At 61.3% G+C, this 57,671-nt stretch carries 51 protein-coding genes and 1 tRNA gene (1 of these 52 only partly in view); 34 read left to right on the plus strand and 18 right to left on the minus strand.

Annotated elements, in window-relative coordinates; genetic code table 11:
* The first annotated feature begins 557 nt into the window (after positions 1–557).
* The 9 genes from ACIOWL_RS05460 to ACIOWL_RS05500 all read left to right on the plus strand — a co-directional run bounded on the left by ACIOWL_RS05460 (position 558) and on the right by ACIOWL_RS05500 (position 11,311).
* Positions 558–1,763 carry an amidohydrolase gene (locus ACIOWL_RS05460; RefSeq protein ID WP_400382476.1) on the plus strand — a complete coding sequence of 402 codons (1,206 nt, stop codon included), beginning with the start codon at positions 558–560 and terminating at the stop codon, positions 1,761–1,763.
* 279 nt (positions 1,764–2,042) lie between these two features.
* Positions 2,043–3,131, plus strand: coding sequence for a BMP family protein (locus ACIOWL_RS05465; RefSeq protein WP_400382478.1), 1,089 nt, complete (start codon positions 2,043–2,045; stop codon positions 3,129–3,131).
* A gap of 119 nt (positions 3,132–3,250) precedes the next feature.
* Positions 3,251–4,864 carry an ABC transporter ATP-binding protein gene (locus ACIOWL_RS05470; RefSeq protein ID WP_400382480.1) on the plus strand — a complete coding sequence of 538 codons (1,614 nt, stop codon included), beginning with the start codon at positions 3,251–3,253 and terminating at the stop codon, positions 4,862–4,864.
* Entirely contained in the window at positions 4,861–6,066 is a 1,206-nt protein-coding gene (locus tag ACIOWL_RS05475) for an ABC transporter permease (RefSeq protein ID WP_400382482.1), read from the plus strand. Before ACIOWL_RS05470 ends, ACIOWL_RS05475 begins: the two co-directional genes overlap by 4 nt.
* A complete protein-coding gene (locus ACIOWL_RS05480; RefSeq protein ID WP_400382484.1) occupies positions 6,063–7,328 on the plus strand; it encodes an ABC transporter permease in 1,266 nt (421 codons plus the stop codon). The genes ACIOWL_RS05475 and ACIOWL_RS05480 overlap by 4 nt, the downstream gene beginning before the upstream one ends.
* A gap of 9 nt (positions 7,329–7,337) precedes the next feature.
* Positions 7,338–7,748, plus strand: a complete 411-nt coding sequence (locus ACIOWL_RS05485; protein WP_400382486.1) for a cytidine deaminase — start codon at positions 7,338–7,340, stop codon at positions 7,746–7,748.
* 27 nt (positions 7,749–7,775) lie between these two features.
* Entirely contained in the window at positions 7,776–9,089 is a 1,314-nt protein-coding gene (locus ACIOWL_RS05490) for a thymidine phosphorylase (RefSeq protein ID WP_400382487.1), read from the plus strand.
* A 244-nt stretch (positions 9,090–9,333) separates the two neighbouring features.
* Positions 9,334–10,023, plus strand: coding sequence for a DedA family protein (locus ACIOWL_RS05495; RefSeq protein WP_400382488.1), 690 nt, complete (start codon positions 9,334–9,336; stop codon positions 10,021–10,023).
* 91 nt (positions 10,024–10,114) lie between these two features.
* Positions 10,115–11,311: an adenosine deaminase gene (locus tag ACIOWL_RS05500; protein WP_400382489.1), complete on the plus strand. Its 1,197-nt coding sequence runs from the start codon at positions 10,115–10,117 to the stop codon at positions 11,309–11,311.
* Between the two features lie 78 nt (positions 11,312–11,389).
* Here the strand turns inward: ACIOWL_RS05500 and ACIOWL_RS05505 are convergent, their stop codons facing one another.
* On the minus strand, positions 11,390–12,880 hold the full coding sequence (locus ACIOWL_RS05505; RefSeq protein WP_400382490.1) for an aldehyde dehydrogenase family protein: 1,491 nt from the start codon (positions 12,878–12,880) through the stop codon (positions 11,390–11,392).
* A gap of 125 nt (positions 12,881–13,005) precedes the next feature.
* On the opposite strand from ACIOWL_RS05505, the gene ACIOWL_RS05510 reads away from it, so the two are divergent.
* The 6 genes from ACIOWL_RS05510 (at position 13,006) to ACIOWL_RS05535 (ending at position 19,256) form a co-directional block, all read left to right on the plus strand.
* Positions 13,006–13,686 (plus strand): MazG nucleotide pyrophosphohydrolase domain-containing protein, encoded by a 681-nt coding sequence (locus ACIOWL_RS05510; RefSeq protein ID WP_400382491.1) that lies wholly within the window; start codon positions 13,006–13,008, stop codon positions 13,684–13,686.
* 108 nt (positions 13,687–13,794) lie between these two features.
* Positions 13,795–15,075: a phosphopyruvate hydratase gene (gene eno / locus ACIOWL_RS05515; RefSeq protein ID WP_400382493.1), complete on the plus strand. Its 1,281-nt coding sequence runs from the start codon at positions 13,795–13,797 to the stop codon at positions 15,073–15,075.
* Between the two features lie 123 nt (positions 15,076–15,198).
* On the plus strand, positions 15,199–16,068 hold the full coding sequence (locus tag ACIOWL_RS05520) for a septum formation initiator family protein (protein ID WP_400382495.1): 870 nt from the start codon (positions 15,199–15,201) through the stop codon (positions 16,066–16,068).
* A gap of 23 nt (positions 16,069–16,091) precedes the next feature.
* Positions 16,092–16,787, plus strand: a complete 696-nt coding sequence (locus ACIOWL_RS05525; protein WP_400382497.1) for a DUF501 domain-containing protein — start codon at positions 16,092–16,094, stop codon at positions 16,785–16,787.
* 98 nt (positions 16,788–16,885) lie between these two features.
* A complete protein-coding gene (locus tag ACIOWL_RS05530; RefSeq protein WP_400383247.1) occupies positions 16,886–17,719 on the plus strand; it encodes an exopolyphosphatase in 834 nt (277 codons plus the stop codon).
* Positions 17,720–17,750: 31 nt separating this feature from the next.
* Complete coding sequence (locus ACIOWL_RS05535) at positions 17,751–19,256, plus strand: S8 family serine peptidase (RefSeq protein WP_400382499.1); 1,506 nt, start codon at positions 17,751–17,753, stop codon at positions 19,254–19,256.
* 30 nt (positions 19,257–19,286) lie between these two features.
* On the opposite strand, the gene ACIOWL_RS05540 is transcribed toward ACIOWL_RS05535, so the two are convergent.
* Positions 19,287–19,622: a hypothetical protein gene (locus ACIOWL_RS05540; protein ID WP_400382500.1), complete on the minus strand. Its 336-nt coding sequence runs from the start codon at positions 19,620–19,622 to the stop codon at positions 19,287–19,289.
* Between the two features lie 59 nt (positions 19,623–19,681).
* Here ACIOWL_RS05540 and ACIOWL_RS05545 point away from each other — a divergent pair, with 59 nt between their 5' ends.
* The 3 genes from ACIOWL_RS05545 (at position 19,682) to ACIOWL_RS05555 (ending at position 21,467) form a co-directional block, all read left to right on the plus strand.
* Complete coding sequence (locus ACIOWL_RS05545) at positions 19,682–19,816, plus strand: hypothetical protein (RefSeq protein ID WP_400382502.1); 135 nt, start codon at positions 19,682–19,684, stop codon at positions 19,814–19,816.
* Positions 19,817–19,904: 88 nt separating this feature from the next.
* Positions 19,905–21,272, plus strand: a complete 1,368-nt coding sequence (locus ACIOWL_RS05550; RefSeq protein ID WP_400382504.1) for an NAD(P)/FAD-dependent oxidoreductase — start codon at positions 19,905–19,907, stop codon at positions 21,270–21,272.
* A 113-nt stretch (positions 21,273–21,385) separates the two neighbouring features.
* Positions 21,386–21,467, plus strand: a tRNA-Leu gene (locus tag ACIOWL_RS05555).
* Positions 21,468–21,638: 171 nt separating this feature from the next.
* Here the strand turns inward: ACIOWL_RS05555 and ACIOWL_RS05560 are convergent.
* Entirely contained in the window at positions 21,639–22,121 is a 483-nt protein-coding gene (locus tag ACIOWL_RS05560) for a hypothetical protein (RefSeq protein WP_400382506.1), read from the minus strand.
* A 423-nt stretch (positions 22,122–22,544) separates the two neighbouring features.
* Positions 22,545–22,964 (minus strand): hypothetical protein, encoded by a 420-nt coding sequence (locus tag ACIOWL_RS05565; protein WP_400382508.1) that lies wholly within the window; start codon positions 22,962–22,964, stop codon positions 22,545–22,547.
* A 371-nt stretch (positions 22,965–23,335) separates the two neighbouring features.
* Between ACIOWL_RS05565 and ACIOWL_RS05570 the strand changes: the two genes are divergently transcribed.
* The 3 genes from ACIOWL_RS05570 to ilvA all read left to right on the plus strand — a co-directional run bounded on the left by ACIOWL_RS05570 (position 23,336) and on the right by ilvA (position 26,847).
* Positions 23,336–24,154: a Bax inhibitor-1/YccA family protein gene (locus tag ACIOWL_RS05570; protein WP_400383249.1), complete on the plus strand. Its 819-nt coding sequence runs from the start codon at positions 23,336–23,338 to the stop codon at positions 24,152–24,154.
* A gap of 115 nt (positions 24,155–24,269) precedes the next feature.
* Positions 24,270–25,586 (plus strand): AI-2E family transporter, encoded by a 1,317-nt coding sequence (locus tag ACIOWL_RS05575; protein ID WP_400382510.1) that lies wholly within the window; start codon positions 24,270–24,272, stop codon positions 25,584–25,586.
* The gene (gene ilvA / locus ACIOWL_RS05580) at positions 25,576–26,847 is read left to right on the plus strand and encodes a threonine ammonia-lyase (protein WP_400382512.1); all 1,272 of its coding nucleotides are present in this window, start codon (positions 25,576–25,578) and stop codon (positions 26,845–26,847) included. The genes ACIOWL_RS05575 and ilvA overlap by 11 nt, the downstream gene beginning before the upstream one ends.
* A gap of 74 nt (positions 26,848–26,921) precedes the next feature.
* On the opposite strand, the gene greA is transcribed toward ilvA, so the two are convergent.
* Entirely contained in the window at positions 26,922–27,416 is a 495-nt protein-coding gene (gene greA, locus ACIOWL_RS05585) for a transcription elongation factor GreA (protein ID WP_400382514.1), read from the minus strand.
* Between the two features lie 280 nt (positions 27,417–27,696).
* Entirely contained in the window at positions 27,697–28,116 is a 420-nt protein-coding gene (locus tag ACIOWL_RS05590) for a DUF4307 domain-containing protein (RefSeq protein WP_400382516.1), read from the minus strand.
* A gap of 208 nt (positions 28,117–28,324) precedes the next feature.
* Here ACIOWL_RS05590 and mca point away from each other — a divergent pair, with 208 nt between their 5' ends.
* The 5 genes from mca (at position 28,325) to ACIOWL_RS05615 (ending at position 34,115) form a co-directional block, all read left to right on the plus strand.
* Positions 28,325–29,227, plus strand: a complete 903-nt coding sequence (gene mca / locus ACIOWL_RS05595; RefSeq protein WP_400383251.1) for a mycothiol conjugate amidase Mca — start codon at positions 28,325–28,327, stop codon at positions 29,225–29,227.
* Positions 29,228–29,270: 43 nt separating this feature from the next.
* The gene (locus ACIOWL_RS05600; RefSeq protein ID WP_400382518.1) at positions 29,271–29,552 is read left to right on the plus strand and encodes a hypothetical protein; all 282 of its coding nucleotides are present in this window, start codon (positions 29,271–29,273) and stop codon (positions 29,550–29,552) included.
* Between the two features lie 19 nt (positions 29,553–29,571).
* Positions 29,572–31,677 carry a thioredoxin domain-containing protein gene (locus ACIOWL_RS05605; protein ID WP_400382519.1) on the plus strand — a complete coding sequence of 702 codons (2,106 nt, stop codon included), beginning with the start codon at positions 29,572–29,574 and terminating at the stop codon, positions 31,675–31,677.
* A gap of 97 nt (positions 31,678–31,774) precedes the next feature.
* Positions 31,775–32,536, plus strand: a complete 762-nt coding sequence (locus ACIOWL_RS05610; protein WP_400382520.1) for an isoprenyl transferase — start codon at positions 31,775–31,777, stop codon at positions 32,534–32,536.
* 262 nt (positions 32,537–32,798) lie between these two features.
* Positions 32,799–34,115: a PhoH family protein gene (locus ACIOWL_RS05615; protein ID WP_400382522.1), complete on the plus strand. Its 1,317-nt coding sequence runs from the start codon at positions 32,799–32,801 to the stop codon at positions 34,113–34,115.
* On the opposite strand, the gene ACIOWL_RS05620 is transcribed toward ACIOWL_RS05615, so the two are convergent.
* Positions 34,112–34,927, minus strand: coding sequence for a hypothetical protein (locus ACIOWL_RS05620; RefSeq protein ID WP_400382524.1), 816 nt, complete (start codon positions 34,925–34,927; stop codon positions 34,112–34,114). The two genes, ACIOWL_RS05615 and ACIOWL_RS05620, sit on opposite strands and share 4 nt — an antisense overlap.
* Before the next feature lie 96 nt (positions 34,928–35,023).
* Between ACIOWL_RS05620 and ACIOWL_RS05625 the strand changes: the two genes are divergently transcribed.
* Positions 35,024–35,542, plus strand: a complete 519-nt coding sequence (locus ACIOWL_RS05625) for a prepilin peptidase (protein WP_400382526.1) — start codon at positions 35,024–35,026, stop codon at positions 35,540–35,542.
* A gap of 4 nt (positions 35,543–35,546) precedes the next feature.
* Positions 35,547–36,014, plus strand: coding sequence for an NUDIX hydrolase (locus tag ACIOWL_RS05630; protein ID WP_400382528.1), 468 nt, complete (start codon positions 35,547–35,549; stop codon positions 36,012–36,014).
* Positions 36,015–36,116: 102 nt separating this feature from the next.
* On the opposite strand, the gene ACIOWL_RS05635 is transcribed toward ACIOWL_RS05630, so the two are convergent.
* Positions 36,117–37,829, minus strand: a complete 1,713-nt coding sequence (locus tag ACIOWL_RS05635; protein WP_400382530.1) for an MDR family MFS transporter — start codon at positions 37,827–37,829, stop codon at positions 36,117–36,119.
* Positions 37,830–37,857: 28 nt separating this feature from the next.
* Positions 37,858–38,523: a TetR/AcrR family transcriptional regulator gene (locus ACIOWL_RS05640; RefSeq protein ID WP_400382532.1), complete on the minus strand. Its 666-nt coding sequence runs from the start codon at positions 38,521–38,523 to the stop codon at positions 37,858–37,860.
* A 98-nt stretch (positions 38,524–38,621) separates the two neighbouring features.
* On the opposite strand from ACIOWL_RS05640, the gene ACIOWL_RS05645 reads away from it, so the two are divergent.
* Positions 38,622–39,188, plus strand: a complete 567-nt coding sequence (locus tag ACIOWL_RS05645; RefSeq protein ID WP_400382534.1) for a GNAT family N-acetyltransferase — start codon at positions 38,622–38,624, stop codon at positions 39,186–39,188.
* A gap of 231 nt (positions 39,189–39,419) precedes the next feature.
* Here the strand turns inward: ACIOWL_RS05645 and ACIOWL_RS05650 are convergent, their stop codons facing one another.
* The 4 genes from ACIOWL_RS05650 to ACIOWL_RS05665 all read right to left on the minus strand — a co-directional run bounded on the left by ACIOWL_RS05650 (position 39,420) and on the right by ACIOWL_RS05665 (position 43,813).
* The gene (locus ACIOWL_RS05650; RefSeq protein WP_400382536.1) at positions 39,420–40,739 is read right to left on the minus strand and encodes a hypothetical protein; all 1,320 of its coding nucleotides are present in this window, start codon (positions 40,737–40,739) and stop codon (positions 39,420–39,422) included.
* A 129-nt stretch (positions 40,740–40,868) separates the two neighbouring features.
* Positions 40,869–42,281: a class II fumarate hydratase gene (locus tag ACIOWL_RS05655; RefSeq protein ID WP_400382538.1), complete on the minus strand. Its 1,413-nt coding sequence runs from the start codon at positions 42,279–42,281 to the stop codon at positions 40,869–40,871.
* A gap of 130 nt (positions 42,282–42,411) precedes the next feature.
* A complete protein-coding gene (locus ACIOWL_RS05660; RefSeq protein ID WP_400382539.1) occupies positions 42,412–43,047 on the minus strand; it encodes a carbonic anhydrase in 636 nt (211 codons plus the stop codon).
* Between the two features lie 85 nt (positions 43,048–43,132).
* Positions 43,133–43,813, minus strand: coding sequence for a DUF4245 domain-containing protein (locus tag ACIOWL_RS05665; RefSeq protein ID WP_400382541.1), 681 nt, complete (start codon positions 43,811–43,813; stop codon positions 43,133–43,135).
* 149 nt (positions 43,814–43,962) lie between these two features.
* On the opposite strand from ACIOWL_RS05665, the gene glpX reads away from it, so the two are divergent.
* Complete coding sequence (gene glpX, locus ACIOWL_RS05670; protein WP_400382543.1) at positions 43,963–44,997, plus strand: class II fructose-bisphosphatase; 1,035 nt, start codon at positions 43,963–43,965, stop codon at positions 44,995–44,997.
* 109 nt (positions 44,998–45,106) lie between these two features.
* On the opposite strand, the gene manA is transcribed toward glpX, so the two are convergent.
* From manA to ACIOWL_RS05690, 4 genes are all read right to left on the minus strand, one after another.
* Positions 45,107–46,315, minus strand: coding sequence for a mannose-6-phosphate isomerase, class I (gene manA / locus ACIOWL_RS05675; protein ID WP_400382545.1), 1,209 nt, complete (start codon positions 46,313–46,315; stop codon positions 45,107–45,109).
* Between the two features lie 65 nt (positions 46,316–46,380).
* Complete coding sequence (locus ACIOWL_RS05680) at positions 46,381–48,003, minus strand: LCP family protein (protein WP_400382546.1); 1,623 nt, start codon at positions 48,001–48,003, stop codon at positions 46,381–46,383.
* A gap of 18 nt (positions 48,004–48,021) precedes the next feature.
* Complete coding sequence (purE, locus tag ACIOWL_RS05685) at positions 48,022–48,552, minus strand: 5-(carboxyamino)imidazole ribonucleotide mutase (RefSeq protein ID WP_400382548.1); 531 nt, start codon at positions 48,550–48,552, stop codon at positions 48,022–48,024.
* 76 nt (positions 48,553–48,628) lie between these two features.
* Complete coding sequence (locus tag ACIOWL_RS05690; protein WP_400382550.1) at positions 48,629–49,789, minus strand: 5-(carboxyamino)imidazole ribonucleotide synthase; 1,161 nt, start codon at positions 49,787–49,789, stop codon at positions 48,629–48,631.
* A gap of 234 nt (positions 49,790–50,023) precedes the next feature.
* Here ACIOWL_RS05690 and ACIOWL_RS05695 point away from each other — a divergent pair, with 234 nt between their 5' ends.
* Positions 50,024–50,617, plus strand: a complete 594-nt coding sequence (locus tag ACIOWL_RS05695; RefSeq protein WP_400382552.1) for a GtrA family protein — start codon at positions 50,024–50,026, stop codon at positions 50,615–50,617.
* 4 nt (positions 50,618–50,621) lie between these two features.
* Here ACIOWL_RS05695 and ACIOWL_RS05700 read toward each other — a convergent pair whose 3' ends face one another.
* The gene (locus ACIOWL_RS05700) at positions 50,622–51,323 is read right to left on the minus strand and encodes a TIGR03089 family protein (RefSeq protein ID WP_400382554.1); all 702 of its coding nucleotides are present in this window, start codon (positions 51,321–51,323) and stop codon (positions 50,622–50,624) included.
* A 299-nt stretch (positions 51,324–51,622) separates the two neighbouring features.
* On the opposite strand from ACIOWL_RS05700, the gene ACIOWL_RS05705 reads away from it, so the two are divergent.
* The 3 genes in view from ACIOWL_RS05705 to ACIOWL_RS05715 are tightly spaced (each overlapping or abutting the next) and all read left to right on the plus strand, a layout consistent with a single transcriptional unit that may run on beyond the window.
* On the plus strand, positions 51,623–52,147 hold the full coding sequence (locus tag ACIOWL_RS05705) for a WhiB family transcriptional regulator (protein WP_400382556.1): 525 nt from the start codon (positions 51,623–51,625) through the stop codon (positions 52,145–52,147).
* Positions 52,093–55,626, plus strand: coding sequence for a glycosyltransferase (locus ACIOWL_RS05710; RefSeq protein ID WP_400382558.1), 3,534 nt, complete (start codon positions 52,093–52,095; stop codon positions 55,624–55,626). Before ACIOWL_RS05705 ends, ACIOWL_RS05710 begins: the two co-directional genes overlap by 55 nt.
* On the plus strand, positions 55,623–57,671 hold the 5' portion of the coding sequence (locus tag ACIOWL_RS05715; protein ID WP_400382560.1) for a DUF5719 family protein. The gene runs 327 nt beyond the window's last position; 2,049 of the gene's 2,376 nt are visible here — the first part of the coding sequence; it begins with the start codon at positions 55,623–55,625; its stop codon lies beyond the right edge, outside the window. Before ACIOWL_RS05710 ends, ACIOWL_RS05715 begins: the two co-directional genes overlap by 4 nt.

A 57,671-nucleotide genomic window follows, 5' to 3' on the forward strand; every position in this document is an offset into this window, starting at 1 on the left:
GCGGGGCTCGGCTTGCAGTGACTTTTTGCGCCGGTTCAGATTGGCGCTGAATCCTGATCAAAAAATTTGTTCAGGAATCTGTCGGTGCTCATCGCGGGTGGATTGCTGAGTGGGGCCGTGTCTGCACGGTAGCCTGATCAAAAATTTTGTTCAGTCTAAGCCAGCTGCGTCTCGCGCTGGCCTGGTGCTGGTGTTGGCGCTGAGTTCTGATCGAAAATTTTGTTCAAGATTCTGGCGGGGCTCGGCTTGCAGTGACTTTTTGCGCCGGTTCAGATTGGCGCTGAATCCTGATCAAAAAATTTGTTCAGGAATCTGTCGGTGCTCATCGCGGTGGATCGCTGAGCGGGACCGTGTCTGCACGGAAATCTGATCAAAAAATCTGTTCAACACGTTGTGCTCTTGGTGCCTGGCGTGTGGTGCAGTGCGGCAGCGTTGTCAGCTGCGTAACACGGGATATCAAGTTGCCACTTGGGCCTCGTGTTTCGCCGGTGACGGCCACATTACGGATAAACTGTTTTCCCTAGGCTCAAGGCGCGTATTGTCGAAAGGTGTCTTCAGTGAGTGAATTAGGAAATGCAGGGACGGTCAAGGACTGGACTGAGTCTTTAACGCCCGAGTTGATCGAGTTCCGCCGGGAACTACACCGCAACCCTGAACTTTCCTTTGCTGAGTACCAAACGACTGAACGCATCATGGAAGCTCTGCGTGCCGCCGGGCTGGATCCAGTCAAGATGGAGCGCACCGGCGCCTATGTTGATATTGGCGAAGGTCCCATCCGCCTTGGGCTGCGTGCGGATATCGATGCGTTGCCGGTGCTCGAAGAAACCGAACTTGACTATGCCTCCACAATTGAGGGAGTAGCTCACGCGTGCGGGCATGACATCCACACCACGGTGATGCTTGGAACCGCGCTGGCCTTGGGACGTATCCAGTCGGCAGGCCGGCTCGAGGGGCGGATCCGTGTCATCTTCCAGCCTGCTGAGGAAAAACTCCCCGGGGGAGCGGTCTCGGTTATCGAGCAGGGAATTCTTGACGGGGTCCCGCGGATCCTGGCGCTGCACTGCGAACCGCGTATCGATGCAGGGAAAATCGGTACCCGCATCGGTGCGATCACCTCGGCCAGTGACACCATCCGGATCGAGGTGAATGGCCGCGGAGGGCACACCTCGCGACCGCACCTGACCGAGGACATCGTTTTCGCGATGAGCCAGATCGCCACCCAGGTCCCCGCGGTGCTGGGACGCAAGGTCGACGTGCGTTCTGCCGTGTCGGTGGTGTGGGGCCAGATTCACGCCGGCAGCGCACCGAACGCGATACCTGCGACCGGCTACCTGGCGGGAACCATGCGTTGCCTGGACGGCGACGTCTGGTACGAGGCAGGGGAGCTGCTTGATGCCGCGGTGCGCCAGATTGCCGCGCCGTATGGTGTTGAAATCAAGCTCCAGCACACCCGCGGGGTGCCCCCGGTAGTGAATGCCCCGGCGGAAACCGCGCTGATTGAATCCGCGGCCCGTCAGGAATTCGGGGCGGACTCCATCGAACTGACCCCGCAGTCGATGGGCGGCGAAGATTTCGCCTGGATGACCCAGAAGGTTCCCGGGGCGATGCTGCGCCTTGGCACCCGCACCCCGGGAGGCAAGATCTTCGATCTTCACCGTGGTGATTACGTGCCTGATGAGAGGTGTATTGCCGTTGGCGTGCGGATCATGTGCGCGGCCGCAGTGCAGGCAATTGACGAGGCTAACGGCGTCCACACCAAATAACCGAAAAATTTGTCAATAATTTTTCGAGTCCACTAGTCACACCGTGAATTGGCGAACTGACTTGGGTTTTGACGTTAAGCGCTTGCCGTGTGGTGCTCCCGAATTTAGCGAATTGTAATGTTTGCCGCCTTTACCAGTGACATATCTCCGATAGGCTATGGAGACGATGGGAACGTGCGCACCTTCGGGTATGTGCGGTGGGCATCGGCAACGGCGCCCTACGTGGGAAGAAAGGCCTCACGGCTCCCGGTTATCTCGCATAACTTTTTGGAGGATTAGATGCGCTTCGTTTCGCGCAAGACCGGTGTGGCCGCGGCCATGATCGGCATTTCGGCTTTGGCATTGACCGCTTGTGGTGCGGCCCCTGAAGAAACGGCCCCACAGGCCGAAAACTCTGATTACACCGGATGCATCGTTTCGGACTCCGGCGGATTCGACGATCAGTCCTTCAACGAGTCCTCGTACCGCGGCCTGAAGAATGCCGAGAAGGATCTGGGCATCCAGACCAAGGAGGCCGAGTCGAAGTCCAACGCCGACTTCGCCACCAACCTTCAGGGCATGATGAATGCCAATTGTGATTTGACCGTGACCATTGGCTTCCTGCTGGGTGATGCAACCAAGGCCGCCGCCGCGGAAAACCCGGACAAGCACTTCGCAATCGTTGACTTCCAGTACGACGAAGAAATCGCAAACGTCAAGCCGATCATCTACGACACGGCTCAGGCCGCCTACCTCGCAGGTTACGCCGCGGCTGCCGCCTCCGAGACCGGCACCGTTGCGACCTTCGGCGGCATCAAGATTCCAACCGTCACCATCTTCATGGACGGCTTCGCCGACGGCGTTGCCAAGTTCAACGAAGACAAGGGCGAAGACGTCAAGCTGCTGGGCTGGGACAAGGCCAAGCAGGACGGTACCTTCACCGGCGACTTCGAAAAGCAGGATAAGGGCAAGCAGGTCACCAAGAACTTCATCGACAGCGGCGCAGACGTTGTGATGCCGGTGGCCGGTCCGGTGGGCAAGGGTGCAGGCGCAGCCGTTCAGGAAGCCAACAAGGCCGGCAAGGACGCCAAGCTGGTCTGGGTTGACTCCGATGGCTACCTGACCGCTCCTGACTACAAAGATGTCATGCTGACCTCGGTCATCAAGACCATGGACACCGCCGTTGAGGATGTTGTCACTTCCGATACCAAGGACGAGTTCGACGCAACCCCGTACGTTGGCACCCTGGCCAACGAGGGTGTTGCCCTGGCACCGTTCCACGACTTCGACTCGAAGATCTCCGATGAGACCAAGTCCGAGATCGACGCGTTGAAGGCACAGATCATCTCCGGTGAGCTGAAGGTCGAATCGGCCGCAAGCCCTAAGTAAGGGACTTGGGCCACTAACGTCAACAGAGCGCGTCACCGCTCGCCGCAGCAGCGGTGGGTGGGGACGCGCTCTCAGCCTGCCCACTGCCACATAAACCGAACAATGAAGATGGTGGAATCGTGAAACTCGAACTACGAGGAATCTCGAAAGCCTTCGGTTCTTTCTACGCCAACAAGGACATCGACCTGGTCGTCGATGACGCTGAAATCCACTGTCTGCTCGGTGAGAACGGCGCGGGAAAGTCGACACTGATGAATGTCCTCTACGGCCTGTATCAGCCGACCGAAGGCCAGATCCTGCTGGATGACAAACCAGTGGAATTCAACGGCCCTGGTGATGCCATGGCCGCAGGTATCGGCATGGTGCACCAGCACTTTATGCTGATCCCGGTGTTTACCGTTGCCGAGAATATTGCCCTGGGCGCCGAAGCGACCAAGGGAATGGGTGTACTCGACCTCCAGGTCACCCGCAAAAAGATCCGCGAAATCTCGGACCGCTACGGTTTCGACGTGGACCCGGACGCGCTGGTCGAAGACCTGCCGGTCGGTGTGCAGCAGCGTGTGGAAATCATCAAGGCGCTGGTCCGCGAGGCCAAGATCCTGATCCTTGATGAGCCCACCGCGGTTCTGACCCCGCAGGAAACCGATGAGCTGCTTGAAATCATGCGCCAGCTCAAGGCCAACGGCACCTCGATTGTTTTCATCTCCCACAAACTGCGCGAAGTGCGTGCGGTTTCCGACGTGATCACCGTGATCCGCCGCGGCGAAGTCATCGACTCGGTCAGCGCAGACACCAGCACCACGCAGCTGGCGAACCTCATGGTCGGCCGCGCCGTGGAGCTGAACTTGAACAAGGAAGCCGCAACCCCGGGAGCCGCGCGTTTCCAGGTGCGCGAGCTGAGCGTTGTCAATGAGATCGGGGCTACCAGCCTCGATTCGGTGAGTTTTGACATCCACGAAGGTGAAATCCTGGCCGTCGCCGGTGTCCAGGGCAACGGCCAGACCGAACTGACCGAAGCGATCCTGGGCACCCAACCGGTAGCCGCCGGCTCGATCTCCCTGGCCGGTACCGAACTGGTAGGCAAATCCGTGAAACAGGTGCTGCGCTCCGGGGTAGGTTTTGTTCCCGAAGACCGCTCGGTCCACGGTTTGGTGTCCCAATTCAGCATCGAGGAGAACCTGATTCTGGATCTCTACGACCGGGCGCCGTTCGCCAAGGGCATCTCAATCAACCTTGAGGCCATGCGAAAAAACGCTACCGCGCAGATTGCCGACTTCGACGTGCGCACCGACAACCAGCTGAACCCGGCCTCCAGCCTTTCCGGTGGCAACCAGCAGAAAGTGGTGATGGCCCGCGAGCTGTCACGCGACCTGAAACTGTTTATCGCTTCCCAGCCGACCCGCGGTGTGGATGTGGGATCCATTGAGTTCCTGCACCGGCGAATTGTCGCCGAACGCGACAAGGGCACCCCGGTGATGATCGTGTCCACCGAACTGGATGAGGTCATGGAACTGGCAGACCGCATCGCGGTGCTCTACAAGGGCCGGATCAACGGAATCGTGCCCGGCAATACCTCACGCGAGGTGCTGGGCCTGATGATGGCCGGGGTGAGCGAGCATGAGGCATTCGCCCAGGCAGAGTTCGCTACCTCCGCCAATGAGCCGGTGGAAGCCCAGCCGGTACCGGTGGAAGGCGCCGAAGAGACCAACACCCAGGAAGGAGAAGCACAGTGAGCGAGACCAAGGCACCTGAACTTCTCAAAACCAACAAACCGGGCAACGACCTGTTCAAGTCGATCACCCAGGGGCCGGGTCTGGTTTCCGTGCTCGGCGTGATTGTTGCGTTGGTCATCGGCGGGCTGCTGATCGCGGTCACCGATGAGAAGGTCCAGGAAACCGCCGCCTACCTGTTCGCGCGGCCTTCCGACTTCTTCTCCGCGCTGTGGAGCGCGGGAACCGACAGCTATGTGGCACTGTTCAACGGTTCCATCTACAACTCGGCGCAGGGTTTCGCCCCGCTGCTTGAAACCCTGACGGTCTCCACCCCGCTGATCTGCGCGGGTCTGGGTGTGGCATTGGCCTTCCGCGCCGGCATGTTCAACATCGGCGCCCAGGGCCAGCTGATCATCGGCGCGACCATGGCCGCCTATGTCGGTTTCGCCTGGCACCTGCCGGTGGTAGTCCACCTGCTGCTGGTGGTCATCTTCGGCCTGCTCGGCGGTGCCCTGTGGGGCGGCCTGGTTGGCCTGCTCAAGGCCCGCACCGGAGCCCACGAAGTGATCTTGACGATCATGTTCAACTACGTCGCCCTGTACCTGTTGGACTTCCTGATGAACACCGAGGCGTTCCGGCGTCCGGGGGAGACCAACCCGATCTCCCCGATCCTTGACACCAGCGCGATCTTCCCGTCGCTGCCGGGCTCGCGTTTGCACCTGGGGTTCTTGATGGCAGTGTTGCTCACCTTCGGTGTGGCCTGGATGCTGAACCGCTCCACCATCGGTTTCGAGTTCCGCGCGGTGGGACACAATCCCGACGCCGCCCGGACCGCCGGGGTCAACGTGGCCCGCTCAACCATCCTGGCCATGGCTTTTGCCGGCGCCCTGGCCGGTGCGGCCGGTGTGGCTCAGGTGGCCGGCACCGAAAAGGTGCTGACCGTCGGTGTGGCAGGGTCGCTGGGCTTCGACGCGATCACCGTGGCGTTGCTGGGCCGTTCCACCCCGTGGGGCACCTTCTTTGCCGGCCTGCTGTTCGGAGCTTTCCGCGCGGGCGCGGTCAACATGCAGATCACCACGGGCACCCCGATCGACATCGTGCTGGTTGTCCAGTCGCTGATCGTGTTGTTCATCGCCGCTCCGCCGTTGGTCAAGGCAATCTTTGGGCTTAACCGCAAGAAGCGCACCAGCGCTACCGAACCGATCAAGGCAGGTGCCAAGTGACCACCACGGTTTCCTCGATCTCGGTGCTGCCGAGCAAAAAGACCCCCATCATCTTTACGGTGCTCGCGGTCATTGTCCTGGTTTGTTTTGGCCTGCTGGGCAACTCGCAAACTGCAAGTTTTTCGCTTGCCTCCGTGGGAGATGCCTTTACCCTTCCCGATCTGGTGTTCCCCGGGCGGGCCTCCAATATTGTGATCGGCCTGCTGCTGGCGGCACTGGCGGCCTATGCCTGGATGCTGCGCGCCAAGAGCCAAGTGCTTCCGGTGTGGATCATCGCCGTGGGCGCGGTGTTGTTTGTTCTCGCATTTTTGATCTGGGTTGTCTCCGGCGCGGACATCAACTCCATCTCCCTGGCCAGCTTGTTGGCCGGCGGTGTGGTCCTCGCGGTGCCGCTGGTGTTCGGTTCGTTATCCGGTGTGCTCAGTGAGCGTTCCGGCGTAGTCAACATCGCGATCGAAGGCCAGCTGCTTGGTGGCGCATTCACGGCGGCCATCGTCGCCTCGGTGACACGCAACGCCTTCGCGGGCCTGATCGCCGCAGGTATTGCCGGTGCACTGGTTTCGCTGATCTTGGCCTTGTTCTCCATCAAATACGTGGTGAACCAGATCATCGTCGGTGTGGTGCTGAACGTGCTGGTTTCGGGAATCACCGGATTCCTGTTCACCACCGTGATGCAGGAAGACCCCGAGCGTTTCAACTCGCCGGTGCACCTGCCGACCATCGCGATTCCCGGACTGAGCGCCATCCCGGTGATCGGACCGATCCTGTTCAAGCAGTCGGTCATCGGCTACCTGATGTACCTCGCGGTGTTCCTGGTCTGGTTCGGCCTGTACAAAACCCGCTGGGGACTGCGCGTTCGCGCCGTCGGCGAGCACCCGAAGGCCGCCGATACCCTGGGTATCAAGGTCAACCGCACCCGGTTCTTCAACGTCACCTTGGGCGGAATTGTGGCCGGCATCGGCGGGTCGTTTTTCACCCTGGTGGCCATCGACTCCTTCACCAAGGAAATCTCCGGTGGTCGTGGCTTCATCGCCCTGGCCGCGGTGATCTTCGGGCGCTGGAATCCGCTGGGTGCATTCGCTGCGGCCCTGCTGTTCGGTTTCGCCGACAACCTGCAGGTGATGCTGACAATCATCGGCACACCGGTGCCAAGCCAGTTTATGGCCATGATGCCGTACCTGGTGACCATCTTCGCCGTCGCCGGCCTGGTGGGACGTTCGCGCGGCCCGGCCGCCGTGGGCGAACCCTATGTGAAGGAATGACCGGTTCCCATGACTAACACCACCGCGCCGTGGTCGCAGCTTGAAGCTGCGGCCGCGGCCGCGTTGTCCAAGGCCTATGCACCCTACTCGAATTTCCGGGTGGGCGCCGCGGCGCTGTCCAGCGACGGGCGGCTGGTTTCCGGCTGCAACATTGAAAACGCCGCCTTCGGGGTGACCCTGTGCGCCGAGTGCTCCATGATTGGTGAACTCTTCGCCACCGGCGGGGGCACCCTGGATTATTTCGTCTGCTTCGGCCAGCTCAAGGACGGCGAGCTGGAACTGATCACCCCGTGCGGACGTTGCCGGCAGCTGCTTTTTGAACACCGCGGACCCAACCTGCAGATCAAAACCGCCTCCGGCATCGTAGGCATGAACCAGTTGCTTCCGGACGCCTTTGGCCCGGACAACATCATCGACTGACCAGCAAATAGAACGGGAGGCCCACCCATGGCTGCCGAAGAATTCAGCGCCGTCGAAGTCATCCGCACCAAACGCGATGGCGGCGAACTGAGCAACGAGATGATCGACTGGACCATCGACGCCTACACCCGTGGGGTCATCGCCGAAGAACAGATGGCCGCGCTAAACATGGCCATCTACTTCCAGGGTATGCATCGCAACGAGATTTCCCGCTGGACCAACGCCATGATCAATTCGGGTGAACGGATGGATTTCTCCACCCTGAAAGATCCTGCCGGCCGGGTTTTGGCCACCACTGACAAGCATTCAACCGGCGGGGTGGGGGATAAAATCACCTTGCCGCTGGCCCCGCTGGTTGCCAGTTTCGGGGTCGCCGTTCCCCAGCTTTCGGGCCGCGGGTTGGGGCACACCGGCGGCACCCTGGATAAACTCGAAGCGATTCCGGGCTGGCGCGCCGAGCTGTCCAATGCCGAGCTTTTCAACCAGCTCTCCACCGTTGGCGCGGTCATCTGCGCTGCCGGGACCGGGCTGGCACCGGCGGATAAAAAACTTTATGCGCTGCGTGATGTGACCGGAACGGTGGAGGCAATCCCGTTGATTGCCTCGTCGATCATGAGCAAGAAGATCGCCGAGGGAACCGGCACCCTGGTGCTGGATGTCAAGGTGGGTTCCGGCGCATTCATGAAAACCGAATCCATGGCCCGGGAACTGGCCGAAACCATGGTCAACCTGGGCACCGACGCCGGGGTGAATACAGTGGCATTGCTGACCAACATGGATACCCCGCTGGGGTTGACCGCAGGCAACGCCATTGAAGTTGAGGAGTCCGTTGAGGTCCTTGCCGGTGGCGGCCCCGAGGACGTGGTGGAGCTGACCGTGGCACTGGCCGTAGAAATGCTGGCCGGGGCCGGTATTCACGATGTTGATGTGCGTGCGGCGCTGAATGACGGCCGCGCCATGGATTCCTGGCGTGCCATGATCGCGGCCCAGGGCGGCGACCCGGATGCCAAGCTGCCGGTGGCTCGTGAATCGCATACCGTGCTGGCCCCGGCCGAAGGCGTGTTGCTGAAGCTGGATGCCATGGATATCGGTTTGGCCGCCTGGAGTTTGGGGGCAGGCCGTGCCCGCAAGGAGGATGCCGTGCAGGCCGGGGCGGGGGTTCGCCTCCACGTGAAGCCCGGCGCGCTGGTCCGCCGGGGCGAGCCGATCGCCACCCTGCTGACCGATACCCCTGAGAAAATGCAGAGAGCCATCGAACTGGTTCAACGCTCCATCATGATTGGGTCGGAAGATGACCGCCCAGACATGCGCCTGATCCTGGACCGCATCGCCGCGAAATAGTATCTCCAAGCCAACTGCCGCCCCGTTCGGGGCGGCAGTTGGCGGTTAAGCAGTGAAACCACCGGTTGAGCGGGAACTTTGGGGCCGGGCGGAACGTTAATACCTACAGCTCATACCGGAGTCGGAGAACCTCGCCGTGTGAAACACGACCTCGGTAGGGTGCACCAACCAAGGTTTCTGGTGGAGAATGGAATACGAGCACGGAACTGAGCACCCGTGCGCTGTGAGGAAGCGACAAGCACCGATGGAATTGGTCAACCAGGCAATCATGCACGCGGCCACCGCATGGTGGATATTGCCGCTGCTGTTCGCTTTTTGCCTCATTGACGGTATTTTCCCGGTGGTCCCTTCCGAAACCTTTTTGGTCTCGCTGGCGGCCGTGAGCATCAGCACCGGGAGCCCGAATTTACTGCTGATTTTTATTCTTGGTGTTTCCGGGGCAATCATCGGAGATCAGATTACCTTCCGCATCGGCCGCAGCATCGGGTACCGGCAATACGGCTGGATGCAACGTGGCAGAGCGAAAAAGATCCTGGATTTCGCCGCCCGTAAGTTGGAAACCTCCGGTGCGTTGCTGATTTTCACCGCCCGCTATATTCCGCTGGGCCGTGTTGCGGTGAACCTGACCGCCGGGGCCACCGGATTCTCCTATAATCGCTTCACCTTTTTTGACGTCATCGGTTGCATCACCTGGGGTGCCTACTCTGTGGGTATCGGCGCACTGGCCGGGAACTGGCTTTCGGAGAACAAATTATTGGGGATTGCGGTCTCCGTGGTGCTGGCCGTGGTGCTGGGTTATGTCATAGACCGGATCGTCAGCCGGGTCCTTGAACGAGTCCATCGCCGCAAGCTGCAACAGCTGGCCGAAAAGCGAGGTGAGGTGCCGGGAAAAGCACTGGAAACCGTGCCGCCGAGTGATCAAGAAGAGAATTAACCTCCGGGGCCGGTAACCGTCAACAAGATGTGTCCAGAACTTCAGCCGTGGTGGCTATCAGTCAGCCGGATTTGCGACTAGGCTCAAGGGTGTGACTGAAGAAATGATTCATGCTGCCTACGAACCCGAATTCGACTTCCGGGATCTGCCAAAAGTTTCTCTGCACGACCACCTTGACGGTGGTCTGCGCCCGTCGACCATTATTGAACTTGCCGAGCAGGTAGGGCACGAACTGCCCGCCACCGATGCCGATGCTTTGGGCGCGTGGTTCCGTGAATCGGCCGACTCCGGGTCGCTGGTGCGGTACCTGGAAACGTTCGAGCACACCGTGGCCGTGATGCAGACGCGTGACGCGCTGATCCGGGTGGCCCGAGAGTTTGTAGAAGATCTGGCCGAGGACGGCGTGATCTACGCCGAGGTCCGTTACGCGCCAGAACAGCACCTGCGCCACGGGCTGAGCCTGGATGACGTGGTTGATGCAGTTCAGGAAGGCCTGGATCAGGCCTGCGAGGAGCTGAACGCCGAAGGCCACCCGATGCAGGTTGGCCAGCTCATCACCGCGCTGCGCCACCTGGACAACGGGGTGGAGATCGCCAAACTGGCCCTGCGCCACCGCGGCCATGGCGTGGTCGGCTTCGACATCGCCGGCCCGGAAGAGGGTTTCCCGGCGTCCCGGATGAAGGACGCCTTCGACCTGCTGGCCGATAACCTGTTCCCGACTACCGTGCATGCCGGTGAAGCCGCGGGCTTGGACTCCATCAAGGATGCGATCTTGGTGGGCCGTGCGCAGCGTCTGGGACATGGGGTGCGTGTCGCGGAGGACATCGAAATCGAATTCGGCGGCGTTGACGACGACGGCGAAGCCGTCGGCGAGGATACCGGACTGGTCTCGCTGGGCCCGGTGGCCAACTGGGTGCGTGAACGCGGCATCCCGCTGGAGGTCTGCCCGTCGTCCAACTTGCAGACCGGTGCCACCGCCGAATTTGGCGAAGGCATTGAATCGCACCCGATCGATCTGTTGGTCCAGACCGGTTTCAACGTCACGATCTCCCCGGACAACCGACTGATGTCCGGAACCACGCTGTCCAATGAATTTGAACTGCTGGTTGAGGCCTTCGACTACGACCTGGAAGACCTGCTGGATCTGACGCTCAATGCCGCAGAGGCCGCCTTTGTGCCACTGGAAATGCGTGAACTGCTGGTCGAGTACATCAACGACGTCTACGACCACCTGCTGGATGAGGACGACGATGAGGAATTTGAGGACGAGGACTACGAGGAGAACTAGCCTCGCCCACCCTTGAGCGCAAAACCCAAAGGCAGCCTCCCCGGAAAATTCTTCCGGGGAGGCTGCGTTTTTAAGCGATTAGAAAGGGTACCTCTTCGGCGTGCTCTGCACACCCACCCAGCGATCGGTGGTGAATTCCTCGATGGCCCATTCACCATTGAAGCGGCCCAAACCCGAATTCTTCTCGCCACCGAACATGACGTGCGGCTCGTCATTCACCGTGATGTCATTGATGTGGGTCATTCCGGCCTTGATTCCGCGGGCAAAACGCACCCCGCGCTCCAGGTCCCCGGTGAACACGGCGGAGGACAGTCCGAAGTGGGTGTCATTGGCCAGCCGCAGGGCATCTTCCTCATCCTGGGCTTGGGTGATTCCCACCACCGGCCCGAAAATTTCCTCACGGAACAGTTCCATGTCCGGGGTGACGTCGGCAAAAATGTGCGGCGGGATAACCCGTCCGGATACCTCGCCGCTCAGTACCTCGCGGGCGCCTTCGCTGCGCGCCTGGCTGATCTTGCCGGTGACCGAATCCAGCTGCGCGTCGTTGATGATCGGGCCGATCAGGTTCGCCGGATCAGCGGCATCGCCGTAGCCGAGCTTTTGGACCTGCTCGACGAACTTCTCGATGAACGCGTCATAGACCGGGGCCAGGACGATGATGCGGTTGATCGCCATGCAGATCTGTCCCTGGTGCAGGAAATTGCCCAGGGTGGCGGCCTTCACCGCTTCGTCGAGGTCAGCGTCCTCGAGCACCACAAACGGCGCGTTGCCGCCAAGCTCCAGGGCGACACGTTTCATGTGCTGTCCGGTCACCGCGATCTTGCCGACGTTCTGCCCTACCGGGGTAGAGCCGGTGAAGGAAATCAGCGACGGGGCACGGTGGGCCACAAAGTAGTCGCCGATTTCGCCGCCGGAGCCAACCAGTGCGTTCAGCACCCCGGCCGGGGCGCCGGCGGCTTCAAATGCCTTGGCCAGGATCAGCGCGCCGGACAGCGGGGTATCGGAAGCTGGCTTGAGGACCACGGCGTTCCCCAGGGCCAGCGCCGGGGCCACCGAGCGGGCGGAGAGCAGCATCGGGAAGTTCCACGGGCTGATGACCGCCACCACGCCCAGCGGCTCGCGGTAGACCCGGTTCTCCTTGCCCGGCGAATTCGAGGGCAGGATCTTGCCGTGCACGCGGGTGGGGAAGGTGGCGGCCTCGCGGATCGCCGCAATGGTCCCGCCCAGCTCGATGTTGGATTTCAGTTGCGAGGATCCGGACTCTGCGCTGAGCACCGCGAGGATATCCGCGTAATGATCCTGCAGATAGCTCGCGGCGGCCTGAAGGATCGCGGAGCGCTTCGACGGGGCCAACGCGGCCCAGGCCGGCTGGGCCTGTTCGGCGGCGTGGTAGGCGGCATCAACATCATCGGGGGAAGCCTGGGCTATGGTGGCCAGCTCCTGGTTGTTGAACGGGTTGAAGGTGGTCAGGGACTTGGAGCTGTGCCCGGGAACCCATTGCCCATTGATGAACAACGTGGTGGGCAGCTTTTCAAGGAATGCGGGGCGTTCGGTTTCCTGCACGGTCATGGGGGTGTCCTTTGGTAGGGCGGGAGCGGGTTAATGCCATGCTACCGAATGTGACGCTCGTTACGGGGGGCGGTGGAGGGAGTCTTCCAAAGGGGAGGCACTGGCAGCGAAGATAGGATTGTTTTATGCCCAGCGACACCAGATCTTTGGACCAGTTGATCCACACCGTGCAGATCCTGCGGGAGCAGTGCGCCTGGACCCAGGCACTGACCCATGAGTCGCTGCGCACCTACCTCATCGAGGAAAGTTACGAGGTGCTTGATGCCATCGGCGCGAACGACGCGCCGGCGCTGAAGGAGGAATTGGGCGATCTGCTGTACCAGATCCTGCTGCACGCGCTGATTGCCCAAGAACGGGGAAACTTCACCCTCGACGAGGTGGCGGAAACCCTTCAGGCCAAGCTGCTGCGGCGCAACCGTCATGTATTCGACGCGCAGGGAAATATCCGCCAGGACATCATCAGCGATGTCGATGAGATCATCCGGGTGTGGGATGCCGCCAAACAAGCCGAGCGGGCAGGTTCACCGCGGGTGCGCCGCAACGCCGGGCTGCCCGCCGGATTGCCGGCGCTGACCTTGGCGCAGAAACTGCTCGAGCGCCACACCAGGGCCGAATCCCAGGCCGTGCAGGGGCACCGGATCAGCCCCGAAGTCCGGGAGCGGGTTGTTGATGAACACAGTCTCGGCACCGAGCTGATGGCGTTGACCGCCCGTGCCGAAGAGCTCGGTTTGGACGCCGAATCGGTGCTCCGCGAACAGCTGCACCAACGTTACGGAACGATGAGCAATGAAACATCGTCGCCCTAAACAGGTTCAAAGCGCTAGGCTAGAGACAGGCAACGGCGCCAACGGTCATTCAGCGACCGCTGGCTGACCAGCCCTTAGACCACCCCTTTCTACAAGGAGTCCATACTCATGGCATTGATTGACGCCATTCACGCGCGCGAAATCCTTGATTCCCGCGGCAATCCGACCGTTGAGGTCGAGGTCCTGCTCAGCGATGGTTCACACGGCCGCGCGGCCGTTCCATCCGGTGCTTCCACCGGCCAGTTCGAGGCCGTTGAGCGTCGCGACGGTGACAAGAACCGCTACCTGGGCAAGGGTGTACTGGGTGCGGTCGAATCCGTCATCGAGGAAATCGCAGACGAGCTGGAGGGCCTTGACGCCACCGACCAGCGCGCCATCGACCAGGCAATGCTCGAGCTTGACGGCACCAGCAACAAGTCGAAGCTCGGCGCTAACGCCATCCTGGGTGTTTCCCTGGCCGTGGCAAACGCCGCGGCGGTCAGCGCCAACCTGCCGCTGTTCAAGTACCTGGGCGGCCCGAACGGCCACGTCCTGCCGGTGCCGCTGATGAACATCCTCAACGGCGGCTCCCACGCGGACTCCGACGTGGACATCCAGGAATTCATGATCGCTCCGCTGGGCGCCGAGTCCTTCTCCGAGGGTCTGCGCTGGGGCGTCGAGGTGTACCACAACCTCAAGGACGTCCTGAAGGAAAAGAACCTGTCCACCGGCCTGGGCGACGAGGGCGGCTTCGCCCCGAACCTGCCAAGCAACCGCGCGGCCCTGGAACTGATCACCGAGGCCATCAAGCGCGCCGGCTACACCCCGGGTGCCGACATTGCCCTGGCCCTGGACGTCGCCTCCTCCGAGTTCTATGAGAACGGCGCCTACCAGTTTGAAGGCGAAGCCCGCTCCGCCGAGCAGATGAGCGACTACTACGCCGCCCTGGTTGCCGACTTCCCGCTGGTGTCCATCGAGGATCCGCTGGATGAGAACGACTGGGACGGGTGGAAGACCCTGACCGACGCCATTGGCGACAAGGTGCAGCTGGTAGGCGACGACCTGTTCGTCACCAACCCGGAGCGCCTGGCCGACGGCATCGAAAAGGGCACCGCCAACTCGCTGCTGGTCAAGGTCAACCAGATCGGCACGCTGACCGAGACACTGGATGCCATCACCATGGCTCAGCGCGCCGGTTACACCACCATCACCTCGCACCGTTCGGGTGAGACCGAAGACGTGACCATTGCAGATATCTGCGTGGCCACCAACGCCGGCCAGATCAAGACCGGTGCTCCGGCTCGTTCCGAGCGTGTAGCGAAGTACAACCAGCTGCTGCGCATCGAGGAAGACCTTGGCGCATCGGCTGTTTACGCCGGAAAGAGTGCTTTCCCGCGTTTCAACAGCTAATCACCAGCTAAAGCGAATAAGCTCGTCGGTAGTGGATACCGGCGGGCTTTTCGTTCTTTAATGGAGATATCGTGGAATTCCCACGAATGGATCACCTGGAAAAACCTTGGGGAATGGGGGAGTATGGCCCAGCGACCACCGCGCATGCCACGAAGGAACACCCCTGCTGAACCTCAAAACGAGCCACTTGAATTTCCGGACGCCGCTGGGAACACCCCGCCGGAGCAATTCCCCGGCCATGAGGCGGAACCGGCGACCGATACCCTGCACATCGTGCGCGGCAATGAGCACCCTCCAGCGGCGCCCAAGGTCCGCAAGGTGCCCAAGGCCCACAACGTTCCCAAGCCGCAGCGCGCCGCGGCTTCGAATCCGGCGGCCAGCACCTCGCAGCCTGCCCCCGGCCGCCGGGCCAAGCCCGAGGAACCGCAGCACGGTGCACCGCAGCCAGCGGTGCACGCCGAAGGCTCCAAGCGCCCGTTGCGCGAACGTGCCAAGGAAAAGCAGAACGAGCGCCGCCGCGAAGACCGGGCCAAGTTTTCCATGGCGGTGCGCCGCAAGCCCGGGGAGAAACCCGAGCCGCAGACCCCTGCCCAGCAGGGCGAGCCGGTGGCGGCCCACCGCTTTTCCGGGCGCATTGCCGCGCTGATTGTGGTGTTCGCGTTTTTCGCGGTCATGCTGGTTCCCACGGTGAACTACTACCGGACGCAGATGGCGCAAATCAGCGAGTTGCGGGCCTCCATTGCCTCCATGGAAGCCGAACGCGACGAGCTGAAAGCGGAGATTGCCCGCTGGGATGACCCGCTGTATATCAAACAGCAGGCCCGCGAGCGGATAAACTTAGTGATGCCCGGTGAGAAGCTCTACATGGTGGTTGGCGAAGAGCCAGAAGATGAGAGCACCTCCACCGGCAACGGCAGCACCTACGAGGTGCGCCAGGAACTTCCGTGGGTCGATGCACTGCTCGACTCGGTGACCCGTTCCGCAACAGATTGACCGACGACGCAAAGAGACACAACGTGAGTGAACAGCCCATCCGCGAAGCCCTGGACGCCGCCGGACGAGTACCCAGCGACCAAGACCTGGACACCCTGTCCCGTCAGCTGAACCGTCCCGTGCGAGATGTGGTGGAAATCGGTGCACGCTGCGTCTGCGGCAACCCGCTGGTCGCTACCACCGCGCCGCGGTTGTCCTCCGGGATCCCGTTCCCCACCACCTACTACCTGGCCCATCCGGTGATCACCGCGGCCGTCTCACGCCTCGAGGCCGCCGGGTTGATGAATGAGATGAACGACCGTTTGGCGGCAGACGCTCAGCTCGCCACGGCCTACACCGCCGCCCACGAGTCCTACCTGGCCAACCGCGACGCGATTGGCGAACGTTCGGGAACCGGCGCGGTACCTGAAATTTCCGGGGTATCCGCCGGCGGGATGCCCACCCGCGTGAAATGCCTGCATGTGCTGGTGGGCCACTCATTGGCCGCCGGCCAGGGAGTCAACCCGCTGGGCGACGAAGCGCTGGATGCCATCACCGAATGGTGGAGCAAGGACAAGTGCTACTGCGTTGGCGCCTGGGACACCGAAGGCCAGGCACCCAGCCAGGACCGCTCACGGCATGTGAAGACCCAGGAAAACGCGGATCCGGCGGCCAAACGCGCCGAACGCGCCGCCAAACGGGCAGCTCGTGCCGCGGACCTCGCGGGAGAGCAGAAATAGTGCGGGTCGCCGGGATTGACTGCGGGACAAACTCCATCCGCTTGCTGATCGCGGACATCGAACCGGCCACCGGCGAACTGCACGACGTGCTGCGCACCATGCGGGTCGTGCGTCTGGGGCAGGGTGTTGATGCGACCGGCGCCTTCGCTCCCGAAGCGCTGGAACGGACCTTCGCCGCGGTGCGCGAGTACAAAAAGCTGTGCGACGAGCACCAGGTTGAAAACATCCGCTTCGCTGCGACTTCCGCGGCCCGTGATGCCTCGAATCGTGAGCTGTTCACCGGCAAAATCACCTCGATCCTGGGGGTGGAACCTGAGGTCATCAGCGGCGAGGAAGAAGCGCAGCTGTCCTTCACCGGCGCCGCCTCGGTGCGCGCTGGCGCCACCGGCCAGGTGCTGGTGATCGATTTGGGCGGCGGCTCCACCGAATTTGTGGTGGGTGACGAGCGCGGGCCGATCGCCGCGAAGAGCCTGGATCTGGGCTGTGTCCGGGTCACCGAACGATTCCACCTGGATGGTCTGCGTTCTGCATCGTGCCTGGATTTCCTGGACTCGACCTTGCAGAGCCTGGATTCGGTGGTTGATGTGAGCCAGGTTGATTCGGTGGTGATGGTCGCCGGAACCTGCACCACCTTGACCGCCCAGGCGCTGGGGCTGCGGGAGTACGACTCGGCATCCATTCACGGCGCGCAGCTGAGTTTCGCCCAGATGCGCCAGGCCACCGCCTCGATGCTGTCCTATACGCGCGAGCAGCGCCAGGCGCTGGGGTTCATGCACCCGGGCCGGGTGGATGTCATCCAGGCAGGAGCGGTGATTGTTGAACGGATCCTGGACTATCTGGAACGGGCCAGCGCGCACCGCCCGATGGTCTTGATCGCCTCGGAACACGACATCCTTGATGGTATTGCGGCTTCGGCCGCGCACCACGCATAACAACCATCGCACCACCGGGCAGGAGATGACTATGGAAACACCAGTGCGTTTAGGCCGTGCAGCCGGCACGCGGATCGGTGTGTCGGCCATGCTGGCGACCCTGCTGGTGTTCGCGTTCCTGCTGCCAAGCCCCGCGGCGCGGGCCGACGACATGCGCAACGCCGAGTATTGGCTTGATTCCTTGGGCATCACCGCGGCCCAGGAAGAAACCCAAGGCGAAGGTGTGAAGGTTGCAATCATTGACACCGGGATCGACACCAGCCACCGCGACCTGCTGGGTGCGGTGGTTGGCGGGGCCGACATGTCCGGTGCCGGCGGCGCCAAGGGCGACAAGCCGATTGGTGTGATGAGCGAGCACGGAACCCTGGTGGCAACGCTGCTGGCCGGCCGGGGCAACAACCAAGGGGAAATCGACCGGGTCAAGTCGGAGAATCAGCGCCTGAAGTCTGCCTGGGAGCAGGCCAAGAAGACCGCTGAGGAAGAAGAAGAGGACGTTCCCGAGGAACCTGAATACGAAAAAGTCCCCGAACTGACCGGCGGCCAGGACGGGGTGCTAGGGGTGGCACCCAAGGCGCAGCTGCTTTCCATCTCGCTGTGGATGGGGGACGGGAACCCCGCGGGAATCTCCGTGGAGCAGCAGATCCCCAAGGCCGTGAGGTATGCGGTGGATTCCGGAGCCAAGGTCATCAACATGTCCCTGGGCTCCACCAGCCCAGCCTGGCCGCAGAGCTGGGACGAGGCGTTTAAATACGCCGAGGAACACGACGTGGTCATTGTTGCCGCCGCGGGCAACCGCTCCGGCGGCATGAGCCAGGTGGGAGCCCCTGCCACCATCCCCGGGGTGCTCACCGTGGCGGGTGTGGATGAAAACGACAAGGCCTCCCAGGACTCGTCCACCGAAGGAATCTCCATCGGCGTCGCCGCCCCGGCGGAGAAATTGGTGGGCGGCCTTCCCGAAGACGGGTACGCCCGGTGGTCCGGAACCTCCGGCGCGGCCCCCCTCGTGGCGGGGGTGGCGGCCCTGATCCGCTCCAAATACCCGGACATGCCTGCCGCCCAGGTGATCAACCGGATCTTGACCACGGCCAAGGACACCGGCGCCGCCGGAGTGGACAACCTCTATGGCTACGGCATCATCGATGCAAACGCCGCGGTACGGGCCGAGGTGCCAGCGGTCAGTGAAAATCCCTTGGGCACCATTACCGAATGGATTCGGGTCCACCGGCGTAACACCGAGTCGACGACCGATACCCCAGACCCCGGTGTTTCCACCGAAACCTCGGACCTGGAGCAGGTGGCCGCCCCGGCTCCCATCGCCCCGGACACCTCAACCCCGCCGTTGCAGCCGGCCTTGGTGGTGGGGGGAGCGGCGCTCCTGGCGCTGGTGCTGGTCATCGGCGGTGTGCAGGTTGGTTCCCGGGCGCGCAAACAAGCCCTGTCAGCCCGGGTCGCTTCGGCTAAGCTCAGCGAACTGCGGGTGGGGAAAACCGCCGAAGGCCGTGATTTGTTCGACGACATCCCGGAAGATGAAAAATAGCGGCAGGCGCTGATCCTGCCCGGCCGCGGTTCACCTCTGCGGCGGCGCGGGGTGCTCCGAAGCCTGCGCGGGGCGTGACGCCGGCGACGGCTCGGGGTCAAGCGGCCCAAAGGGAGCCGCGAATTCGCCGGTGATTTTGGGGTACCGCGGGGCCGTCGCAAGAGCGAGCACCACCCCTAGGACCAGCGCGGTCAGTGCCAAGCCAAGCAGAGCCGAGTCGATGCCTGTCGCCGGGCAGCCTGCCGAACTATCGTCGATCTCCGGGCAGCTTCGCCATGGCTGAAGAAACATCACCAGGCTTCCGGATGCACCGAGAACCATCAACAGCACGGCGGAAACGAAGAGTCCTGTTCGAGGTGTGCGCATGCCCCATTCTTGCATCTGACAGCTCACGCGGACCGCAGGCACCCTCCAGGCGATTCGTATTGGCCGCAGAAAATCTGTGTGCACACCTCAACATCGGCTGGATCCTGCGCAGCAACACGATCTTTGCGGCGCGCCCGGAGCGCACCAACTGGCCCGCAGAACTCCCCGGATTGAGCCTTGAGCGCTGCGTGTGAGCGGTGAGTTATGGGTGCGTGACTAAACATACTGAATTGATTAGTGAATGTTTTCACTAACTCCGAAAGTCCGCGTAGAATCGAAGGTATGTCGATCATCGAAAGCTCCCAGAAGCGTCCTCGCATTCTCGTCGTTGGCGGTGGCTATGTTGGCCTGTACGTTGCGATGAATCTGCAGAAAAAGGTTAAGGCCCACGGTGGCATTGTCACCGTGGTGGATCCGAACCCATACATGACTTACCAGCCGTTCCTGCCAGAAGTGGCCGGCGGCCAGATTGAACCACGCCACGTAGTGGTGTCCCACCGTCAGCACCTGAAGCACTCAGAGCTGATCAACGGTAGTGTCCTGAGCATTGACCACGCCAGCAAGAAGGCAGTGGTTGCCCCGGTCAACGGTGAAGAGTTCGAACTCGAATACACCGATGTCGTGATGTCTGCTGGTGCGGTCACCCGCACCTTCCCCATCACCGGCCTGGCCGAGCAGGGTATTGGCCTGAAGACCATCGAGGAGGCCATTGCGCTGCGCAACAAGGTTGCCGAGCGTATTGAGTCCGCCGCGAACATGACCGATCCCGAAGCTCGCAAGCGCGCCCTGACCTTTGTGGTTGTTGGCGGCGGCTTCGCCGGTATCGAGACCATTGCCGAACTTGAGGACATGGCCCGCCACCTGGTGAACCTCAACGACCGCGTGGCGCAGAACGAAGTTCGTTTTGTGCTGGTTGAGGCCATGGGCCGCATCATGCCAGAAGTGACCGCAGAACAGGCCGAATGGGTTGTCGATCACCTGCGCAGCCGTGGTGTTGAGGTTCTGCTGAATACCTCGCTGGCTGATGCCACCGACGGTTACCTGCAGCTGATCAACATGGCTGACAAGTCCCCGGCTGATGCGTTCTACTCCGACACCCTGATCTGGTGTGCCGGTGTGATGGCCAACCCGATGGTTCGCTCCACCGATTTCCCAATCGAGGCGCGCGGCCGCATCGAGACCCGCACCGACCTGCGCATCAAGGATGAGAACGGCGATGCACTGGAAGGTGCCTGGGCCGCTGGCGACGTTTCGGCGGTCAAGGACGTGACCGGTGGCCTGCCAGACGGCACCTGCGTTCCCAACGCCCAGCACGCTGTGCGCCAGGCCAAGCTGCTGGCAAAGAACCTGTACGCCGCCCGATACGGCGTCGGCCGTATCAAGGACTACAAGCACAAGAACCTCGGCGCCGTGGCAGGCTTCGGCCGCAACAAGGGTGTGGCCAAGGTTGTTGGCATCAAGCTCAAGGGCTGGCCAGCATGGATGGCTCACCGCGGTTACCACGGTATGGCCATGCCAACCTTCGAACGCAAGTTCCGTGTTGTAGGCGACTGGATGGTTGCTTGGTTCTTCACCCGCGATGCATTGCAGCTGAACAACCTTGAAGCACCGCGAACCGCCTTCGAGGACACCGCCAAGCCGAAGAAGTAAGCTTGGACGGCAGATGATCGAATCATGCGCGGGGGATCGTTGGATACGATCCTCCGCGGATGAGCCGGGGATTTCTCATTTCCCGAATTGATCACGTAGGATTTTAGAGTCCAGCCCCCATGGTGGAATTGGCATACACGGCTGACTTAAAATCAGCTGCCGCAAGGCTTGTGGGTTCGAGTCCCACTGGGGGCACTTGCGAAAAGACCGCTGCATCCCTGTAATCGCAAGGGGAGTGGGGGTCTTTTGTTTTTCGGGTCATGAATTTTTGGGCCTACTTTGGACACATTCATTTGAGGTGCCACGTTATTCAGGGCGATTGCTACCCCGTCTAAATCGTCATCGATTATTTGTCATTTAAAGCGCTTAGTAGTCAGCGCAACCGTCAGAGCTGGCCCAGCCTCCAAAATATGTGAATCCATTAGCGTTCGGTTTCGTCGAGTTCAGCTGCAGGATCTCGATACCTTTTACGGTTTCAGACATTTTGCATGCCACTTGATCAGCTAGAACGTCAATAAGTTCTTCGGATAGGAATCCGTCTAAGTTGGCAACAAGTTCACCGGGCCGAGGAGAGTCTATGGTGAGGAAATTTCGCCAGCTATCTTCGCCGTACAGGTTGATGCTGTAAGCATGTTTCGCGTAGCTACCTTGGCTTATCCCCCGGTAGTAGTCGGCCCACGCTTCTAAGCTGTCATTCGCGAACTCTTCAAGCTCTGGTGTGGCTCCGGTGATTTGCACATCGTCAGAGCCCCATGATTCGGCGCCACCCGCAGCCTGAACGGTCGGCATGTCTTGGGGCTCAATTGCGGGCATTGTCTCAGGTGCCGATTTAAACTCAATTGGTTGCATGCACCCGGTTAAAGCGAGAATGCCAGCAACAGCGGTTAGGACTAAGGCTCTCTTCACAGGGCATTCCTCCAATTGGTCTAAATAGAGTCTAGAGCTAGGTGTGCTACTGGTGCGAGATTACCCTGCCGTCGATACCTGCCGTTGCATTCGGCTAGTGCAAGTGTCAGCTATAAATCCGTTTATACCCTGATTGTGGCCGAACACTGTCTGCAGCCAGCGCTAGGGATCCGTCAGGCACATGGCGACGGTCGGATAGTCCACAACTTCAAATGATGAGCCTTCACGAGTGAACGGCGACAGTTCAACATCACGAGGACTCGGCGCCAGGAAAACTTTGGAAGCGAGCTGCGAAAGCCCTGAGGTATTTTGCCACCACTAAGGTTGGACCATTCGTCAATGACGGTTGCTCGTTTTCCAAGCCCGTCAGAATTCAGATTTGCATCGATTGGACCAAGGCCGGTCGCACGTAACTTTTCCACCAGTGCTCTCACTGATGGCTACGACTGTCTGCAAATCTTCGGATGTACCTTCCCGGAGAATGTCGCCCGCCAGCCATTCAATATCAAGTGGTGACTGGCCACATCCAACGGTGATTTCTAGAATCCCTTCGGCAGGCGATTCCCATGAAGTGACACATCGTTCTTCAACAACGTCAGCGATACCTACGCCTCTGTATTCGGCAGCCCACGCCTTGATCTGGTTGTTGGCCCATGCCAGCTGCTCTTCTTCGGGGTCGATGGCTGGCGTTGTTGGGTCCGCAGCCTTGAACTCGATTGGTTTGGGTAGACAACCAGTCGTGAGCGCGAGAGTGGCCAGCATGACGGCGACAACGGTTTTCTTCATCGGTCCCTTCAAGAAATCAGATGTTTTCCCACGTGATGTTATACAAGTAGGTGAAATGTCCAAAGTGTATCGAGAAGCGTCGACAATTCCGTTTGGCTGCGATCGAAGCGCGAGAAATTCCGGCTGGTTGTTCCGACGCAGACACGTAGGTTTGAGAGCCTAGCTTCCTCTTGACCGGCCGCCGCACCTTCTTTGGCCTCACCCGAGAATTCAGCGGCCTTTCGGTCGTTTTCGCTTACAGGTTAGAAGATTCGGTCTCTGACACTCGAAATCATCCCTTTGACTGAGTCGATTCACAGCATTCATCAATATTCTTAATAGCAGTACCAACAAGCACTGCCGTGCAAACTAGCCACACGACCTACGGGGGAATGACATTGAGCGGCAACCCAATCTTTGGTTCGAAGAACCAGGCCGACGCATGGGGCACCAAGCCCGGTGCTCCGGTTGGATTCCGTGATACTGCCAACATGAGCGCCGACGAGCTGAACACCATGTATCAGCAGCCGGCTGCCACCAACACCGACATGGGTCGCATGACCATTGGCGACACCATCAACAAAACGGTGGTCTGCCTGATCCTCGTGGTTATAGGCGCGGCTATCGGCTGGGCATTCCCGGTGCTGATGCTTCCGGGCGCGTTGATCGGTTTGGTTCTCGGCCTGGTTAACGCCTTCAAGAAAATGCCGTCTCCGGGCCTGATCTTGGCCTACGCGGCGGCCGAAGGACTCTTCCTCGGCGGCCTCTCGCAGTTCCTTGACGGGCTTTACCCCGGTGTCGCCATCCAGGCCGTGGTGGCGACCTTCGCGGTGGCCGGTGTGACCCTGGCTCTGTACCGTTCGGGTAAATACCGTATGACCCCGAAACTGAACAAGATGTTCATGATCGCCATGATCGGCATGCTGGTCTTCTCGCTGCTGAACATGGTGCTGATGCTGACCGGAGCCGTGGATGGCATGTTTGGCCTGCGCAGCGCCGGCGGCGGGGCTCTGGGCCTGATCATCGGTGTGCTGGCGATCCTGCTGGCAACCTACGCACTGGTTTCGGACTTCACCATGATCGAAGAGCTCTCCAACCAGGGAGCTCCGGCTGTGATGGCATGGCGTGGTGCTTTTGGTATCACCATGACCCTCATCTGGCTCTACACCGAGATTCTGCGCATTCTGGCTATCCTGCGTGGAGACGACTAGACATATTGAATTAGAATCCTAGGACCAGTGCCCAAATCGGGTACTGGTCCTTGTTTTTTGTCACAAATTCGACATGGAATCCATCCTCGCGCAATTCGCGCGGTAGCGTAGGGACATGAAGAGTAATCGGTTAGAGCGTCTACGCCGCCTGCGAGGCACCCTGCCGACCCTAAAGACAGAGACTACCGCGGCAGCTCCAGAAGAGACGCTGGATCTGCGCACCGCAGAAGATATGCCCTACGGAGTACGTCTAGCCGCCAGCTGGGCTTGGCGCCTTTTGATCATTGTGGCCGCCTTGGGTGTCATTTTCTGGATGCTCTCCAAGGTTTCCTTGCTGCTGATTTCCTTGATGATCGCGGCGCTGCTCACCAGCTTGCTGTCGCCGGTGGTCAAGATCCTCAATTCCAAACTTGCTGTCCCGCATGGGCTGGCCGTGGGAATCACACTCATTGGCTTCCTCGCCCTGGTGGTGGCCGGACTGTCGCTCGCGGGCCAACGGCTCAGCGTGGGATTCGCCGACCTGTGGACCCAAGCGCTGACCGGCATCCAGCAGATCCAGGACTGGCTGTTCAACGGCCCGCTGCAGCTGACCAATGACGACCTGCAAACCGTCTTGGACGACGCGCTGACCGAGCTGCGTGGCAACGCCACCAATATCCTCAGCGAAGCGATCAGCTGGGGTTCTGCCCTCGGGCAGATCCTCACCGGTGTGCTCCTGACCGTTTTCTGCCTGATCTTTTTGCTGCTCGACGGGCGCAAGGTCGGCCTGTTCCTGATCAACCTGCTGCCACGCCGTGCACGCCCTGCCATGGATGGCGCACTGACCCGCGGCTGGTCCTCACTGGTCCGGTACGTCCGGGTGCAGATGGTTGTGGCCTTGATCGATGCCTTGGGCATCGGGTTTGGCGCGTTCTTCTTGGGTGTTCCGCTGGCGCTGCCGCTGGGTGTTTTGGTGTTTATCGGCTCATTTATCCCCGTGGTCGGTGCGCTGCTCACCGGGGCGCTGGCGGTACTGCTTGCCTTGGTCTCCAACGGCTGGGTCAATGCGCTGATCATGCTCGCGGTGGTGCTGCTGGTCCAACAGGCCGAATCGCATATCCTGCAGCCACTGATTATGGGCAAGGCGGTCAGCCTGCACCCGCTGGCGGTGGTGCTCTCCGTAGCCGGTGGCACCATGCTTGCCGGCATCGCCGGGGCGCTTTTCGCGGTCCCACTCTTGGCGGTGGTTAACACCGTGGTTAAATACCTTTCCCGGCGGGGTTGGGACACCGACCCGTTTGTCGCCGAAACCTATGGAACGGAGCTGGCCGGAGCCGGCCCCCCGGACAGTTCACCCGATCTCCCAGCTGAAAACATGTCAGCTCCCACATCAATACCTGCGCCAACCACACGGCTTCCTGAACACCCCGAGGACAAAAACCATGAGCACTGAAACTAAACTACCTGTCAGCCTGGCAGATATCGAAGAAGCGGCGAACGTGCTCAAACCGGTGATTGCCCTGACCCCGGTGGAACACTCCCGCGTGTTGTCCCAGCACTTGGGCAGCGAGGTTTTCCTCAAATGTGAAAACATGCAGCGTGCCGGGTCCTTTAAGGTCCGCGGGGCCTACGTGCGCATGGCCAAATTAAGCGAGGAAGAAAAAGCCCGCGGCGTCGTGGCGGCCTCGGCCGGCAACCACGCCCAAGGTGTCGCCCAGGCCGCCAGCCACCTGGGTATCAAGGCCCGGATCTACATGCCGTTGGGGGTGGCGCTGCCCAAACTCACCGCAACACGCGACCACGGCGCCGAGGTCGTCCTGTTCGGCAACAACGTTGACGAGGCACTGGCCGAAGCCCAGCGGTACGCCGATGAATCCGGGGCAGTTTTTGTCCACCCCTTCGACCACCCGGATATCATCGCCGGGCAGGGAACCATCGGCTTGGAGCTGCTCGAACAGCTTCCGGATGTGGACACCGTGCTGATGGGTGTGGGCGGCGGCGGGCTACTGGCCGGTGTGGCCATCGCGTTGAAGGAACGCGCACGCCAGCTGGGCCGTGAAATCCGTGTGGTGGGCGTGCAGGCGGAGAACGCGGCGGCCTACCCTCCGTCACTGGCCGCTGACGCCCTGGTCCCGCTGGATACCGTGCACACCATTGCCGACGGCATTGCGGTGGGTAAACCAGGCCAGCTTCCCTTCGCGATCATCAAGGAGCTGGTGGACGACGTGGTCACCGTCTCCGAGGATGCGCTGGCCCGCGCCCTGGTGGTACTGCTTGAACGCAACAAGCTGGTTGTTGAACCGGCCGGTGCCGTCGGGGTGGCGGCCTTGCTTGAAAACAAGCTGGAAGAGCACGGAATCAACCCGGCAACCACCGCGGTGATCCTCTCCGGAGGAAATATCGATCCGCTGCTGATGCTCAAGGTGATCCAGCGTGGTTTATCCGCTGCCGGGCGTTTCTTGACCATCCGGATGATGCTCCCGGACCGTCCCGGTGCGTTGGCTCAGATCTCCCGAATCATTGCCGAATCGGATGCCAACGTGACGCGGCTGGACCACACCCGTATTGGCGGTTCGTTGTCCATGGGCGACGTGGCGATCACCATCGACCTGGAAACCAAGGGGCACGAGCATTCAAAGATGGTGCTGAACAACCTGCGTGCTGAAGGATTCGACCCGCACATCACCAACACCGCCGGAGGCTCGGTCGCCTAACGGCTGAACACAGCAAAAGCCGCTGGCCACCCCGTAACGGGGTGGCCAGCGGCTTTTGAACACCTAATGGTGAGTTAGGAAGAGAACGGCTTGGCGGACAGGATTTCCACCTTGATGTCGCGACCGTTCGGTGCGGCATAGGTCAGCTTGTCGCCCACTTTGGCGCCATGAACCGCCATGCCGATAGGGGACTGCTCGGAGTAGACCTCCAGGTCGGTATCGCCAGCGACTTCGCGCGAACCGAACAGGAAGGTGGTCTCATCGCCAGCGATGCTGGCGACAACCAACATGCCCGGCTCAACAATTCCATCGTCGGCAGGAGCTTCGCCGACGTGCGCACGGCGCAGCAGGTCCTTGAGGTACAAGATGCGGGCCTCAGCCTTGCCCTGCTCTTCGCGGGCCGCGTGGTAACCGCCGTTTTCCTTCAGGTCGCCCTCGGAGCGAGCCTGCTCGATACGGGCAACGATCTCGGCGCGGCCCGGGCCGGAGAGGAAGGTCAGTTCAGTATTGAGCCGATCGTAGGCTTCCTGAGTCAGCCACACGATAGGTTCGTTGCTGTTGGTGCTCACGGTTGTACTTCCTTTGGTCAGTCGGGACTTCGACGCACCTTCTGCTGGAAAGTGGAAAGCCACCTATGCGGTGGCCTCGACGAAGTCGAATTCGGTACGTTTGGCTGAACTCGCATTCCTACAGATGCAAGCAAAGACCCCGCCAGCAATATGCTCCGGATCAGTTGATATTCCGGTCATGTGCCGATGCGGGGTGAAACGTATCTTTCGATCGATAGTAGTCGCCCAAGGTGAATTAACCCAATAGTTTCAGCTATCAGGGGAGGAAACTAACAAAATGTTAGCCTTTGAACTCCTGAGGCATGATGGAGCACTCCTCGATTCCGGCGGTCACCGCAAGATTATCGGTACGCAGATCCACGGTGAAACTCTGTTTCACAATCCCGGTTTCTTCCCCCGGGTCCAAGACGATCGTTTTGAAACCGACGATAGCTTTGGTTTTATTCATGGCCCTCACATCGCACTGCACACGGTCTTTGGCATTGTATTCAACAGCGATGGTTGCCTGGGCTTCGGTGGGGGACTGAACGGCAAAACCGATGTCCTGGTAGGAGACCGCTTGGTAGTTTGACGAGGCGAAATAGGCGGCGCCAGCAATGCCAACAACCAGGGCCGAACCGATCAGGATGTTGCGGTTTCTTTTTGAAAGGTGGCGATTCTTGGGGTTGTTGTAACGAGCCGTTAAGCTTGGATCAGACATTGCGCGCCTTGCACCACTCTCTTGCCTTGGCGGTGGCCCGATGCTTGGTGGGCCGTGCCGTTCGTTGGGTCCTGAACATCAAGTCTACCGTTGACTCGCTGCTGGGAATAACGGGAGGTCGGAGTGCGGTTGAGATAATGGGTGGGTGTGAAAGCCCCGCGCGAGTGTAAAAAGTGCTGAAGGAAGTTGACCAGTGGAGAACCACGACATGAAAAAGATCGCCCCCTCTCAGGGCCTGCGCCTCATGGCGATCCATGCGCATCCTGACGACGAGTCATCCAAGGGTGCTGCCACCATGGCCGCCTACGTGGCCGCCGGCGCGGAGGTCATGGTTGTGAGCTGCACCGGCGGTGAACGCGGGGATATCCTCAACGCGGCGGCCGGTGAGCTGGCCCATGCGCACCGTGACCTGCCCGGGGTGCGCCGCACCGAGATGGCGGAGGCCGCCGCGGTGTTGGGAATCAAGCACCGCTGGCTTGGCTACGTTGATTCCGGGCTTCCGGAAGGCGACCCGCTGCCCGAGCTTCCCTTCGGCGCCTTCGCGCTGCAGCCAATCGAGGTAGCCGCCGCCGGGGTTATCAAGCTGATCCGCGAGTTCCGTCCCCACGTGATCATCACCTATGACGAGAACGGCGGCTACCCGCACCCGGACCACATCCATGCCCATAAGCTCTCAACCTTTGCCTTTGAGCACGCAGGAAACCCTGAAATGTACCCGGAGCTGGGCGAACCGTGGTCTGTCGGCAAGCTCTACTACGACCGTGCGTTCTCACCTGAGCGTTTCCGTACCCTGCACTACGCGATGCTTGAGTCCGGGTATGAATCTCCCTATACCGAGCGGGTGGCGCAGTGGGAAGCCGACGAGGATAACCAGATGTTTAAGTGGGTTTCCCCACATACCACCACCACCCAGATTCTCTGCGCCGACTACTTCTCCCAGCGTGATCAGGCGCTGTTGGCCCACCGAACCCAGATCGATCCCGAGGGGTTCTTTTTCGCCGTGCCGGAACACGTCTATGCTGAAAGTTGGCCGTGGGAGGACTACACCTTGATTTCTTCCAAGGTGGCCACCGAACTCCCAGAGTCCGATCTGTTTGCCGGACTAAGATAGTTCAAAGAAACTTCCAGCTGTAGAAAAGAGTTGTCTGTACACCGTGAATGCGATTTACGCGTCCGTGATCCTGGCATCGAGCAACAACACCTTCGGAACCGAAAAGGCCAGCGACTACGGTCCCGGGTTCCTGGGTTTTGTTGTCACCGCCGTGATGGTGATCGCCGGCATCTTCTTGATGCGAGACATGGTGCGCCGGGTACGCCGGGTGCGCTACCAGTCTGAAGCAGAAATGCGGCAGCAGCAGATGATGAGCAAGGGCGAAACCCGCAAGCTTGAGACCCCTGGGGAGCCTCTGGACCCGAAGACCAGCGAAGGACAGTAGTCCGTGCTAGCTTGAAGTCGTGGCTCAGCGACTCTCAGGCTCTTCGAGCCAGTACCTCAGGCAACATGCTCACCAACTAGTGGACTGGTACCCCTACGGGGACCAAGCCTTTGAACAGGCGCGCCTGCGTGATGTGCCGGTGATGTTATCCATCGGATATTCCGCCTGCCACTGGTGCCACGTGATGAGCCACGAAACATTTGATGATCCGAACATCGCGGCCATGCTCAATGATCATTTTGTGTCGATCAAGGTGGACCGCGAAGAACACCCCCTGGTGGATGACACCTACATGATGGCCACCCAGGCGCTCACCGGCGCTGGCGGGTGGCCAATGACCATTTTTGCCCTGCCCGACGGCCGTGCATTTCATGCCGGGACCTACTACCCGGCGGTGCCGCGAGGCAAAACCCCGTCCTTCACCCAGGTGATCACCGCCGTTTGTGAAGCGTGGGACACCCGGCGCGAAGGCCTGATCCAGCAAGCTGAGATGCTGGCCGGGCATCTGGCCGAACTCGGAACCAGGCAAGGTGCCTTGTTATCCCTGCGCGCAACCGGCACAGCCGGAGCGGCCCTGGCGGCCGCCGCGGCGCATTGGGTTTCCGCGACCCGACCCGAAGGCGGAACCACACCGGCCCCGAAATTCCCTCCCACCTGGGCGCTGAAAACCCTGTGGCGTTCGGTGATTCTTGACCATGAGGCGCGGGACGAGGTTTTTAACGCGCTGGCAACCACCTTGGAGGCGATGCTCCGCGGTGGCCTGCAGGATCACCTGGGTGGCGGTTTTGCCCGGTACTGCGTGGACGAGCAATGGTCGGTTCCGCACTTTGAGAAGATGCTGTACGACAATGCCGGGTTGCTTTCACTGTGTGCACGCAGTGCCGTGTTCGCCGAGGAATATGTGCTCAGTGCTTCCGGGGAGCAGCGGCAACACGCCACGGATCTCGCCGCGGCGTCTCGCACCGCTGCCCTGCGCACGGCCGAATTCCTGCGCCGAGACCTGCGGGCAGGTCAACCGGGGCACACACCGCGTGCGCTGGCCAGCTCCTTGGACGCTGATTCGCCGCGCGGGGGACAGAGCATTGAAGGCGCCTACTATACGTTCTCGCGGGCCGAACTGAACACCGCATTGGACCGTCTGGACTCGCTACCGGTTGATCTGGTGCGGCTGGCGGAAGTCGCCGAAGATCCCGGACACTACTGCCTGTCGTTGACCCGCTTCCCGAGGGCCCATGAAGAAGAGCCTTGGGAGCAGTTGACGATGGAGCTGGCCCGTATGCGGGAGCAGCGCACCCGGCCCGGACAAGATGCCAAGGTGATTGCCGGGTGGAACGGCCTGGCCATTGAAGCCCTGTGCGAAGCGGGACACCTGCTGGATGACCCCGGGCTGGTGGAGCTGGCCGAAGAAATAGCGCAAGCGGTATGGCAGGTGCACTGGGATGCGGAAACCGGTCGGCTGGCCAGGGTGAGTTTTGAAGGGAAAGCCGAGCCTTCCAACGAGGGAACCTTGCAGGATTACGCGGGGCTGGCGTTGGGATTCCTGGCGCTGGGAACCGGCTCGGAGGGCGCAGACTGGGCGGCGCGCGCCAACCTGCTGCTGGAACGCGCAGGAGATTTTGTCGACCCGCACACCGGGGTGCCGCATGATGCGGTCCAGCTGGATGCGCGGTTGAGCGCCCAGCGCAGTGCCGGGGCAACCAGCGTGTTGGATGATGCGATTCCGGCCGCCGGCGCGTTGTACGCCTTGGCCTTGAGCCGGCGATCGGTCGCGGCGCTGGCTGACGGGCAGTGGACTGATTCCCACGCCGCTAGCCTTGAGCACGCACGGGAATTGACGGCCCACGCGCTGGCGCTGGCCACAGAAGTACCGACCCAGGTCGCCACAGCCTTGGAAGTGCAGGAGCTTCTGAACGCCACGGTGCAGTATGTGAACGTCAGCGGTGCGACAGCACCAGAGCGAGCCAGGCTGCGACGGATCTGCCAGGCACTGGGAATCCAGGTACGTGAGTCCCCGGACTCTCTGGGCGCCCCCGGAGCTTTGCGGATCCAGCCGTGCCGGGAAGAACTGTGCCAAGCCCCGGTAGACAGCATCACCGAGTTTCTTCACCGGCTTCAGCGGAACTAAAACTCGGTTGCCGCCACCCCAGATGAAAGGTGCAGGCCGTCAGACACGGTAGATTTAGTGTCTAGGGTTTTGAATCTTCAAGGAAAGGCAGGGCACGGTGCAGCTTCCCAACCTCGTGTACCGTTTCTACGAACGGCGCCTGGCGAAGTCGCTTCCTGCCGACAAACTGCCGCATCATATTGGTGTCATGGTGGATGGAAATCGCCGCTGGGCCAAACTGGCCGGCACACCCACCATGGCAGGGCACCAGGCCGGGGCGGATAAGATCCTTGAATTCTTGGACTGGTGCGAAGAGCTGAACATCAAGGTTGTCACCTTGTATATGCTCTCCACGGATAACCTGAACCGCGAACCCGGTGAACTGCGCGACCTTTTGGAAGTGATCGGCTCGACCCTGGACCGGCTGGGCGAAACCAACCGGGTTAAAGTGCAGCAGGTCGGCGCCCGCGATCTGCTTCCCGAACAGCTCGCGCAGAAATTGGCCACGTTGGAATCCGCCACGGCCAATCGCACCGGAGTACACGTGAACGTGGCCATCGGCTACGGCGGGCGCCGCGAAATCCTTGATGCCATCAGGTCCTTGCTGCGTGATGCCGCCTCAAATGGCCGCACCCTCGAACAGGTGACCGACGAGCTGAGCACCGATGATATCGAGTCCTACCTTTACACCAAGGGGCAACCCGACCCGGATCTGGTGATCCGCACCAGCGGGGAACAACGCCTGAGCGGCTTTTTGACCTGGCAGAGCGCCTACTCCGAATTCTATTTCTGCGAGGCCCTGTGGCCGGACTTCAGGCGGGTTGACTTCCTGCGGGCCCTGCGCGATTTTGCCGACCGGCAGCGCCGATTCGGCACCTAGTTCTTGCGGCGGCAGGCAACGTTTGAAAAAACGTTGCCTACTCTTTACCCAACTGAACACCAATTAGCCGGTGCATGGGTCTATCGTGAGCACTAAGGCAGGGACATTCAGTCCCAGCTGAGCGAAGGGTTTCTCACTAGATGACCACAGCAGCGTTCACCGGTTCGATCACCGGAATCGCCTCTGGACATCCGGTGCCGGGAGTCCCCACACACGCGTGGGGAGCGATCCCCACGCCGGATTCGAGAATAGGTGCGCTGCCATGACCCGAAATGCTGACGAGGGTGTCCGGACCTACGTGATCGATACGTCGGTTCTGTTGTCTGATCCGAAGGCGATGTTCCGTTTCGAAGAACATCATTTGGTCATCCCGCTAACCGTCATCACGGAGTTGGAGAACAAACGCAAAGATCCCGAACTGGGATATTTTGCCCGCCAGGCACTGCGCGGACTGGACGACCTGATTGCCAGCCATGGCGGACTGGCCAACGCGGTACCGGTCACCGCCGCCGGCGGGACCCTGCGTATTGAACTGAACCACATTGCCGCGGAGGTGCTCCCTGTCGGCATGCGCGGGTCGGATAACGACACCCGGATCCTTGCCGTGGCCAAACACCTGTTGGACGAGGGGCAAGATGTTGCACTGGTGACCAAGGACCTGCCGATGCGAATCAAGGCATCGGCCATTGGAATCCACGCAGAGGTGTATCGCAACGAACTGATCACCAGCACGGGCTGGAGCGGGATTCAACAGCTTGAACTCGGTGAAGAGAAAATGGCTGCGCTCTACGAACGTGAACACCTCTCGAACCTACCCGAGCTTGCCGAGGTGCCGGTGAACACCGGTTTTGTCATCACCTCCTCCCGCGGCAGCGCGTTGGGGCGCAAGACCGATGCCACCACCCTCAAACTGGTGCGCGGAGACCAGCAGGCCTTCGGGCTGCACGGGCGCAGCGCTGAGCAGCGGATCGCCTTGGACCTGCTGATGGACCCGACGGTCGGCATCGTTTCGCTGGGCGGCAACGCCGGAACCGGCAAGTCCGCGCTGGCCCTGTGCGCCGGCATGGAAGCGGTCATGGAACGCCGCGAACACCGCAAGATCACCGTGTTTCGTCCACTGTATGCCGTCGGCGGCCAGGAACTGGGCTACCTGCCCGGCTCGGAAGGCGAAAAAATGGGCCCGTGGGCCCAAGCAGTGTTCGACACCCTGGGATCCATCGTGTCCAAAAACGTGATTGATGAAGTGGTGGACCGCGGGATGCTTGAAGTACTACCGCTGACCCATATCCGCGGGCGTTCATTGCATGACTCGTTTGTGATTGTCGACGAAGCCCAGTCGCTTGAACGAAATGTGTTGCTCACCGTGCTCTCCCGCATCGGCCAGAACTCAAAGGTTGTGCTGACCCATGACGTGGCCCAGCGCGACAACCTGCATGTGGGACGCCACGACGGTATTGCCGCGGTGGTCGAACAGCTCAAGGGGCATTCGCTGTTCGGGCATGTCACGCTAACCCGGTCGGAACGTTCAGCCATCGCCGCACTGGTCACCGAGATGCTGGACGGACCCTACCTCGGTTAGGCCGTACCTGATTCGCCGCGCAACTCCCACGGGATCGGTGCCCGCACATCGGTCAGGGTGGGGGTTGGTGCGGTGAACAGCGAATCAATGTAGTACTCGTTGCGGGACAGCACCTGGATGTTGACCTCTGGCTCGTGGCTTCCGGCGTCGAGCACCCGGCGGTGCACACAGATTCCGGTCTCCAGATCCAGCATCAGCAGCGTTCGGGTACCCGCCGGAACCAGCGCGAAATCGCTGAGGCATGCGCGGTAGCTGTAGCCTGCGGAGAGCACCGCGGCCAGCACCTTGCGTCCCGCGAAGGTGCTTTCGGCCAGCTCGTGGATGTAGGTGGGATGGTCAAAAGCCAGATCCAGCGACGCCGGTTCGGCCCCGGCCACCTCAAAGGGGTCCAGCACCGTGGACAAAAAATCCAGGGGCAACAGGTCGCCAAATCCGGCGATCTCCGGACGTCGATGGACCAGCCGGTCACCGGTGAATACCGGTGAAGTGAGGGCCACCGGAAGAGCCCACGAGGAGGAGGACGCCGAGGCCACAAAACTCGGCCCGCGGTCGGCAGTGAAATGTTCGCGCTGATAAATAATCTCACCGTCAGGGTTGTAGACGGCCACCGCCTCACGCTGCCGGATGATCATTTCCAGTCGGCCTTTCAACCCCCGTGCCGGGTCTTCAAACGGCTGGGGCACCTGGAATGAAATACGCAGCGAGGTGCTCAGCCAGGGGGCCGAGCGAGCGAGCGCCCGAAACCGGCGTCGGGCGGCTGACGTGGGCACAGGGTGCCCCGGGAAGAGCTGCGGTGCTGCTGGCTGAGTCATGATTCCAGTCTAGGAGTCTCGCGCCCGAATAGCACTGGTTATGCACAATCTCGTGACTTTCCCCGGGGACAGGGGGCCTGAGCCTATGCTGGAGGCATGATGGTGCGCAGCCCGGTGCAGATTGCGGCGGTCGCCCAGGAATCCTGGGTCACCGCGCTGCTGATTGCCGCCTTGTTGCTGTGTTTTGCGTATTTTGGGATCGCGCTGTCGGCCGCCGATATTTCCAGCCACCGATTGCCCAACCGGCTGGTTCTGCGTTGGCTGCTGGCCTCGGGGATTCTTATTTCCCTGCTGGGTGCGGTGCGGATGGACTATTGGCCGGTGCTCCGGGCGCTTGCTGGCATGATGGTGCTGTGCGGCGGATACCTGCTGGTTTCGCTGATTTCCTCCGGGGCGATGGGCATGGGGGATGTGAAACTTGCCGCCGTGCTCGGCCTGAATCTGGCGTACTTCTCATTTCCCGCGCTGCTGGTTGCCACACTGATGACCTTTGCTGGTGCCACGGTGTTTGTGCTCGGCGGGGTGCTGGTGCGCCGCCTGACGTTGAAGTCGGCGGTGCCCTTTGGGCCGTTTATGATCGGCGGCTCGCTGTGTGCACTGCTTGTGGCACGATAGGTTTATGCCCACACCAGAATTTATTACAGAACTGCGAACCCATATCGGACACGAAATGCTGTGGCTCTCCGGGGTGAAGGTTGTGGTGTTCGACCACGACCGGGTGTTGCTGGTGCGCCGTGCCGATAACGGCCAGTGGACACTTCCGGCCGGAATCATCGACCCGGGGGAAGAAGCCTCGCACACCGCCTCGCGCGAGGTGCTGGAAGAAACGGGCATCCGGTGTGAAATCACCGATCTGCTGGGTGTCGGCATCACCGCGCCGACGGTATATCCCAACGGGGATCAAGCCCAGTACCTGGATGTGGTCTTCAAGGCCGTCCACGTTTCGGGGCAGCCCGTCTGCGCCGATGATGAAAACCTGGAGGTTGCCTACTTCAGTTTGGATGACCGGCCGCAGTTGCCACCCTTGCATGAACGCGCCATTACCTGGGCGCTGAATCCTCGCCCTGGCGGATACTTCGCCGCCTAGGCTGGGCGGGCACATCCAGCTGAACCACCCCGAGTTCGCGCACCAATGCGTCAGGCCCCGCACACGGGTGGTGTGCGGGGCCTGAGCCGTGTTCAGCCCGGGTTAGGAGTTGCGTGGATCCTGATCGGTTTTCGGATCCTGGATCAGTACAGATCCCGTGGGGTGTTCATGCGCGGTTGCCGAATCCCGCGGGGCGGTTTCCTGCGCCCGCTCAGCGGCTTCGAGCGCCTCGGCTTCATCACCTGCAATGGCTTCACCGCGGGCCACCATGCCGGCCTGCTCGGAGAGCGGAACCTGCTTGAGGAACAGGGCCAAGGCGAAGGCGATAACCAAAAACGGAATCAGGTACCAGAACACCGGTGCCAGCGAATCCGCGTAGGCGGTCACCACTCCGTCGCGTACCGTTTCGGGCAGCTGGGACAGCGTTTCCGGGTCCAGCGTAGAGGTTGCTTGGCCGGCGTCGGCGGCGCTGGCGCCGGCCCCGGAAAAGACATCCATCAGCTTCTCGGAGAGCCGGTTGGTGAACATGGCGCCGAAGATTGCCACACCCAGCGAGGCGCCGACCTCGCGGAAGTAGTTGTTGGTGGAGGTTGCCACGCCAACCATTTCCGGGTCGACGGCATTTTGCACCACAAGGACCACAACCTGCATGATCAGGCCCATGCCGGCGCCCAGGAAGAACAGGTAGACGCAGATCAGCCAGATCGGGGTCTGCGCGGTCAGCGTGGTGAAGCACAGCATCGCCAGCGCGGTGATCACGGTACCGGCAATCGGGTAGCCCTTGTAGCGTCCGGACTTGGTGATGGCGATGCCCGAATAGATCGAGGTGCCCATCATGCCTGCCATCATCGGCAGCATCAGCAGGCCGGAAGCGGCCGCCGAGGTTCCGGAAGACATCTGCAGGAAGGTCGGAACGAAGGCGATGGCGGAGAACATGCCAATACCCAGGGTGAAACCAATGGCCGTGGCGTTGATGAAGACCTTGTTCTTGAACAGGCTCAGCGGAATGATCGGGTCCTGGGCGCGGGACTCAACCAGCACAAACAGCAGCACGGCGGTCACCAGGCCGGCACCCCAAGCCCAGGTTTCCAGGGCAGTCCAGCCGTGAGCCGCGGAACCTCCGAAATCGGTGAAGAAGATCAGGCAGGTGGTCGCGATGGAGAGCATCACCACACCCAGGATGTCGATCTTCTTTTCGGCCTTCTTGCTTGGCAGCGTCAGGGTGAACCAGGCAATCAAAAACGCCACGATGCCAATCGGGATGTTGATGTAGAACGCCCACTGCCACGAAAGATGGTCGACAAAAAAGCCGCCGAGCAGTGGACCTGCCACCGCGGACAGGCCAAAAATGCCGCCGAGCGGGCCCATGTACTTGCCGCGCTCGGACGCGGGGACAATATCGGCGATGATGGCCTGGGACAGGATCATCAGACCGCCGCCGCCCAGGCCCTGCATGGCGCGGAAGACCACAAAGGTCCAGAAGTCGGTGGCGAACGCCGCCCCGACCGAAGCCAGGGTGAACAGCGCAATCGCGATCAGAAAGAGGTTGCGTCGACCCAGCACATCGCCGAATTTGCCGTAGATCGGCATGACGATGGTGGTGGCCAACAGGTAGGCGGTGGTGATCCAGGCCTGGTGCTCCACGCCGCCGAGCTGGCCCACGATGGTGGGCATGGCGGTGGAAACGATGGTCTGGTCCAGGGAGGAAAGCATCATGCCGGCGATCAGCGCCGAGAAGATGATCCAGATACGCCGCTGGGTCAGCACCAGGGGTGCGTTTCCCGGCGGCTTGCCCGGGGAAGTGGTGGTAGTCATGTGGTTCCTTGCGAGAGTTTTTGTTTTTCTACGAGTCGTTCCGCGTCAGCGGGTGAGAGATGACGTCTTGGGCCGCGGTGATGTATTCCATGAATACGTCGGTGATCGAACGCTGGCCGGAGTCCGAGACATACCTGTCAACGGATTTGATGACCGCGAAATGCATGAAGTGGACCAGGGCCATCACCCCCGGGTGATCCGGTTGCACCCCTTCGCGGGTAGCAATCAGGTTCAGGAATTCAGCTTCCTTCTCCGGGCCGACCTGCATCATCCGTTGCAGCAGTTCGGGTTCGCGGTGGACGACGGAGAAAAAACCGTGGGTGCTGACGATGGCTTGTTCGTCGAAGGTCAGCTGTTCAAGCACGAAGGCCACCAGATCGGCTAGCAGCGTGGGGGACAGTCCGGTGATCCCCACAGGCCGGGACGCCATGAAGCGTTCAACCGCGCCTTCGGGGATGTCATCGGCGTCGTGTCCGAAAACCGCATCCAATTTGGTGGGGAAGTAGTTGAAAAAGGTTCGACGTGAAATGCCGACGTGTTCGCATAACTGTTCAACGGTGAAGCCGTTGTAACCATGCTCCGCGGTGAGTTCCCGGGCCTGCCGGGTGATCGACAGCCGGGTCTTTTGCATACGAGTGCTCAGATGCGCGCCCTTCGTGGGAGCCGACAAATCATCTTTTGCACTATTTTCCATATAGTGCAGTTTTGCACTTTAAGGAGAATAGTGCAACAGAAGGTGATTGGGTGCACAGCGGCTTCGACGCAAGTACCTCTCTGGCATAGGGTTGAGGGATGACGACTGCTACGCTCTGCCCGCCGACCACCGAACTGCACGGCTCATGGCTGGAAAGCTGGGCCGAGTGGGGGAGCGCCGATCAGGATGGGGCCAGCGTCTTTTTCGCCGCGAAATTCGGCTGGGATCTGCACTCACCGCAGGGGTTCGCGCAATGGGTGGAACTGCTCAACGAGCTGGGGCGGCCGGGCGCGGTGCCGCCGGAAGGTTTCGCGCCGCAAAGCACCCTGTGGCTTGAACGCGACGGCGAGTACCTTGGAGCGGTCAGCCTGCGCCACACGCTCATGAATGAATTCCTGCAAGAAGTCGGTGGGCACATTGGTTACGGAGTGCGCCCCAGCGCCCGCGGTCAGGGGCTGGCCAAGCTTGCGCTCGCCGGTGCCTTGGATGAAGCCAGGGGCATGGGGTTGCAACGTGTATTGGTCACCTGCAACGACTCGAACATCGCCTCGGCGCGAACCATTGAAGCCTGCGGCGGGAAGCTGGAGCGGATCGTTCCCGCCGCGGAAATTGCGCAGCGTTTCGGTGCGGTTGAAGACCTGCGCCGGTACTGGATCGCGGTGTAGATAACCGCGGGCTGACGAGGTGCCGCTGTACCCGCAAGCCCAAGTCCGCGGTTGGCCGTTTCAACCCGGGCGGGTTTGTCCGCGGTGAGTAGCCCGGTGTGTTGCGACTCCCGCTCGGGCTCGGAGATCGTGCGAATAGCGGTGGCGGGGCTGAAAGCCAGAACCTCAGCGCACCGAGCGGATAGCGCCTGAACAGGGTGGAAGCCGCAGCTGGCCGCAGATCATTGTGAGCTAGCGATCCGGAATAAACCACGCGCGCGAATGTTGGTAACGCACCGCCTGGCCAGCCATGCCGAACGGCCGCAGGTCAATCGTGTCCACCGCGCCGGCCGACGGGGCGGAGCCTGGTTGCGCAGCGTCATCCTTTTCGTTCCGGCCCACCTCGCAGGCGATGCCGGATCCTTCAAGGATCTGCAACCTTCCTTCACCGGTTTTCACCCCTGGAAATCCCGGAAATGCGCCCGCCGCATATCCGATGATCAGCTGTCGCTCGCCCGGAGGGCCGGAAGATTGGGGGAGTTCGGACAGCTCATCCCACACCCAGGGCGATCCTGCCAGATTCGCGAACTGCTCAGGCGCCAGGCGGTTGATCGCGTCAATCCCGTGGACAGGACAATGAGCACTGGCCGGGAGTGAGGAACTCGAGTTGATCTCATCGGCATCCTCGGGCATCAGCTGCAACAGCTCGGCCACGCAGATGCACCGGGAATCGCCGGTGTCCCGGACCGCGTCAATGTCGCCTCCGGCTGGGCTTTCATCCATCCAGGAGAACCTGACCGGAGCGTCGCCGGTGGCAAGATGCCAGACATAGTTGCCGACATAAGCGCGAGCACTTGCCTTGAGCACTGCACGCACCAACAGGATGATCGCCAGCACGGCGGCCAGCAGCGCGGGTGCGGCCCAGAAATCAGATTCCGAAAGGTCATCAAGCTCGCTCGCTGTGAGGCCTTCTTCCCCGGCAAAGATCTGAAGGGTCCACCACCACAACCCGGCCGCTAGCAGCCCGGAACCCAATGCCCACAGGGCTTCGCCTGCGGTGGCGAACCGCAGGCTGTGGCGCGAGCCGTGTTCCAATTTCAGGCAAGCTTCGGGGGTCAAGGAGCGGGCCAAGAGCCGCACCCTGGCAGTCTGGCGGATCAGCACGATCACGTCGGCCAGTGTCCAAAGGCTTGCCAGCAGGGCTCCGGCCCACCACCAGGGGGCTTCGGGCGATGCATCGAGGGTGTGGGCCGTGGCGGCAAGAGACAGCAGCAAGGGGCTCAGACCCATATTGAAACGGTGCAGGAACCAACCACCCAAGCTGAAAATGACTATCAGCGAAATGCTGGCCAGGCCCAGCGCATCAAGCAGCCGGTAGCCGCCCACCCACGCATCGGCATCCAGGTCGGCCCAATGCTGGAATCGAACAAAAATGCCCAGGGTGCTCAGCAACGCGATCAACCAGGAAATACGGTGCGCCAGCGGTCGGGGCAGGCGCCGGGGAATCTTCGCCCACTGGGCGCGCGAGGGTCTAATTTCCCGGTAGCTGTTCGAGCCTGCAGAGGTCGTCATTTTTCGATTGTGACCTGTAAGTTCATGATTTCCAAAACCGCAGCGGCGGGTTGACCGGGACCAACCGCACGGAAAATGACAAGGCCCGGCGCAGGATAGTACCTGTGCCGGGCCCCAAGGGTGAAGCTCCTAGTAATTGCCCACCATGGTGGACACATCCAGCAGCGCATCCAGCTGCTCTTCGGTAACCTCGCCGCGCTCCACAAAACCAAGCGCCACGGTGGCTTCACGGACGGTCAGCCCGTCCGCCACGGCCTTCTTGGCGATCTTGGCCGCGTTTTCGTAGCCGATCAGCTTGTTCAACGGGGTCACGATGGAGGGGGATGCCTCGGCCAGGAAACGCGCACGCTCCACATTGGCGGTGATGCCGTTGATCATCTTCTCTGCCAAGACGGTTGAGACGTTGGCCAGCAAGCGGATGGATTCCAAGAGGTTGGAAGCCATGACCGGGATGCCGACGTTGAGCTCAAAGGCGCCGTTGGTTCCGGCCCACGCGATGGCGGTGTCGTTGCCGATTACCTGCGCGGCCACCTGAATGGTTGCCTCGGAGATCACCGGGTTGACCTTGCCGGGCATGATCGATGAACCTGGCTGCAGGTCTGGAATGGCGATCTCGCCCAGGCCGGTGTTGGGGCCCGAGCCCATCCAGCGCAGATCGTTGGCGATCTTCATCTGGGAGATGGCAATGGAGCGCAGTGCCGAGGAAGCCTCGACCAAACCGTCGCGGTTCGCCTGGGCCTCGAAGTGGTTGCGGGCCTCGGTGATCGGCAGGCCGGTGTCCGCCCGCAGGAACTCAATCACCTTCTGCGGGAAACCGTCCGGGGTGTTGATGCCGGTGCCTACCGCGGTGCCGCCTAGGGGAACCTCGGCCACACGCGGGAGGGCCGCCTGCACACGCTCAATGCCGTAACGCATCTGCGCTGCGTAACCGCCGAATTCCTGGCCAAGGGTGACCGGCGTGGCGTCCATCAGGTGGGTGCGGCCGGACTTGACGATGTCCTTGAACTCGACGGCTTTAGCCTCAAGCGAGGAAGCCAGGGTTTCAAGGGCCGGAACCAGGTCGTTGATCAAGGCGGCAGTTGCCGCCACGTGGACCGAGGTGGGGAACACGTCATTGGAGGACTGCGACGCGTTGACGTGGTCGTTGGGGTGAACTTCGGTGGTGCTTCCCGAGTCCTTCAACGCGCGGGTCGCCAGCTCGGCGAGGACCTCGTTGGTGTTCATATTCGAGCTGGTGCCAGAACCGGTCTGGAAAACGTCGATGGGGAAATGGGTGTCGTAGTCGCCGCTCGCTACCTGATCCGCCGCTGCAACAATGGCTTCTGCGCGCTCAGCATCGAGTACGTCCAGTGCCAGGTTCGCCTGGGCGGCGGCCTTCTTGACCTGAGCCAGTGCCTTGATATGCGCCGAGTCAAGTGGTTTACCCGAGATGGGGAAGTTTTCTACGGCGCGCTGAGTCTGCGCGCGGTACAGGGCTTGAGCCGGAACCCGGACTTCACCCATGGTGTCATGTTCAATACGGAAGTCGTCACTGTTGATCATAGGGTCAGCGTACGCCTGAACCCGCGCGGAAGAACAGAATATGGCGTTAACGTCACAATCAACAGCGACGACTATCTGTTTGGGGAATAATCCCTGTCAGATGATGTATTGGCGAACCCCGGCGGGGTCCTTAGTCCAGATCCAAGCCCAGGCTGGAGACCAGCTGCGCCTTGCCGCCATCGAGGTGGTAGGAGACGCCAGCCACGGCGGTGCGGCCTTCGGCGATTGCCTTGGACAGGACGGTGGACAGCTCGACCAGTCGGTCGGTGGTCTGTTTCACGTGTTCCACCACGGTGCCGTCAACATCGGTCACACCGTTGCGTTCGGCGGCCTGGACCGACGGGGCAATATGTTCCACGAGGTCGCGCACAAATCCCTTGGGCATGATGCCGCTGTTGCGGCTGTTGATGGCTTCGGTGACCGCGCCGCAGGAGTTGTGGCCCAGAATCACAATCAGCGGCACGTTCAGTTCATCCACCGCAAATTCCAGTGAACCGATGCTGGCCAGGTCGATCACGTGGCCAGCGGTGCGCACCACAAACATGTCGCCCAAGCCCACATCAAAGATGATTTCCGCGGCGAGACGCGAATCCGAGCAGCCGAAAATCACGGCGAACGGTTCCTGCCCGGTGATCAGCGACCGGCGCCTGGCGCTGTCCTGGTTTGGATGCTCGGTATCTTCGTTGACGAAACGCAGATTGCCGTCGCGCAGTTTGGTCCACGCTTCGTTGGGGGTCATGGAGTGCTGTGTGGTGTCATGAGGCATGATTCGAATTCTAGCCGGTGCAAAGTTCGAATATCGAATACATGACGAGCCTATGTGTTCCCGAGGCGCACGTGCCGACGCAAAACTACATGGTGGATTCGGTGGCCAGGCGGGCCATCTCAACCAGTTCTTCCTCGCCGGTGTCGCTGGAGAGGATCATGGTTGAATCCTTGCCTTCGGCGATCATGTAGGTTTTTTCGTCCTTGGTGCGCACTTCCCACGCCACCCCGTCGATTTCCTTGGTGCCCGTGGGAAGGGCGGAATCGGTGATCAGCGCGACCCAGGTGGGGTTTGAGTCAATGGCTTGGCGAACCCAGACAAATTTGTTGTCCTCGATGACCACGCCAAATTCCCAGTAGGGGACACCCTGAGCGCTATTCGCCTGCCAGCGGGCAAAGTTCGCATATTCGTTCTCGGCCAGTTCAGGGGCGAAGAGCTCAATCCCGGCGATGTCCGATGCGCCCTGGGCGGTTGACTGAAGGTCGACGGTTGATTCAAAGGCCTTTTCCGCCGGGGCCGGGTTCAGCAGGTAGAGCGGGAGAAAAACCACGATGCAGAAACCGATCGACAGGATCATGCCCTTGAGCGTCTGATTGGCGCGTTTGGCCTGCTTCTCGGTCAGCTGCGGCTTGTGCGGAAGGTCCTCGAACGTCGCATTGGGGTCGTTGATGTCGCGGCGTGAGGGCTCCTCGCCAAGGGCCGGGGCCATCCCGGCTTCACTTCGGGCTGTGTTTTTCTCAGTATTCTCGGGCTGCACGGTTTCCATTCTCCCCGAAGTTTCTGTGGATATCGAACCGCAGTGCCCAAGCCCACGTCGCAGTGTGCTCAGGAAGGCTGCGACACAACATGCGTCGCAGAAAACAAAAAGGATAGAATAGAGGCTGTTTGCATAGGCGCAATGACTACGACTCAGTGATGGGATCCTTCGTGACCGAAAAGAACAACTTCGCCCACCTATCTTCGCGACTGTCGGTAACCGACGCGGAGCCAGACCGTAACCTGGCATTGGAACTTGTCCGTGCCACGGAGGCGGCGGCCATCGCCTCCTCGCCATGGGTTGGCTTCGGTGACAAGAACGCCGCCGACGGCGCGGCAGTGGACGCCATGCGCGGGCTGCTGTCCACCGTGAACTTCAACGGTGTTGTGGTGATCGGCGAAGGCGAAAAAGACGAAGCACCCATGCTCTTCAACGGCGAGCAGGTTGGCAACGGAAGCGGCGCCGAGTGCGACGTGGCTGTCGACCCGATTGACGGCACCCGGCTGACCGCCCTGGGCCTGAACAATGCCCTGTCCGTGTTGGCCGTGGCCGACCGCGGTAGCATGTTCGACCCGTCGGCAGTCTTCTACATGGAGAAGCTTGTCACCGGCCCAGAGGCCGCGGAACTGGTGGACCTGCGTCTGCCGGTGAAGCAGAACCTGCACCTGATCGCCAAGGCCAAGGGCAAGAAGGTCAGCCAGGTCACCGTGACCGTGCTGGACCGCCCACGCCACGCAGACCTGATTCAGGAAATCCGCGATGCCGGTGCACGCACCAAGCTGATCATGGACGGCGACGTGGCCGGCGCTATCGCCGCGACCCGCGAAGGTACCGGCGTGGATGCGCTGATGGGCATCGGCGGTACCCCTGAGGGTATCGTGACCGCATGCGCCATCAAGTCGCTCGGCGGCGTGATCCAGGGCCGCCTGTGGCCAACCGATGACGATGAGAAGCAGAAGGCGATCGACGCCGGCCACGAACTTGGCCGCGTGCTGACCACCAACGACCTGGTGACCTCGGATAACTGCTACTTCGCGGCAACCGGTATCACCGACGGCGACCTGTTGCGCGGTGTCCGTTACAAAAACGGCCGCATCTCCACCCAGTCAATCGTGATGCGTTCCAAGTCGGGAACCATCCGCTTTGTCGAGGGTGAGCACAAGCAGGACAAGTGGGATGCCTACACCCGCTAGGCCTGTGCTGGTCGCAAAACCAGCTGGATATTAAACTTCGAGCCGCACACTTCCCAGTGAAGTGTGCGGCTCGAAGTTTTTAGGCGGTGAACGGCAATCGAGGGGATCGTCAGGCGCGCTGCGCGCTGGCGGCAAAGAGCCGGCTGGACTTCGCCCCGTCGCCGGTGACAGTGGCCGGAAGCTGGGAGGCGCACAGGAACAGCGACTCTCCGCGGTTCAGGCGGACCTGCTTGGTGGCGCCCTGAACCAAGAATTCGCCGTCGGTGCACAACAATATGCCTGCCCCGTGAAGCTGCAACGGCACCGCGTGCGAACCCTCTGCCCCGGTCACTACCTGGAGCTGGAACTCGTCGAACTCGGGCTGAAACACCACACTTGAATCGCTCAAGACCTGAGCTTCCAGCAGCGGGGGAGCGGATGGCCGCGCAATACTCACGTCCAAGAGTTCGGGGACATCGATGTGTTTGCTGGTCAGCCCGCCGCGCAACACATTATCCGAGTTGGCCATGACCTCGATGCCAAGCCCGCGCAGGTAGGCATGCACGTTCCCCGCGGCCAGGCTGATCACCTGGCCTGGTTTCAGGAAGACCAGGTTGAGCAACAATGCCACCAAAACCCCGGCGTCACCCGGATAGATTTGGTTGATCCTCACCAGCTCCGCGAATTGCGCGCGCTCGTTCAAGATGGTGTGCTGCTGGATGGCCGCGCAGATCTGCTGCACCACCGTGGCGATGTCCAACGGGCAGTTGAGCACATACTCAAGGGCCGCGGCCAGCCCGTGGTCTTCACGCAAGCACTTGCCCAGGGTTGCCAGGGCCAGCTGGCCTTCGGCTTCCAGTTTCGGGGCGAGCAACTCGAGGTCGTCAATGATGTCCTTGGGTTGGCGGAAACCGGAGAGCGCCACAAAATCGGTTAGTGCATAAAGCATTTCCGGTTTGTGGTTGTCGTCCCGGTAGTTCCGGTCCGCCGCATCCAGTGCCTTGCCTGCCGCATTTTCTTTGGCAAAACGGGCCCTGGCCTGTTCGAGGGTCGGGTGAACCTGGATGGATAACGGTTGGGCGGCGGACAGCACCTTGAACAGAAACGGCAACTTGCCGTAACGTTCGGCGATATCCGCCCCCAGGGTGCCGGTGGGGTCATTGGAAATGACCGAATCCAGTCCCCGCCCATCATCGGCCAGCCGGCTGGGGCACCCCGGATGGGCGCCAAGCCATAACTCGGCCTGCGGGTTGGTGGTTGTCTGCAGCCCCAACAAATCAGAGATCTGGCTTTGAGATCCCCAATGGTAGTCCCTAATCGTGTTGTTCAGTTCGAACACGTCTTGTACCCTTCAACTTTCACAAACGGATGTGGATTGCCGGTCGGTCGGGGGGTCTTAACCGTTTAGGGCACCGAGCATTCGTCGTTGTTTGCAGCGATCTGGGCAATGCGGGTGGTGTAACCCAGCAGCTCCAACTGCACGAGGTAGTCCTCGGTGATTGCGCTGCCGTCAGGCTGCGTAAATTCTTCAGATTCACCGTTGGAAAGCTTCGGCGCATTGTTCACGTCCGTTGCATCCTCCGGTTCCTCGGAGGCGGCGGGAGCCTCCGAAGCTTCGGTGGACTTCGTGGACTCTTCGGCCTTGGTGGTTGTTTCGGTTTGTTTCTTTTCCGTTTTCGGTGCGTTCTGTTTCTCGATGATCGACTGGATACGCTCGTGAATCTTATCGAAATTCGGGTAGGTGGAGAACGAACGTTCGAAGTCCGGGGCACCGAGGGTCAGGCGGGCAAACGGTGTGGAGGACACCTTTTCCGCGACCGACACAAAGGATGAGAGCTGGCTGGCCGGAATGTTGGTTTCCACCAGCTGTTCACCGGCAGACATGATGCTGGTGAAATTGGTCAAGATGGTCTGCGGGGTGAACTGCTTGATGATCGCCTGCTGCAGGCACTGCTGGCGCTTGATGCGGTGGTAGTCATCGGTGAAGTCGCGTGAGCGGGCAAACCACAGGGCCTGCTTGCCGGTGAAGGTCTGGACTCCCGGGGCGAACCAGTGGGTGCGCAGGTTGGTCCCTTCCCACTTTTTGCCGTTGTAGGGCACCCAGCCACCGGAATCGATGGTGACCCCGCCCAGTGCATCAACAAACTGGGAGAACCCGGCCATGTCCACCATGACGTAACCCTGCACGGACAATCCGGTGGTGCCTTCCAAGGCGTCCATGGCCGCCTGGGCGCCAACATTTTTCACCGAATCGGGGAACAGGTCTGAATGATTGTCGACCGCGTCGCGGTAGATGGCGTTGAACAGGCACTCGTTGCCGCAGTTGTAACCGTCCGGCCAGACCTGTTTCATCGGGGAATCGTCGGCAAAGCGGGCGCCCTGGAAGTTGCGGGGCATGGAGATCAGCAGGGTTTTACCGGTTTTGGCATCCACCGACATCAGCGCCACCGAGTCGGTGCGCACCCCGTCGCGGTTATCACCGGAATCGGCACCGAACACCGCGATGTTGTACCGCCCATCCACCGGCTCGAAAGCCGGGCCCTCTTCAAACACGGCTTCAATGGTCTGGCGTCCGGTATTCACCAGCGACGCCCCGTAGATAAACAGTCCGCTGGTGGCCACGATGGCCGCCAAGGTAAAGACCGTGACGATCACCCGCATACCCGGGGCCAAAATTTTAGGTTTGATGATCACCAAGGTATTGATGAACATCAACAGCCACAGCACGGCCAAAGAACCCAGCACCACGACCAGAACCATCTGGAAGTTCGGGTGAGCCACCCAGCTGAGGATGATCGACCGGTCGATGAAGTACAGCGCGATCAGGCCGATCACTGCCAGCCAGCACAGCATGGTGACAGACACCGCGAGGCGTCCCAGCTTGCGGTTGCCCGCAATCAGCTGTGCGCTGCCCGGGAAGAAAATGGTCAGCAAGACCAGAATCAGGGCGCGCTTGCTACGCTGCGGTGAGCTGATGCTCTCCGGATTGCGCAACGGACTTGGAGCGCGGTGACTGGCAGAACCCATGTACTTATGTGACTTTCCCTAGGAAGCGAAATTCTCGTTCGCGACTTCTTCACGCAACGACGCGCCCTTGGCATGGGCGGAATCGCGAAGCGACTCGGCGAACTGAAGCAACTTTACCTGTAACGACTCGGCCAACTCATCGGTTCCCGACGCGAGCATACGTACTGCGAGCAGGCCCGCATTGCGGGCACCGCCGATCGATACCGTTGCTACGGGGACCCCGGCTGGCATCTGAACGATAGACAACAGGGAGTCCATTCCGTCTAGCTTAGCCAGTGGAACTGGTACTCCGATGACAGGAAGCGGTGTAACTGATGCAAGCATGCCCGGAAGGTGGGCAGCGCCGCCCGCACCGGCGATAATCACGCGCAGGCCGCGTTCGTGAGCTTTTTTGCCGTACTCAATCATTTCGGTAGGCATCCGGTGCGCCGAGACAACATCCGCCTCGAAGGGGATGCCGAATTCGGCCAAGGCCTGGGCGGCCAAACGCATTACCGGCCAGTCCGAATCCGAGCCCATTACGAGGCCAACAAGTGGTGCTTCAGTCATGTGAAAAAAATCCTTGGATGAGGTGGTCAAACGCTGCCACGCGCTGTGGAGCGGTGGCAGCGATATGGATAAAAGATTAGGCGGTGCCAGATACGCCGTCGCGGATCAACGCGGCCACCAGGTCTGCACGTTGGCGAAGTTCATCCACCGTTTGCCCGGCGTTTGCCACTACGTTGACGTGACCGATCTTACGGCCCGGGCGCACGGACTTGCCGTAGGCGTGCACCTTGACTTCCGGGGCGGCAGCCAAGGCCGCGGCGAAGGAAGAATACAAATCCTGGTTGGCGCCACCGAGGTAGTTTTTCATCACGGTCACACCCAGTTCTCGGGTTTCACCCAGTGGCAGGTCCAAAACCGCGCGCAGGTGCTGTTCAAACTGGCTGGTCACCGACCCGTTCATGGTCCAGTGACCGGTATTGTGCGGTCGCATGGCCAGTTCGTTGATGACGAATCCGGCACCCACGCCGGGGGTTTCGAATAATTCGGCAGCCATCACACCGGTGACCCCAAATTCTTCGGCGATACGCAGCGCGGCTTGAGCCGCGGTGCGCGCGGTGTCCTCGGAGATCTCCTGGGCCGGGGCGATGACCTCGTCGCAGACCCCGTCAACCTGAATCGTGTGGACTACCGGCCAGGCCTTGGACTGACCCGAAGGAGTGCGTGCCACCAGGGCAGATAGTTCGCGGGTGAACTCCACCTTGTCTTCGGCAAGCAGGGGGCCATTGGCGAACCAGTCGGCTGCTTCACGGGCCTCGTCGGCATTATCGAGGATGCGCACACCCTTGCCGTCGTAGCCGCCGCGCGGAGTCTTCAGGACGATTGGCCAGCCGATTTCATCACCGAAGGCAATCAAGGCTTCCACCGAGTCGACCTTGGCCCAGGCAGGGTTCGGCAGGCCGAGCTTTTGGATGGCCTCGCGCATCACGAGCTTGTCCTGGGCATGGATCAGGGCCGCCGGGCGCGGCTGGATATTGACTCCCTCGTTGATCAACGTGGTGAGGAACTCATTTGGCACATGCTCGTGGTCAAAGGTCACCACGTCCTTGCCCTTGGCGAATTCTCGCAGGGTCTCAAGGTTTTTGTAGTCGCCAACCGGTGCGTCGGGGACGCTGCGTGCGGCCGAAACATCCGGGCCTTCGGCCAGGACATGAAGTTCAAAACCAAGGTTCAGGGCCTCAGGGGCCATCATTCGGGCTAGCTGCCCGCCACCAATTACACCAATTTTTGGAAAGCTCACCCTCCTAGATTAGCGAACCACCGGTGTTTGCCTTCAATGACGCTGAGCGCTGCTTCGTCTTCTTCGGCCAATTTTCAGGAAATCTGGCTAAAATGACGTGGTGTTCTCTGCCTACTTAGCGGCGGAGGGGATGATTGATAAACACCGTGCCTGACCGAATTTCTGCTCAGGAGCCACGCGAAGAACACCGTCAGGGTGTTAGTTGCGCCATGGTGCCAAGTTTTCTGGAGGAAAATGTTCGAGCGGATCAGACTGAAAATCACCGGACTCGTTTCGTTGCTGTGGCGCGAAGTGGCCAAGTTCGGTGTCGTTGGCGGTGTCGCGTTTGTCATCGACTCCGGCATTTACGTCTGGCTGCTGCACGGTCCGATGAGCGATTCGCAGGTCAAGGCGAAAATCATCGCCGGTGTGGTCGCCACGATTTTCTCGTGGCTCGCTAACCGTTTTTGGACCTTCCGCCACCGCCGGCAGGCCAACGTGGTTCGTGAATTGGTGATGTTCCTAATCATGAACGCCATTGGGCTGGGTATTGCCGCGGCCTGTGTGTGGGTCACCAAGTATTGGCTCGGCCTGTCCGACCCCACAAGCCTTTTTGTCGCCGGTTCCGTGGTGGGTCTGGTGCTGGGCACGATCTTCCGCTTCTTTGCGTACCGCTTTTGGGTCTTCGGAGCCGAAATGGATCAGGAAGAGAAGTTCGCTCATGACCATGAGCTGTTGGCCTCGCCGAAAAAATCGGCGCCAGCACCCGAACAGAACACTTCCGAAGCCCAAGAACCTGCACAAACAGATCCTGCGGACACCGGAAGTGTTCCTACGATCGCGAATTAGCGTTTTAGGGCTCTGGGTTGTAATCCGAGGTAATACGTTCACCCTGACGAAGCCGTTCGGTGTCTTGAACACCGTCTTCGAGGAGCACCAGCGCGTCGCCGGCCGCCCACTGGGCGACGGCGTAGGACAGGAAATCCGCCAGCGGTACGCTGGCTCGCACCAGAATCGTTCCCTTGGCCTGTGCCTTGGCGGCGAACAGCTCCTGCAGGCTCAGCCCCGCGACGGCAACGACCGAACCGTCGACGGACGAGGGGTAAAACTGATCGGCGAACGAGCGGACCGAGGCGTTGAAGTCTTCGGCAACCGGCCCCAGTTCTGCGCCGAAGGACAGGGCAAGGGCCGCTGGATTCACCGCCAAGATCTCTGCTGTCCCCGGAATCGCGGGGTCGGCGGGGTTCTGGGTCATCCACAGGACAGCCTCGCTGGCGTCAGGGTGATCGGCCGGCAGGAGTGTGGCCCCGTGGTGCAGTGCCGCTAGGGCGAGGACCAGCGACTTCCAGTGGGTTGGCAGATCGATGACCACTACCTGGCCCTGTTCCAGGTCAAAGATTTCGGCCAGCAGGTTCGCGCTTTTGGCGACCCAGTTGTCGAACACGCGGCCGGAGAGCTCAATACGTTCACCGCTGGCTCCGTACCAGGTAAGCCATGGTGAGGCCGAAGCGCGGTGCGGGGCCAATAGCTGTTCTACGAAAGTGCCGGAATTCAAGTTGAGACTCACCTGGACCTTAAAATTTATTTACTGAGAATTCGCCGGGAATTCAGGCAAGTTGCGACTCGCCCGGTTGATCTGCCCGTTTGGACGGCGTGTTGTGCCGAGAGTTTCCTGAGAAGTGTTCTTAGAATACCTTTCCCGCTTGACTCAGGCTTAGTTACACAGATGTAATTAGAGGGTGAGTTCGGCTCGCACCATCATTTTCACTATTTCGATGGAATAAATGACGCCGAATGGATCGGGCGCTGAGATTGCCCGGTCTTCTCAAACCAACGTGAAAGGTCTACATCACCATGGCGAAGCTGGAGCAGGGGTACTCCGAATTTTCGACCTCGGCTGTTGCGTCCGCCCAATACGGGCTCGACGACGCACCGTCGGATTGGTTTGTCGATCCGCAAGCCGGAGAGCATGCGCGGTTGGCCGTTGCCGCCGATCTGGAGACTGCTGCCGATGATTTCCTGAAGGACAATGAGCCGCTGGAAGATCCCGAAGAGGTACCTTCCGCAGGCTCTTGGGCCCCGGAGCTAGATGAAGACGACGAAACCCGCGAAGCGATCAAGGCCGTATGGCTTGGTGTCGGCGGGGAAGTGGACGAGGGAGAACTGGGCTGGCAGGCCCGAGCCTTGTGCGCGCAGACCGACCCGGAAGCATTCTTCCCCGAAAAGGGCGGCTCGACCCGCGATGCGAAAAGAGTTTGCGGGGCATGTGTTGTACGTTCGGAATGTTTGGAATACGCGTTGAGCAATGACGAGCGCTTCGGCATTTGGGGAGGGCTCTCGGAGCGCGAACGCCGCCGTCTACGGAAACGAGCAATCTAATTCGCCCGCCAATTCATGTCACCGCCATCGTTGCTACGCACGATGGCGCTGACTTTTTACCACGAACTTTAGCCGCGCTGCGAAACCAGTCCCGGCCCATTGAACGTTTTATCGGCGTTGACGCTTCGTCGAGTGATGGTTCCACCCAAGTCCTGAAGGCCAACCTGCCCTCGAATGCCGCGCTGATCATTGCGGACGAAGGCTCATTGGGGCTTTCCTTGGACACCGCGGTGGCGGCCCTTCCGCAGGCCCGCGAGGACCGTGACGAATGGTTGTGGATCATCCATGACGACTCGATGCCGGCCCCGGACGCGCTCGAATTCTTAACCCGCACCGTTGAAGCCTCGGAATCGGTGACGATTGCCGGGTGCAAGCTCTTGGACATCGACAACCCGCGCCACCTGGTGGAGGTGGGCCTGAGCGTCGACCGCAAGGCTCAGCGCCTGACGATGATCGATCTCGACGAGGTCGACCAGGGCCAGTACGACGGACGCAGCGACTACTTCGCGGTCTCCTCTGCCGGGATGTTTATCCGGCGCGACGTTTTTGAGCATCTTGGCGGATTCGATCTGGCCCTGCCCGGGCGCGGAGATGACGTAGACATCTGCTGGCGCAACCGGCTGGCCGGGAACCGCGTGATTGTGGTGCCCGAAGCGAAGATCTACCACCAGGTGGAGATCGTTGAAAACCTTGCCGGCCCGCGCGAGGCAAAACGCGCCGAAGTTTTCCAACGGCTGAAGTACTCCTCGGGCTTCGGCCTGCCGTTCCTCTGGATCGGCATCCTGCTGGGCGGCTTCGGACACTTCCTGGCCTCCTTGCTGGCCAAGGACCCCGGCCACGGCTTCAGCCATCTGGGCTCCACCCTGCGGGGCCTGTTCTCCCCGGTGAAGCTTGGCGCCTCGCGGCGTAATGTGCGGGCGATCCGAACGGTCCCGCGGCGCCAGGTGCGCAAGTTGATGACCTCGGGGTCCGAGGTGCGCGAATACCGCCGGAACCTGAACACCGGACGCGAAGACTCACTGGTATTCGGCGACGGAAGCGGTTCGGAGGGAGCCCAGGAACCCAGCGGTGAGAACTTCTCCGACTTTGTCTCCATCGCGCGGCCACCGCGTACTACCGCGGTGCTTTCACTGATTTTCGCTTTGCTGCTGGCTACCGGTGCCTCGCTGATCGCCTGGCGTACCCTTTTTGGCGCCGGTGCGCTCTCCGGGGGAGCGGCCCGGCCGTTTTCCCAAACCCTGGGCGAAATCGGCGCCAACGCGGCCTCGTGGTGGCAAACCGTGTCCACCGGGCTGAGCGCGGCGCCCGATAACAGCGATTCGCTGTTCTGGCTTTTCTCCCTGCTGAGCCTGGATCATGCCAACCAAGCCTCGGTGTATCTCTACTTTGCCGCGATGCCGCTTGCCGCGCTCACCGCCTGGTGGGGTGTGGGCGCACTGAGCCGTTCGCGTGCCGTGCGTTTTATCGCGGCCTTGCTCTGGGCCCTGTCGCCCTCCTTGACCTCGGCACTGGCCGGCGGCCGTGTGGGCTCGGTGCTGGTGCATCTGATGCTCCCGCTGCTATTCCTTGCAGTGCTTCGCGCTACGGATGCCCAGGTGCCCCGTGAAGGGCAGCCCGTTCGTGATGCCAAAACACGCAGCACCTCGGCCTGGACTGCCTCGGCCTGTGCCGCGCTGATCCTGTGGGTGCTTTCGGCTGGATCCATGGCGTTTTTCCTCAGCCTCACGGTGCTGATTTATGTGCTGGCCCTGGTGGCCCCGCAGCGTTCGCGCACCCTGTGGTGGATCCCGGTTCCGTCGCTGATTTGGAACCTTCCGCTGCTGATTGCCGCGCTGCAGAGCCCGCGGTTGCTGTTCACCGAGCCCGGGGCGCTGAGCGCGTTTTCTCCGGCCTCGCTGTGGCAGATGGCCTTGGGTTTCCCCGAAGCTTTTGACGCAGCGGCCACCCCGATCGGTTGGGGATTCCTCCCCGAGGGCCCTTGGGCCTTGATCGCCGCGCTGCTGGTCGGCGCACCCCTGGTGCTCCTGGCCGTTTTCGGCACGCTGAGCAGCGCGCTGAGCACCAATGTGGTGATGCGCCGCAATTCACGGCGCCTGTTGTGGGCGGCTGTGCTTTCGCTGGCAGCCGGATGGGCTGTGGCATTTATCCCGGTGGGTCTTGATTCGCATACCACCGTCAGCGCCTACCCTGCGCCGTTTGTCTCCATGGCGACCTTCGCCCTGCTGGCGGCCGCCGCCAATGCCAGCGCCGCATTGCGCCATGAAGAACTTCCCCGCGCAGTACGGGCCCCCGGCGGGCGGGCTTCGCTGAGCCTCATGGCCGGTTTGAGCACGGTGGCAATCCTTGCCAGCGGGGCGGTGCTCCTCGGAGCCCAGCTGAACCCGCAGACCGAGGACGGCGCCTTGACCGCCCTGGGTGCGCCTCAGCAGGTCGCCTCGTCTGCGGATCGCACCATCCCGGCCACCGCGGCCGATGCTGGACGTTCCGAGTTCCATGAACGCACCCTGGTGCTCACCCCGCGTTCCTCGGGCGAGATCGACAGCACGGTGGTTTCCGGGAATGGCGAAAGCCTGGATACGCTCAGCCGATATTCACAGACCTCTGCGCTTACTGGTTCGCTGCTGAATCCGGAACGAAATGAGAATTCCGCTGTGGAAGGTGTGCAGCGGCAGGCAGTCGCCATGCTGTTATCCGAATCCGGACTGGATTCGCGCGAATCATTGCGTGATTTGGGTGTCGGTTATGTGGTGTTGAACGAAACCGGTGAAGCGGTCTCTGCCACCGTTCGGCTGCTTGATGCCGCCTCCGGTTTGGCTGCAGTAGGCCAAACCGACAGCGGCTGGCTGTGGCGCGTGGATTACTCCGCCACCGAAGCCGACCAAGGGGCAGGTTTCGCCCGGCTGGTTGCCCAGGACGGAACCGTGACGGTTTTGCCCAGCAACCGAGTGGCAATCCAGGATGTGCAGATCCCTGCCGCCGATTCACCACGCACCTTGGTGTTGGCCACCGCGGCCGACCCGAAGCTGCGTGCTTCGATCGACGGGCAGGCGTTGCGTGTGGTGTCCTACCCGGAGGATTCGCAGACTCGCTGGGCGCAAGCCTATGAGGTTCCCGCCGCTGGCGGAACCCTCACGCTGAGCCATCGCGAACCGATGGCCATGCCGATGCTGGTGCTTGGCGGTGTGGTCCTGCTGATCACCATCTTGCTGGCCATTCCGGTGCCGAGTACCCGGCGCCTGGCAAATTACCGCAATGACTCCTACCGAATCCGCGAAACCCAGCGCGACCCGCAGGAAGTTGCAGACGGGGAGCAGGTGCTTGCCGCGGCGCAGCCGGGAACCAGCCAGATTCATGAGGAGCCCCGGCCGCGCAGCCGCCGTGAGGCGCGCGCCCAGGCCAGCCAGATTCGTGAAGACTTGACCCCGAAGCTCAGCGACCGTATTTCCGACGATGAGCCGGAGCAGGAGAAAAACCAGTGAGCGACGAGAAAAACGAGAACCCTCAGGAAGCTACCGCCCAGCCGCAGGTTCCCGCAGGCCAATCGGAATCACCGGCTGCGCTGCCCTCGGCTGTGCCAGCCGCCGCTCCGGTCTCTGCCGCAATTTCCAAGGCCGAGCTGAAAGCGGCGAAGGTCAAGGCCAAGGCGGATGCCAAGCTGGCCAAGGTCCGGGAGAAAGAGGCCGCACTTCAGGCCAAGGCGCAAGCCAAAGCCGAGGCCAAGGCGGAAGCCAAATCCGTCAAGCCTGCAAAGGACGAATCAGCCGCCTCGCAGTCAGGCCCTGCTCCGGTGCCGGTGCCTTCGGAAGCAGCCGCACCGGCCGCGGCCCTGGACGCGTCATCCAGCGGGACGCAGGAGACCAAGGCCTCACCGAAGGAGGCGAAGCCCGCTCAAGAGCAGGAAAAATCCTCGCCGCTGCAGGCCGAAACCGCTCAACCCGCCGCCGAAACGTCGAGTCCGCAGGCAGCCGATGAGGCGAAGGCAACCCCTGCTGAAACTCAATCCCCGGCCGAAACGCAAACCCCGGCCAAGGCACCTGCCAGCGAACCGGTCGAAGCTTCCTTGCCGGAATCGGCCGTTCCACCAGCAGAGCCGAAAAACAGCGGCAAATCGCAGGCCGAACCGGCCAAGGCCGAGGACCGAGCGGTCTCGAAAACTAGGAACAAGCCGGAGACAGCGGCCAAAGCCGAACCGGTTGAGAAGGCCGAGGAAAACAGCACCGCAGTTCGGCGTCGGAAAAAGCTTGAACGCGCCCGCAGCGCGGCTGCGCGAGATGCCGAGCATTCGCCCAAACGACGGAAAACCGGCGCGGTGCTGCTCAGCTTCAGCGCGGTGCTTGCCACCGGCGGGCTGATCGCGGCCGGTTCATTGTTGGCACCGGTGCCGCAGACTGCCGCGCTGCCGGCGGCGGTCACCAGTCTGCCCGCGGGAGACGCACTGAGCGTCTGCGCGGCGACCCCGCAGTTGCTGAAGGGTGTTGACGGCACCGATCCGCAGTTTGCCCCGGGCGCCAAGGAAATTTCCAGTAATTTGCGCAGCGTTGTGGTCTCCGACCTCGCCAACCGCATCCCGGGCTCAACCTATTCCGCACTGGGTTCCAGCTCCACCCAGACCTTGACCGATCGCCTCGACGACGACGAGGCGGCACAGTCGCGTAGCGCCGACGATCAGGGCCTGACCGGACGCTCAGCCAAAGTGAGCACCGTGAATAACGCAGACGGCCAGCAGATTTTTAGGGTTCAACCGTTGGGCGAGCTGCCCTCCATTGGCAGCTCGCTGCGAAGCTACCAGGCGAAGGACGGAGACCTGGCCGGATTGGCCGCCGCCAGCTGCCAGACACCGGCTTCGACCCTGCGTTTCACCGGGTTGCAGACCACCACCGGGTCTACCTCGGTGCTGTACCTGGCTAACCCGACAAGCACCTCGGCTCAGGTAGCGGTGGATTTGCGCGGACCAGAGGGCCCGATTGACACCTCGACCCTGCAGAATGTGGTCATTGCTCCGGGGGAGCAGCGTGCAATTGTGCTTGGCGGTTACGCGCAGGACCTGGCAACCGTGGCCGCGACCATCACCAGCACCGGGGGAAAGGTCACCGGATACGTTCAGCAGGCCGCGCTGCGCGGGCTCACCCCCTCGGGTGTAGACCTGGTCGCGAGCAACGCCTCGGCTTCGAACACCCAGGTGATTCCCGGGGTATGGATTGATAGCAAAAACAACTCCGCCGAACTGTCCCAAAACGACAAGTCGCTGGTTCCACAGCTGCATATTGCGGCCGCCGGAGCCCAGGGGGCCGGCTTCACGGTCAAGGTCTTGGGGACCGGTGGTGAGGTGGCAGCCAGCTTTGACCAGAACCTGGCGGTGTCCTCCAACGCAACCTCCGTACTGAATCTCGACCAGCTCGCTGGCGGTTATTACACCGTGGTGGTTGAAGCCGATGCACCGGTGACCGCTTCGGTGAAGATGGTGCGCGGTGTTGACCCGCAGGACGCTTCCGATACCGCGTGGGCCGTGAGCACCACCGCGTTG

It is taken from the genome of Glutamicibacter sp. NPDC087344 (assembly GCF_044744225.1).
Taxonomy (GTDB): domain Bacteria; phylum Actinomycetota; class Actinomycetes; order Actinomycetales; family Micrococcaceae; genus Glutamicibacter.

What these genes read in the sequence shown, in the direction of transcription:
- ACIOWL_RS05465 (WP_400382478.1), top strand. Translation starts at nt 2,043, where the DNA reads ATGCGCTTCGTTTCGCGCAAGACCGGTGTGGCCGCGGCCATGATCGGC.
- ACIOWL_RS05485 (WP_400382486.1), top strand. Translation starts at nt 7,338, where the DNA reads ATGACTAACACCACCGCGCCGTGGTCGCAGCTTGAAGCTGCGGCCGCG.
- ACIOWL_RS05490 (WP_400382487.1), top strand. Translation starts at nt 7,776, where the DNA reads ATGGCTGCCGAAGAATTCAGCGCCGTCGAAGTCATCCGCACCAAACGC.
- ACIOWL_RS05495 (WP_400382488.1), top strand. Translation starts at nt 9,334, where the DNA reads ATGGAATTGGTCAACCAGGCAATCATGCACGCGGCCACCGCATGGTGG.
- ACIOWL_RS05505 (WP_400382490.1), bottom strand. Translation starts at nt 12,880, where the DNA reads ATGACCGTGCAGGAAACCGAACGCCCCGCATTCCTTGAAAAGCTGCCC.
- ACIOWL_RS05510 (WP_400382491.1), top strand. Translation starts at nt 13,006, where the DNA reads ATGCCCAGCGACACCAGATCTTTGGACCAGTTGATCCACACCGTGCAG.
- eno (WP_400382493.1), top strand. Translation starts at nt 13,795, where the DNA reads ATGGCATTGATTGACGCCATTCACGCGCGCGAAATCCTTGATTCCCGC.
- ACIOWL_RS05520 (WP_400382495.1), top strand. Translation starts at nt 15,199, where the DNA reads ATGGCCCAGCGACCACCGCGCATGCCACGAAGGAACACCCCTGCTGAA.
- ACIOWL_RS05530 (WP_400383247.1), top strand. Translation starts at nt 16,886, where the DNA reads ATGCGGGTCGTGCGTCTGGGGCAGGGTGTTGATGCGACCGGCGCCTTC.
- ACIOWL_RS05535 (WP_400382499.1), top strand. Translation starts at nt 17,751, where the DNA reads ATGGAAACACCAGTGCGTTTAGGCCGTGCAGCCGGCACGCGGATCGGT.
- ACIOWL_RS05540 (WP_400382500.1), bottom strand. Translation starts at nt 19,622, where the DNA reads ATGCGCACACCTCGAACAGGACTCTTCGTTTCCGCCGTGCTGTTGATG.
- ACIOWL_RS05550 (WP_400382504.1), top strand. Translation starts at nt 19,905, where the DNA reads ATGTCGATCATCGAAAGCTCCCAGAAGCGTCCTCGCATTCTCGTCGTT.
- ACIOWL_RS05560 (WP_400382506.1), bottom strand. Translation starts at nt 22,121, where the DNA reads ATGCAACCAATTGAGTTTAAATCGGCACCTGAGACAATGCCCGCAATT.
- ACIOWL_RS05565 (WP_400382508.1), bottom strand. Translation starts at nt 22,964, where the DNA reads ATGAAGAAAACCGTTGTCGCCGTCATGCTGGCCACTCTCGCGCTCACG.
- ACIOWL_RS05570 (WP_400383249.1), top strand. Translation starts at nt 23,336, where the DNA reads ATGACATTGAGCGGCAACCCAATCTTTGGTTCGAAGAACCAGGCCGAC.
- ACIOWL_RS05575 (WP_400382510.1), top strand. Translation starts at nt 24,270, where the DNA reads ATGAAGAGTAATCGGTTAGAGCGTCTACGCCGCCTGCGAGGCACCCTG.
- ilvA (WP_400382512.1), top strand. Translation starts at nt 25,576, where the DNA reads ATGAGCACTGAAACTAAACTACCTGTCAGCCTGGCAGATATCGAAGAA.
- ACIOWL_RS05590 (WP_400382516.1), bottom strand. Translation starts at nt 28,116, where the DNA reads ATGTCTGATCCAAGCTTAACGGCTCGTTACAACAACCCCAAGAATCGC.
- mca (WP_400383251.1), top strand. Translation starts at nt 28,325, where the DNA reads ATGAAAAAGATCGCCCCCTCTCAGGGCCTGCGCCTCATGGCGATCCAT.
- ACIOWL_RS05615 (WP_400382522.1), top strand. Translation starts at nt 32,799, where the DNA reads ATGACCCGAAATGCTGACGAGGGTGTCCGGACCTACGTGATCGATACG.
- ACIOWL_RS05620 (WP_400382524.1), bottom strand. Translation starts at nt 34,927, where the DNA reads ATGACTCAGCCAGCAGCACCGCAGCTCTTCCCGGGGCACCCTGTGCCC.
- ACIOWL_RS05625 (WP_400382526.1), top strand. Translation starts at nt 35,024, where the DNA reads ATGATGGTGCGCAGCCCGGTGCAGATTGCGGCGGTCGCCCAGGAATCC.
- ACIOWL_RS05630 (WP_400382528.1), top strand. Translation starts at nt 35,547, where the DNA reads ATGCCCACACCAGAATTTATTACAGAACTGCGAACCCATATCGGACAC.
- ACIOWL_RS05635 (WP_400382530.1), bottom strand. Translation starts at nt 37,829, where the DNA reads ATGACTACCACCACTTCCCCGGGCAAGCCGCCGGGAAACGCACCCCTG.
- ACIOWL_RS05640 (WP_400382532.1), bottom strand. Translation starts at nt 38,523, where the DNA reads ATGGAAAATAGTGCAAAAGATGATTTGTCGGCTCCCACGAAGGGCGCG.
- ACIOWL_RS05645 (WP_400382534.1), top strand. Translation starts at nt 38,622, where the DNA reads ATGACGACTGCTACGCTCTGCCCGCCGACCACCGAACTGCACGGCTCA.
- ACIOWL_RS05650 (WP_400382536.1), bottom strand. Translation starts at nt 40,739, where the DNA reads ATGACGACCTCTGCAGGCTCGAACAGCTACCGGGAAATTAGACCCTCG.
- ACIOWL_RS05655 (WP_400382538.1), bottom strand. Translation starts at nt 42,281, where the DNA reads ATGATCAACAGTGACGACTTCCGTATTGAACATGACACCATGGGTGAA.
- ACIOWL_RS05660 (WP_400382539.1), bottom strand. Translation starts at nt 43,047, where the DNA reads ATGCCTCATGACACCACACAGCACTCCATGACCCCCAACGAAGCGTGG.
- ACIOWL_RS05665 (WP_400382541.1), bottom strand. Translation starts at nt 43,813, where the DNA reads ATGGAAACCGTGCAGCCCGAGAATACTGAGAAAAACACAGCCCGAAGT.
- glpX (WP_400382543.1), top strand. Translation starts at nt 43,963, where the DNA reads ATGGGATCCTTCGTGACCGAAAAGAACAACTTCGCCCACCTATCTTCG.
- ACIOWL_RS05680 (WP_400382546.1), bottom strand. Translation starts at nt 48,003, where the DNA reads ATGGGTTCTGCCAGTCACCGCGCTCCAAGTCCGTTGCGCAATCCGGAG.
- purE (WP_400382548.1), bottom strand. Translation starts at nt 48,552, where the DNA reads ATGACTGAAGCACCACTTGTTGGCCTCGTAATGGGCTCGGATTCGGAC.
- ACIOWL_RS05695 (WP_400382552.1), top strand. Translation starts at nt 50,024, where the DNA reads ATGTTCGAGCGGATCAGACTGAAAATCACCGGACTCGTTTCGTTGCTG.
- ACIOWL_RS05705 (WP_400382556.1), top strand. Translation starts at nt 51,623, where the DNA reads ATGGCGAAGCTGGAGCAGGGGTACTCCGAATTTTCGACCTCGGCTGTT.